The 53696-nt window shown below is 62.5% G+C and carries 64 protein-coding genes, 1 other RNA gene and 1 pseudogene (1 of these 66 running past the window's edge); 41 read left to right on the top strand and 25 right to left on the bottom strand.

All coding sequences use genetic code 11. The features are described from left to right. Positions 1 to 750: the 3' portion of a D-amino acid dehydrogenase gene (locus tag NKH57_RS14385; RefSeq protein WP_352944963.1), read on the top strand. 507 nt of this gene lie to the left of the window's left edge; the window shows 750 of its 1257 coding nt (coding positions 508-1257); its start codon lies beyond the left edge, outside the window; it ends in the stop codon at positions 748 to 750. A gap of 128 nt (positions 751 to 878) precedes the next feature. Here the strand turns inward: NKH57_RS14385 and NKH57_RS14380 are convergent, their stop codons facing one another. Continuing rightward, positions 879 to 1760, bottom strand: a complete 882-nt coding sequence (locus NKH57_RS14380; protein WP_352734256.1) for a LysR family transcriptional regulator — start codon at positions 1758 to 1760, stop codon at positions 879 to 881. A gap of 219 nt (positions 1761 to 1979) precedes the next feature. On the opposite strand from NKH57_RS14380, the gene NKH57_RS14375 reads away from it, so the two are divergent. Beyond that, positions 1980 to 3476 carry a CoA-acylating methylmalonate-semialdehyde dehydrogenase gene (locus NKH57_RS14375; RefSeq protein ID WP_352605524.1) on the top strand — a complete coding sequence of 499 codons (1497 nt, stop codon included), beginning with the start codon at positions 1980 to 1982 and terminating at the stop codon, positions 3474 to 3476. A gap of 243 nt (positions 3477 to 3719) precedes the next feature. Continuing rightward, a complete protein-coding gene (locus tag NKH57_RS14370; RefSeq protein WP_023758594.1) occupies positions 3720 to 4025 on the top strand; it encodes a hypothetical protein in 306 nt (101 codons plus the stop codon). A 23-nt stretch (positions 4026 to 4048) separates the two neighbouring features. Here the strand turns inward: NKH57_RS14370 and NKH57_RS14365 are convergent, their stop codons facing one another. Continuing rightward, positions 4049 to 4699, bottom strand: coding sequence for a GntR family transcriptional regulator (locus tag NKH57_RS14365; protein ID WP_031259971.1), 651 nt, complete (start codon positions 4697 to 4699; stop codon positions 4049 to 4051). A 106-nt stretch (positions 4700 to 4805) separates the two neighbouring features. Between NKH57_RS14365 and NKH57_RS14360 the strand changes: the two genes are divergently transcribed. From NKH57_RS14360 to NKH57_RS14300, 13 genes are all read left to right on the top strand, one after another. Next, a complete protein-coding gene (locus NKH57_RS14360) occupies positions 4806 to 5699 on the top strand; it encodes a dihydrodipicolinate synthase family protein (RefSeq protein ID WP_023758596.1) in 894 nt (297 codons plus the stop codon). Between the two features lie 56 nt (positions 5700 to 5755). Next, entirely contained in the window at positions 5756 to 7093 is a 1338-nt protein-coding gene (locus NKH57_RS14355; protein ID WP_352944959.1) for an NAD(P)/FAD-dependent oxidoreductase, read from the top strand. A gap of 32 nt (positions 7094 to 7125) precedes the next feature. After that, on the top strand, positions 7126 to 8127 hold the full coding sequence (locus tag NKH57_RS14350; RefSeq protein WP_352944957.1) for a 4-hydroxyproline epimerase: 1002 nt from the start codon (positions 7126 to 7128) through the stop codon (positions 8125 to 8127). Positions 8128 to 8461: 334 nt separating this feature from the next. Further along, the gene (locus NKH57_RS14345; protein WP_023758599.1) at positions 8462 to 9364 is read left to right on the top strand and encodes a branched-chain amino acid ABC transporter permease; all 903 of its coding nucleotides are present in this window, start codon (positions 8462 to 8464) and stop codon (positions 9362 to 9364) included. A 4-nt stretch (positions 9365 to 9368) separates the two neighbouring features. Next, positions 9369 to 10964, top strand: coding sequence for a high-affinity branched-chain amino acid ABC transporter permease LivM (livM, locus tag NKH57_RS14340; protein WP_023758600.1), 1596 nt, complete (start codon positions 9369 to 9371; stop codon positions 10962 to 10964). Then, entirely contained in the window at positions 10964 to 12514 is a 1551-nt protein-coding gene (locus NKH57_RS14335; RefSeq protein ID WP_352944954.1) for an ATP-binding cassette domain-containing protein, read from the top strand. The genes livM and NKH57_RS14335 overlap by 1 nt, the downstream gene beginning before the upstream one ends. After that, entirely contained in the window at positions 12514 to 13242 is a 729-nt protein-coding gene (locus tag NKH57_RS14330; protein WP_023758602.1) for an ABC transporter ATP-binding protein, read from the top strand. The genes NKH57_RS14335 and NKH57_RS14330 overlap by 1 nt, the downstream gene beginning before the upstream one ends. Positions 13243 to 13348: 106 nt before the next feature. Then, complete coding sequence (locus NKH57_RS14325) at positions 13349 to 13696, top strand: DUF6867 family protein (RefSeq protein ID WP_023758603.1); 348 nt, start codon at positions 13349 to 13351, stop codon at positions 13694 to 13696. Between the two features lie 137 nt (positions 13697 to 13833). Next, a complete protein-coding gene (locus tag NKH57_RS14320) occupies positions 13834 to 14952 on the top strand; it encodes a branched-chain amino acid ABC transporter substrate-binding protein (RefSeq protein ID WP_352944952.1) in 1119 nt (372 codons plus the stop codon). Positions 14953 to 15257: 305 nt separating this feature from the next. Next, positions 15258 to 18716: a pyruvate carboxylase gene (gene pyc / locus NKH57_RS14315; RefSeq protein WP_352944950.1), complete on the top strand. Its 3459-nt coding sequence runs from the start codon at positions 15258 to 15260 to the stop codon at positions 18714 to 18716. Between the two features lie 157 nt (positions 18717 to 18873). Then, the gene (locus NKH57_RS14310; RefSeq protein ID WP_013529099.1) at positions 18874 to 19134 is read left to right on the top strand and encodes a DUF2312 domain-containing protein; all 261 of its coding nucleotides are present in this window, start codon (positions 18874 to 18876) and stop codon (positions 19132 to 19134) included. A gap of 45 nt (positions 19135 to 19179) precedes the next feature. Next, positions 19180 to 19620 carry a hypothetical protein gene (locus NKH57_RS14305; RefSeq protein WP_352944948.1) on the top strand — a complete coding sequence of 147 codons (441 nt, stop codon included), beginning with the start codon at positions 19180 to 19182 and terminating at the stop codon, positions 19618 to 19620. A 7-nt stretch (positions 19621 to 19627) separates the two neighbouring features. Beyond that, a complete protein-coding gene (locus NKH57_RS14300; RefSeq protein WP_352944946.1) occupies positions 19628 to 19939 on the top strand; it encodes a hypothetical protein in 312 nt (103 codons plus the stop codon). A 91-nt stretch (positions 19940 to 20030) separates the two neighbouring features. Here the strand turns inward: NKH57_RS14300 and msrB are convergent, their stop codons facing one another. The 6 genes from msrB to NKH57_RS14270 form a co-directional block, all read right to left on the bottom strand. Beyond that, on the bottom strand, positions 20031 to 20435 hold the full coding sequence (msrB, locus tag NKH57_RS14295) for a peptide-methionine (R)-S-oxide reductase MsrB (protein WP_013529102.1): 405 nt from the start codon (positions 20433 to 20435) through the stop codon (positions 20031 to 20033). 105 nt (positions 20436 to 20540) lie between these two features. Then, positions 20541 to 21731: a vWA domain-containing protein gene (locus NKH57_RS14290; RefSeq protein WP_352944944.1), complete on the bottom strand. Its 1191-nt coding sequence runs from the start codon at positions 21729 to 21731 to the stop codon at positions 20541 to 20543. A 6-nt stretch (positions 21732 to 21737) separates the two neighbouring features. After that, the gene (locus tag NKH57_RS14285; protein WP_352605540.1) at positions 21738 to 22142 is read right to left on the bottom strand and encodes a type II toxin-antitoxin system HicB family antitoxin; all 405 of its coding nucleotides are present in this window, start codon (positions 22140 to 22142) and stop codon (positions 21738 to 21740) included. Positions 22143 to 22153: 11 nt separating this feature from the next. Continuing rightward, entirely contained in the window at positions 22154 to 22348 is a 195-nt protein-coding gene (locus NKH57_RS14280; RefSeq protein WP_352828121.1) for a type II toxin-antitoxin system HicA family toxin, read from the bottom strand. 62 nt (positions 22349 to 22410) lie between these two features. Continuing rightward, positions 22411 to 22857, bottom strand: a complete 447-nt coding sequence (locus tag NKH57_RS14275) for a GNAT family N-acetyltransferase (RefSeq protein WP_352944942.1) — start codon at positions 22855 to 22857, stop codon at positions 22411 to 22413. Positions 22858 to 22947: 90 nt separating this feature from the next. Next, positions 22948 to 23787 carry an AAA family ATPase gene (locus NKH57_RS14270; protein WP_352944940.1) on the bottom strand — a complete coding sequence of 280 codons (840 nt, stop codon included), beginning with the start codon at positions 23785 to 23787 and terminating at the stop codon, positions 22948 to 22950. Positions 23788 to 23947: 160 nt separating this feature from the next. Here NKH57_RS14270 and ssrS point away from each other — a divergent pair. From ssrS to NKH57_RS14250, 4 genes are all read left to right on the top strand, one after another. After that, positions 23948 to 24103: non-coding RNA, 6S RNA (gene ssrS, locus NKH57_RS14265), on the top strand. 91 nt (positions 24104 to 24194) lie between these two features. Continuing rightward, positions 24195 to 24782, top strand: coding sequence for a 5-formyltetrahydrofolate cyclo-ligase (locus NKH57_RS14260; RefSeq protein ID WP_023758613.1), 588 nt, complete (start codon positions 24195 to 24197; stop codon positions 24780 to 24782). 70 nt (positions 24783 to 24852) lie between these two features. Continuing rightward, the gene (locus NKH57_RS14255) at positions 24853 to 25677 is read left to right on the top strand and encodes a TIGR00282 family metallophosphoesterase (RefSeq protein ID WP_023758614.1); all 825 of its coding nucleotides are present in this window, start codon (positions 24853 to 24855) and stop codon (positions 25675 to 25677) included. 74 nt (positions 25678 to 25751) lie between these two features. After that, entirely contained in the window at positions 25752 to 26513 is a 762-nt protein-coding gene (locus tag NKH57_RS14250; RefSeq protein WP_352944937.1) for a TerC family protein, read from the top strand. A gap of 83 nt (positions 26514 to 26596) precedes the next feature. Here the strand turns inward: NKH57_RS14250 and NKH57_RS14245 are convergent, their stop codons facing one another. From NKH57_RS14245 to NKH57_RS14235, 3 genes are read right to left on the bottom strand one after another with little or no spacing between them, the layout of a single operon-like run. Further along, positions 26597 to 27064, bottom strand: a complete 468-nt coding sequence (locus tag NKH57_RS14245; protein ID WP_352605552.1) for an SRPBCC family protein — start codon at positions 27062 to 27064, stop codon at positions 26597 to 26599. Positions 27065 to 27090: 26 nt separating this feature from the next. Beyond that, on the bottom strand, positions 27091 to 27453 hold the full coding sequence (locus tag NKH57_RS14240) for a hypothetical protein (RefSeq protein ID WP_352944935.1): 363 nt from the start codon (positions 27451 to 27453) through the stop codon (positions 27091 to 27093). Between the two features lie 20 nt (positions 27454 to 27473). Then, positions 27474 to 27956, bottom strand: a complete 483-nt coding sequence (locus NKH57_RS14235; RefSeq protein WP_352944933.1) for an SRPBCC domain-containing protein — start codon at positions 27954 to 27956, stop codon at positions 27474 to 27476. A gap of 52 nt (positions 27957 to 28008) precedes the next feature. On the opposite strand from NKH57_RS14235, the gene NKH57_RS14230 reads away from it, so the two are divergent. The 3 genes from NKH57_RS14230 to NKH57_RS14220 all read left to right on the top strand — a co-directional run bounded on the left by NKH57_RS14230 (position 28009) and on the right by NKH57_RS14220 (position 29586). After that, positions 28009 to 28332 (top strand): ArsR/SmtB family transcription factor, encoded by a 324-nt coding sequence (locus tag NKH57_RS14230; RefSeq protein ID WP_352733039.1) that lies wholly within the window; start codon positions 28009 to 28011, stop codon positions 28330 to 28332. Positions 28333 to 28543: 211 nt separating this feature from the next. Continuing rightward, on the top strand, positions 28544 to 29293 hold the full coding sequence (locus NKH57_RS14225) for a YebC/PmpR family DNA-binding transcriptional regulator (RefSeq protein ID WP_023758620.1): 750 nt from the start codon (positions 28544 to 28546) through the stop codon (positions 29291 to 29293). Further along, positions 29290 to 29586, top strand: a complete 297-nt coding sequence (locus NKH57_RS14220) for an Rdx family protein (protein WP_352944931.1) — start codon at positions 29290 to 29292, stop codon at positions 29584 to 29586. Before NKH57_RS14225 ends, NKH57_RS14220 begins: the two co-directional genes overlap by 4 nt. An 18-nt stretch (positions 29587 to 29604) precedes the next feature. On the opposite strand, the gene NKH57_RS14215 is transcribed toward NKH57_RS14220, so the two are convergent. Together NKH57_RS14215 and NKH57_RS14210 are read right to left on the bottom strand one after the other, a co-directional pair. Continuing rightward, positions 29605 to 29811 carry a glycine zipper domain-containing protein gene (locus NKH57_RS14215; protein WP_352945014.1) on the bottom strand — a complete coding sequence of 69 codons (207 nt, stop codon included), beginning with the start codon at positions 29809 to 29811 and terminating at the stop codon, positions 29605 to 29607. Positions 29812 to 29832: 21 nt separating this feature from the next. Next, complete coding sequence (locus NKH57_RS14210; protein WP_352733034.1) at positions 29833 to 30312, bottom strand: anthrone oxygenase family protein; 480 nt, start codon at positions 30310 to 30312, stop codon at positions 29833 to 29835. A gap of 128 nt (positions 30313 to 30440) precedes the next feature. Here NKH57_RS14210 and NKH57_RS14205 point away from each other — a divergent pair, with 128 nt between their 5' ends. Beyond that, positions 30441 to 31082 (top strand): TetR/AcrR family transcriptional regulator, encoded by a 642-nt coding sequence (locus tag NKH57_RS14205; protein ID WP_352733031.1) that lies wholly within the window; start codon positions 30441 to 30443, stop codon positions 31080 to 31082. A gap of 85 nt (positions 31083 to 31167) precedes the next feature. Here NKH57_RS14205 and rpmE read toward each other — a convergent pair whose 3' ends face one another. Continuing rightward, the gene (gene rpmE / locus NKH57_RS14200) at positions 31168 to 31389 is read right to left on the bottom strand and encodes a 50S ribosomal protein L31 (protein WP_006327661.1); all 222 of its coding nucleotides are present in this window, start codon (positions 31387 to 31389) and stop codon (positions 31168 to 31170) included. Between the two features lie 207 nt (positions 31390 to 31596). Here rpmE and NKH57_RS14195 point away from each other — a divergent pair, with 207 nt between their 5' ends. After that, entirely contained in the window at positions 31597 to 33396 is a 1800-nt protein-coding gene (locus NKH57_RS14195) for an ABC transporter transmembrane domain-containing protein (protein WP_352944929.1), read from the top strand. A 35-nt stretch (positions 33397 to 33431) separates the two neighbouring features. On the opposite strand, the gene NKH57_RS14190 is transcribed toward NKH57_RS14195, so the two are convergent. Beyond that, a complete protein-coding gene (locus NKH57_RS14190; protein ID WP_352944927.1) occupies positions 33432 to 34919 on the bottom strand; it encodes a carboxypeptidase M32 in 1488 nt (495 codons plus the stop codon). Positions 34920 to 35058: 139 nt separating this feature from the next. Here NKH57_RS14190 and NKH57_RS14185 point away from each other — a divergent pair, with 139 nt between their 5' ends. Next, positions 35059 to 35412 (top strand): DUF1304 domain-containing protein, encoded by a 354-nt coding sequence (locus tag NKH57_RS14185; protein WP_023758627.1) that lies wholly within the window; start codon positions 35059 to 35061, stop codon positions 35410 to 35412. A gap of 72 nt (positions 35413 to 35484) precedes the next feature. Here the strand turns inward: NKH57_RS14185 and NKH57_RS14180 are convergent, their stop codons facing one another. From NKH57_RS14180 to NKH57_RS14140, 9 genes are all read right to left on the bottom strand, one after another. Beyond that, positions 35485 to 35919: a hypothetical protein gene (locus NKH57_RS14180; RefSeq protein ID WP_352944925.1), complete on the bottom strand. Its 435-nt coding sequence runs from the start codon at positions 35917 to 35919 to the stop codon at positions 35485 to 35487. Between the two features lie 250 nt (positions 35920 to 36169). Beyond that, on the bottom strand, positions 36170 to 37201 hold the full coding sequence (locus NKH57_RS14175; protein ID WP_352733021.1) for a peptidoglycan -binding protein: 1032 nt from the start codon (positions 37199 to 37201) through the stop codon (positions 36170 to 36172). A gap of 1 nt (position 37202) precedes the next feature. After that, positions 37203 to 38228: a MotA/TolQ/ExbB proton channel family protein gene (locus NKH57_RS14170; RefSeq protein WP_352605571.1), complete on the bottom strand. Its 1026-nt coding sequence runs from the start codon at positions 38226 to 38228 to the stop codon at positions 37203 to 37205. A gap of 107 nt (positions 38229 to 38335) precedes the next feature. Beyond that, the gene (gene trhA, locus NKH57_RS14165) at positions 38336 to 39022 is read right to left on the bottom strand and encodes a PAQR family membrane homeostasis protein TrhA (protein WP_352944922.1); all 687 of its coding nucleotides are present in this window, start codon (positions 39020 to 39022) and stop codon (positions 38336 to 38338) included. 121 nt (positions 39023 to 39143) lie between these two features. After that, positions 39144 to 39944, bottom strand: coding sequence for an inositol monophosphatase family protein (locus NKH57_RS14160; protein ID WP_352944920.1), 801 nt, complete (start codon positions 39942 to 39944; stop codon positions 39144 to 39146). Between the two features lie 84 nt (positions 39945 to 40028). Further along, positions 40029 to 40595, bottom strand: coding sequence for an elongation factor P (efp, locus tag NKH57_RS14155; protein WP_023758633.1), 567 nt, complete (start codon positions 40593 to 40595; stop codon positions 40029 to 40031). A gap of 139 nt (positions 40596 to 40734) precedes the next feature. After that, entirely contained in the window at positions 40735 to 41730 is a 996-nt protein-coding gene (locus NKH57_RS14150; protein WP_502907292.1) for a tetratricopeptide repeat protein, read from the bottom strand. A gap of 46 nt (positions 41731 to 41776) precedes the next feature. Then, the gene (locus NKH57_RS14145; protein ID WP_352944916.1) at positions 41777 to 42424 is read right to left on the bottom strand and encodes a thiamine phosphate synthase; all 648 of its coding nucleotides are present in this window, start codon (positions 42422 to 42424) and stop codon (positions 41777 to 41779) included. Positions 42425 to 42556: 132 nt separating this feature from the next. Then, positions 42557 to 43474 carry a DMT family transporter gene (locus tag NKH57_RS14140; RefSeq protein ID WP_352944914.1) on the bottom strand — a complete coding sequence of 306 codons (918 nt, stop codon included), beginning with the start codon at positions 43472 to 43474 and terminating at the stop codon, positions 42557 to 42559. 132 nt (positions 43475 to 43606) lie between these two features. On the opposite strand from NKH57_RS14140, the gene NKH57_RS14135 reads away from it, so the two are divergent. Together NKH57_RS14135 and NKH57_RS14130 are read left to right on the top strand one after the other, a co-directional pair. Next, positions 43607 to 44086 carry an Lrp/AsnC family transcriptional regulator gene (locus NKH57_RS14135; RefSeq protein ID WP_352944912.1) on the top strand — a complete coding sequence of 160 codons (480 nt, stop codon included), beginning with the start codon at positions 43607 to 43609 and terminating at the stop codon, positions 44084 to 44086. A 201-nt stretch (positions 44087 to 44287) separates the two neighbouring features. Then, complete coding sequence (locus tag NKH57_RS14130; protein WP_352944910.1) at positions 44288 to 45058, top strand: sulfite exporter TauE/SafE family protein; 771 nt, start codon at positions 44288 to 44290, stop codon at positions 45056 to 45058. Positions 45059 to 45094: 36 nt separating this feature from the next. Here NKH57_RS14130 and NKH57_RS14125 read toward each other — a convergent pair whose 3' ends face one another. After that, positions 45095 to 45646, bottom strand: coding sequence for a DUF2269 family protein (locus NKH57_RS14125; RefSeq protein WP_352944908.1), 552 nt, complete (start codon positions 45644 to 45646; stop codon positions 45095 to 45097). 300 nt (positions 45647 to 45946) lie between these two features. Here NKH57_RS14125 and NKH57_RS14120 point away from each other — a divergent pair, with 300 nt between their 5' ends. The 13 genes and pseudogenes from NKH57_RS14120 to NKH57_RS14060 form a co-directional block, all read left to right on the top strand. Next, positions 45947 to 46327, top strand: a complete 381-nt coding sequence (locus NKH57_RS14120; protein WP_352944906.1) for a hypothetical protein — start codon at positions 45947 to 45949, stop codon at positions 46325 to 46327. Between the two features lie 376 nt (positions 46328 to 46703). Next, a complete protein-coding gene (rcdA, locus tag NKH57_RS14115; protein ID WP_023758642.1) occupies positions 46704 to 47237 on the top strand; it encodes a protease adaptor protein RcdA in 534 nt (177 codons plus the stop codon). A 179-nt stretch (positions 47238 to 47416) separates the two neighbouring features. After that, positions 47417 to 47938 (top strand): crossover junction endodeoxyribonuclease RuvC, encoded by a 522-nt coding sequence (gene ruvC / locus NKH57_RS14110; protein ID WP_352944904.1) that lies wholly within the window; start codon positions 47417 to 47419, stop codon positions 47936 to 47938. A 44-nt stretch (positions 47939 to 47982) separates the two neighbouring features. Further along, positions 47983 to 48252 (top strand): AbrB/MazE/SpoVT family DNA-binding domain-containing protein, encoded by a 270-nt coding sequence (locus NKH57_RS14105; RefSeq protein WP_352944902.1) that lies wholly within the window; start codon positions 47983 to 47985, stop codon positions 48250 to 48252. Beyond that, positions 48230 to 48667: a type II toxin-antitoxin system VapC family toxin gene (locus NKH57_RS14100; protein WP_352944900.1), complete on the top strand. Its 438-nt coding sequence runs from the start codon at positions 48230 to 48232 to the stop codon at positions 48665 to 48667. Before NKH57_RS14105 ends, NKH57_RS14100 begins: the two co-directional genes overlap by 23 nt. Before the next feature lie 10 nt (positions 48668 to 48677). Next, positions 48678 to 49298 (top strand): Holliday junction branch migration protein RuvA, encoded by a 621-nt coding sequence (ruvA, locus tag NKH57_RS14095; protein ID WP_023758646.1) that lies wholly within the window; start codon positions 48678 to 48680, stop codon positions 49296 to 49298. A 67-nt stretch (positions 49299 to 49365) separates the two neighbouring features. After that, positions 49366 to 49650: an AbrB/MazE/SpoVT family DNA-binding domain-containing protein gene (locus tag NKH57_RS14090; protein ID WP_023758647.1), complete on the top strand. Its 285-nt coding sequence runs from the start codon at positions 49366 to 49368 to the stop codon at positions 49648 to 49650. Then, entirely contained in the window at positions 49647 to 50051 is a 405-nt protein-coding gene (locus tag NKH57_RS14085) for a type II toxin-antitoxin system VapC family toxin (protein ID WP_352605591.1), read from the top strand. Before NKH57_RS14090 ends, NKH57_RS14085 begins: the two co-directional genes overlap by 4 nt. Continuing rightward, positions 50048 to 51085: a Holliday junction branch migration DNA helicase RuvB gene (gene ruvB / locus NKH57_RS14080; protein ID WP_023758649.1), complete on the top strand. Its 1038-nt coding sequence runs from the start codon at positions 50048 to 50050 to the stop codon at positions 51083 to 51085. Before NKH57_RS14085 ends, ruvB begins: the two co-directional genes overlap by 4 nt. Before the next feature lie 155 nt (positions 51086 to 51240). Further along, positions 51241 to 51717 (top strand): tol-pal system-associated acyl-CoA thioesterase, encoded by a 477-nt coding sequence (gene ybgC / locus NKH57_RS14075; protein WP_352944897.1) that lies wholly within the window; start codon positions 51241 to 51243, stop codon positions 51715 to 51717. Between the two features lie 273 nt (positions 51718 to 51990). Then, positions 51991 to 52701 (top strand): protein TolQ, encoded by a 711-nt coding sequence (gene tolQ / locus NKH57_RS14070; RefSeq protein ID WP_023758651.1) that lies wholly within the window; start codon positions 51991 to 51993, stop codon positions 52699 to 52701. A 10-nt stretch (positions 52702 to 52711) separates the two neighbouring features. Continuing rightward, complete coding sequence (gene tolR, locus NKH57_RS14065) at positions 52712 to 53164, top strand: protein TolR (RefSeq protein ID WP_023758652.1); 453 nt, start codon at positions 52712 to 52714, stop codon at positions 53162 to 53164. 8 nt (positions 53165 to 53172) lie between these two features. Continuing rightward, positions 53173 to 53696 (top strand): annotated as a pseudogene (locus tag NKH57_RS14060) (hypothetical protein); the annotation flags it as partial.

Raw genomic sequence — 53696 nt, 5'->3', positions numbered from 1 at the left:
GATGGCTGCATCGCGGCCGAGCCTGGCCTGGCCGGGGTGCGCGAAAAGCTCGTCGGCGGCCTCAGGCTGCCGCATGACGAGACCGGCGACTGCAAGATGTTCACCGACAGGCTGGCCGAGCTTTGCGTGGCGCGCGGCGTCAAGTTCGAATATGACGTGACGATCTGGCGTGTCATCCGCAGCCGAAACCGCATCGCCAATCTCAGCACGAGCAAGGGCTGGAAATCCGCCGACGCCTATGTGATGGCGCTGGGCAGTTATTCGGCAGGGTTCATGCGCCGGGTGAAACGGCCGATCCCGGTCTATCCCGTCAAGGGCTATTCCATCACCGTGCCGATCAAGGATGCCGCCGCGGCACCGGTGTCGACGGTGATGGACGAGACCTACAAGGTGGCGATCACCCGCCTCGGCAACCGCATTCGGGTTGGCGGTACGGCGGAGATTTCGGGCTTCGACCTCAGGCTGCATGAATCGCGGCGCCGCACTCTGGAGCACTCGGTCGGCGATCTCTTTCCGGGCGCCGGCGCGATGCGGGACGCGACCTTCTGGTGCGGGCTGCGGCCGATGACGCCGGACGGTCCGCCGTTGATCGGCCGCACCGAGTTGTCCAATCTCTATCTCAACACCGGCCACGGCACGCTCGGCTGGACCATGGCCTGCGGCTCGGGCAAGGTGCTGGCCGACATCATCTCGAGTCGGGTGCCGGACATCGATGTCCGCGACCTCGCGCAGGAGCGTTATCTGCGATAGAAGATCAACGACTCCGGACCCAGTCTTCGCCAAATGGACGCAATTCGCAGACAAGGTTGGGCGTGTGGTGAATTCGTTCATGCTCGACCCGCCCTAGATGGCGGATTTGCTTTGTCGGTTTTGCGAAATCAGGTGAACAGGCTTCTCTCCCGCTCCACTGCCTTGGTGATGAAGCTGGCAACGATCTGGACGCGGCGCAGCGGCCTGACCGATTCGTGATAGACCAGCCAGTAGGCGCGACGGATGGGTGCGACCGCATCGACCGGCACCAATTCCGGCATCGAGCGGGCGACGAAGGTGTGCAGGATGCCGATGCCGGCGCCCGACCGCACCGCCTCGGCTTGGCCAAGTGCGGAGGAAATGGCGAAGCTGGTGCGCCAGTCGGCGCTGAACTCGGCCGCGTAGTCGAGCGAGGGGCTGACGATGAGGTCCGGCACATAGCCGATGAGGGTGTGTTGGCCGAGTTCGGCGGCGGTTTTGGGCAAACCATGCACTTGCACATAATCGCGCGAGGCAAACAGCCCGAGCGAATAGTCGACCAGCTTCCCCGCCACCAGCCGGCCTTCGGTCGGCCGCTCGACGGTGATCGCGATATCGGCTTCGCGGCGCGACAGCGAGAAGGAACGCGGCACCGGCACAAGCTGGATCGTCAGTTCGCGGTGCAGGGCGGTCAGCGCACCGAGGCGCTTGGCCAGGAAGGCAACGCCAAAGCCGTCCGGCGCGCCGATGCGCACCGTGCCGGAAACGTCGTCGCCTTCGCCGGCAACCGTCGAGCGCGCGGCGATCATGTCGCCTTCCATACGCTCGGCAATGTCTAGAAAGCGCTCGCCGGCCGGCGTCAACTCGCTGCCGGTGGTCAAGCGGCGAAATAGTTTTGTCCGCAACGCATCCTCGAGCGCGGCGATGCGGCGCGAGACTGTGGCGTGATTGAGCTCCAGCCGTTTGGCCGCGCCAAGGATCTGGCCGGCGCGCGCCACGGCCAGGAAGATGCGGACGTCATCCCAGTTCATGGCGATGGTCCAGATGACAGTTGCCGACGCTGCGCTCTGTGGCGAAGGAACTCAATCTCTTAATCCGTACAGCAGCAATTGCATCCCGCCATTTGCGGGAATTGATGCTCGCCCGTCAATCGCTATCTATTTCCCGCACAACGGTTGCGTACTCCCTCGCGTTGCCATCGCCGCTGCAAAGGCGGACAATGGGCCATCACAAACAAAGGGAGAGAGATCATGATCGACTACGGTCATTTCATCGGCGGCAAGCATGTCGCCGGGACCAGCGGCCGCAAGCAGGATGTGATGCAGCCGATGGACGGCTCCGTGCGCGGCACAGTGGCATTGGCTTCGCAGGCGGAATTGCGCGCGGCTGTCGAGAATGCCAAGGCTGCACAGCCGAAATGGGCAGCGACCAACCCGCAGCGCCGCGTGCGCGTGCTGATGAAGTTCCTCGAACTCGTTGCCCGCGACTATGACGAACTGGCCGACATCCTGGCGCGCGAGCACGGCAAGACGATCGCCGACGCCAAGGGCGACATCCAACGCGGCCTCGAAGTGGTCGAGGTCTGCATCGGCGCGCCGCACATGATGAAGGGCGAATTCACTGACGGTGCCGGTCCCGGCATCGACGTCTATTCGATGCGCCAGCCGCTCGGCGTCGTCGCCGGCATCACGCCGTTCAACTTCCCGGCAATGATCCCGTTGTGGAAGATCGCGCCGGCCATCGCCTGCGGCAACGCTTTCATCCTGAAGCCGTCGGAGCGGGACCCGGGCGTGCCGATGCGCATCGCCGAGCTGTTCCTCGAAGCCGGCCTGCCTGCGGGCATCCTCAACGTCGTCAATGGCGACAAGGATGTCGTCGACGCCATCCTCGACGATCCCGATATCAAGGCCATCGGCTTTGTCGGCTCGACGCCGATCGCCCATTACATCTACTCGCGCGGCACCGCCGCCGGCAAGCGCGTGCAGTGCTTCGGCGGCGCCAAGAACCACATGATCATCATGCCCGATGCTGACATGGACCAGACCGTGGATGCGCTGATCGGCGCCGGCTATGGCTCGGCCGGCGAACGCTGCATGGCGATATCGGTGGCCGTACCTGTAGGCAACGACACCGCCAACCGGCTGATGGAAAGGCTCATTCCGCGCGTAGAGAGCCTGAAAGTCGGTCCTTCGACCGACTCTTCCGCAGATTTCGGCCCGCTGGTAACGGCGCAGGCACTGGAACGCGTCAAGGGCTATGTCGACACCGGTGTCAAGGAAGGCGCCAAGCTGGTCGTCGACGGCCGCGGCTTCTCCATGCAGGGCTATGAAGACGGCTACTATATGGGTGGCTGCCTTTTCGACAACGTCACATCGGACATGCGCATCTACAAGGAAGAGATCTTTGGGCCGGTGCTGTCGGTGGTGCGCGCGCCGACCTATGAGAGCGCTATCAAGCTCGCTAATGACCACGAGATGGGCAATGGCGTCGCCATCTTCACCCGCGACGGTGACGCGGCGCGCGATTTTGCCTCGCGGGTCCAGGTCGGCATGGTCGGCATCAACGTGCCGATCCCGGTGCCGATCGCCTACTACACGTTCGGCGGCTGGAAGGCATCTTCCTTCGGCGACCTCAACCAGCACGGGCCGGACGCGTTCCGCTTCTACACCAAGACCAAGACAGTGACCTCGCGCTGGCCGTCAGGCATCAAGGATGGTGCCGAATTCGTCATCCCGACCATGAACTAGCCGGACGATCTTCCGCTTGTGCGCCCTCGCCTAAGCGCGGGGGCGCGGCATATCCGGCATCGAAGGCCCGGCCGAGGCGGCCGGGTCTTTCTGCATTCTGGCCGCGGCCTTGTCCGCAAAATCGCTAATGTGATGGAACCAAGCGGGCGCCATCCGCCTTAGCTTGTATTCCTGCGTAGGTTGCAGGCCAATCAACAGCGCCGGTGGCAGCCGGGGTGCCCGTCTGGCGCGAGGAGGTGTCAGATGACACGAAGTCTTGTGGCGACGATGATCTTGGCGTCGCTTGCGATACCAGCCGTTGCCCCGCACGCTAGTGCTGCTGGACAATGCGCATCGCGAGTTGATCTGATCAAGGCGCTCGGCGAGAAGTTCCACGAAGTCGAAGCAGGACGCGGCCTCATCAATCCTAGCGTGGTTCTCGAGATTTTTGTTTCCGAGCAAGGCAGCTGGACAGTTCTGGCGTCCGATACAAAGGGCCAGAGCTGCATCCTGTCCATAGGCGAAGGCTGGGACAGCCCAACGATCACCGCCAATTTGCCGGGCACCTAAGCCAACCGGGCGGTTCGATTGTTTTACCGTGTCGCCGCGGCCTCGGCATGACCGCGCAGCAGCGCCATCAGCCGTTTGGCATCCTCGGCCGCGGCCTCTTCGTCACCGTCGAGGATCGAGCGGATCAGTGCGACATGATGTTCAGCGGATTCAGCAAGACCGGTGTCGGCCTTGTAGCGGAACCAGAAACGGCGGCTGTGGGTCTGCAAGGGTGCGGCCAGGCGGGCAGCGAACGGGTTATCGGCGGCCAGCGCCAGCGCATCGTCGAGCGCCTTGTCGGCCTGGATGAAGGCAAGCACGTTGCCCGCGATCACTGCCTTTTGCATGGCGAGGGCTGCCTCGTGAAACAGATCGGCAGCTTCGCGGCTGACAAAGCGGGCGGCCGAGCGGGCCAGGACCACCTCGACGCCGCGGCGCGCATCGAGCACGCGCAGCCAGTCGCCGGGATGTAGTGGAGCGATCGCGATGCCGGCGCGCGGGCGCACGTCGAGCAATCCTTCCCAGGCCAGCCGCTGGATCGCCTCGCGCACCGGCGTGCGGCCGAGCCCGAGCCTTTCGATCAGGGTGCCCTCGGTGACGAAGCTTGCGGGGGCCAGCTCGAGCGTGACGATCATATGCTCGAGTGTATGATAGGCCTTGGCAGCCGCCGGCTCGGTTGTGGTGCTCGCTTCCATGGACAGGCCGCCTCCTGATATATCTAGAATATATCATAGCGAAATCCGTATTGACAGGCGGTTTCCTGACAGATATATGGCTGATATATCAGATGGAGACATAATCATGTGGACCGGAGTTTTCCCCGCCGTCACGACCAAATTCACCACGGATGATCGTCTCGATCATGCCGAGATGGAGCGCTGCTTCAACCTGCAGATGGAGGCCGGCTGCGACGGCATCATCGTCTGCGGATCGCTCGGCGAAGGACCGATGCTGTCGCCTGACGAAAAGATCGAGGTGCTGAAGACCGCGCAGAAAGTTGCGGGCAAGAAGCCGGTGTTGCTGACCGTCAACGAGGCTGGAACCCGCGAGGCCGCCAGCATAGCCAGGCGTGCCGCGAAAGAAGGCGCCAACGGGCTTATGGTGGTGCCGAGCCCGATCTACCACACGAATGCAGAAGAGACCGTCGCCGCACTTCGTGCCGTAGCCGAGGCCGGCGACCTGCCGGTCATGATCTACTCCAACCGGCTTGCCTATCGGGTCGATGTCACTGTCGACCAAATGGAGGAGCTGGCGTCGGACAAGCGCTTCGTCGCCATCAAGGAGTCCTCCGACGATATCCGCCGCTCTACCGAGATCATCAATCGCCTGGGCACTCGCTACGACCTGTTTACCGGGGTCGACAATCTGGCCTTCGAGGCGTTGTCGGTCGGCGCCATCGGCTGGGTGGCCGGACTGGTCACCGCGTTCCCCCGCGAGACAGTCGCCATCTACCAATTGATGAAGCAGGGCCGCCGCGAAGAGGCACTCGCCATCTACCGCTGGTTCCGGCCGCTGCTCGATCTCGACGTATCGACCTATCTGGTGCAGAACATCAAGCTTGCCGAAGTGTTCGCGATCAACAGCAATGATCGCGTGCGCATGCCGCGACAGCCGCTGTCGGGCGAGCGCCGCAAGGCAGTCGAGAAGATCGTCAAGGACGCACTGGCGGTTCGGCCGACACTGCCGCAGTTCTGAGGCTTTCTTCTCCCGAACAGCCCTGCCGTCCACGGGGCAAAGATGGCGGCAGCCAGATGAAGGGCAGCACCTACGTGCAAGGAAATTCCAAGTCGCCGGAAACGGGGCGCCTACCCTCATCCGCCCTTCGGGCACCTTCGCCCTTTGAACAGGGAGAAGCGGAAGACGTCGCCATCGTCGGTGGCGGCATCATCGGTGTCTGCGCCGCCGCGGCTCTGGCCGAGGCGGGACGCAAGGTCACGATCTTCGATCGGACCGGCATTTGCGAGGAGACGAGCTCCGGCAACGCCGCTGCCTTCGCCTTCTCCGACGTACTGCCGCTGGCGCATAAGGGCATGATGCGGCAGCTGCCGAAATGGCTGGCCGATCCGCTCGGCCCGCTCAGCATTCCGCCCGCCTATCTGCCGAAACTTCTGCCTTGGCTGATCCGCTTCTGGCGTGCCGGTGCGCCGGGGAAATACGAGGCGAGCCTTGCCGCTCAGGCAGGCATGATGAAGCTCGCCGAAGCGGAATGGATGGGCCTGCTCGATCGCTCCGGCACGCGAGGGATGCTGCGCGAGGATGGTTCGCTCGAACTCTACGAAAGCGAGGCCGAGTTTCAGGCAGGGTTGCCCGGCTGGGCGACGCGCGAGCGCTTCGGCATCGGCTTTAGCCATGTCGGGCGGGAGGAACTCGCCGCCTTGCAACCGGGGCTTTCACCGCGCTTCGTCAAGGGCACTTTCGTGCCGGGATGGAAGACGGTCGCCGACCCGAAACTGCTCGGAAAAGCGGTGTGGGCCCATGCACAAACCAAGGGCGCTCGCTTTGAGATCGCTCGGATCGAGCGCGTTGCGACCAATCCGGAAGGTGCCGCGCTGACATTGGCCGACGGCACGACCAGGCAAGCCAGGCATCTTGTCATCGCCGCCGGCGCCTGGTCGCATCTGCTGGCGAGGCAACTCGGCGATCGCATTCCGCTTGAAACCGAGCGCGGCTACAACACGACGCTGCCGACGAGCGCCTTCGACGTGAAGCGGATGCTGATCTTTTCCGGACATGGCTTCGTCATCACGCCGCTCGAAACGGGGCTGCGCGTCGGCGGTGCCGTCGAACTCGGCGGCATCGAGCGACCGCCCAATTACAACAGGTCGAAGGCGCTGCTGCAGAAGGCGCAGAAATTTCTGCCGGGGCTCGATCCCTCAGGCGGGCGCGAATGGATGGGATTCCGTCCCTCGCTGCCGGATTCAGTGCCCGTCATCGGTCATGCATCCGGAAACCGGTCGGTGGTTTATGCTTTCGGCCACGGCCATCTCGGCTTGACCCAGGCAGCAGCCACCGGACGGTTGATCCGGGAACTCGTCCTGGGGCAGACTCCGCCGATCGATCTGGCCCCCTTCAGTCCACATCGGTTTTGATTTTCGTGGGTTTTGATTTTTCGAGGAGCGTGATGGCCAAGAAATCTTTCTTCTGCATAGACGCCCATACCTGCGGCAACCCGGTGCGGCTGGTCGCCGGTGGCGGCCCGCTGCTGCAGGGCTCGACGATGATGGAACGGCGAGCGCATTTTCTGGCCGAGTATGACTGGATCCGCACCGGGCTGATGTTCGAGCCGCGTGGCCATGACGTGATGTCCGGCTCGATCCTCTATCCGCCGACGCGCGAGGATTGCGACATCGCAATCCTGTTCATCGAGACCTCCGGCTGCCTGCCGATGTGCGGCCACGGCACCATCGGCACGGTAACGATGGCAATCGAGCACGGGCTGATCAAGCCGAGGACGCCGGGGGTGCTTCGACTCGAAACGCCGGCCGGCCTGGTCATCGCCGAATACAAGCAGGTCGGCGACTATGTCGAGGAGGTGCGCATCACCAATGTGCCGTCTTTCCTCTATGCGGAAGGGCTGACGGTCGAATGCCCGCAGCTCGGCGAAATCGCCGTCGATGTAGCCTATGGCGGCAACTTCTACGCCATCGTCGAGCCGCAGAAGAACTATCGCGACATGGCCGACCATTCGGCCGGCGACTTCATCGCCTGGAGCCCGGTGGTGCGGCAGCGGCTCAATGAGAAATATTCCTTCGTGCATCCCGAGAACCCTGGCATCAACCGGCTGTCGCATATGCTGTGGACCGGCGCGCCGACCAACCCCGAGGCCGACGCCCGCAACGCCGTGTTCTACGGCGACAAGGCGATCGACCGCTCACCCTGCGGCACCGGCACCTCGGCGCGCATGGCGCAGCTTCATGCAAAGGGCAAACTCAAGGCCGGCGACAGCTTCGTTCATGAATCGATCATCGGTTCGCTGTTCAAGGGCAAGGTCGAAAAGGACGTCACCGTCGCGGGCAAACCGGCCATTGTTCCCTCGATCGGTGGCTGGGCGCGAATGACCGGATTGAACACCATTTTCATCGACGATCGCGATCCGTTCGCGCATGGTTTTGTGGTCAAGTGAAGGGGAACGTGACCCAACGGAAAGGAGCGGAACGAAAAACGGACTATGTCAGTAACGCAACGATTCTTCTCATCACCTAATTTTGACGGCGATTTCTTCGAAACGAGGCGCATGATGCGGTCGAATCGTCAAAGACATTGCGTTATGCCAATGGTAGGGTCCGCGATAGTCCAGGGGTCGGATACGGAAAAACGGGCAATCAGACGGCGTGTCGGCAAAACACGCACGACGATTGAAAAATGACGTTGCAATCCGGGCTCGAAACTTTACGACTAGGGGAAATACGAAAAGGAATGCGTCTGCATGGGCGACATTCCAGGGGAGCCACGTACACATGCAGTACTTTGTCCAGCAGCTTATCAACGGGCTGACGCTGGGATCGATCTATGGGCTGATCGCGATCGGCTACACGATGGTCTACGGCATCATCGGCATGATCAACTTCGCTCATGGCGACATTTTCATGGTGGGTGCCTTCACGGCCCTGATCGTCTTCCTCGCTCTAGGCGCGCTGTTCTATTCGGTGCCCGTGGTGCTGGCGCTGCTGCTCATGATGATCGTGGCGATGCTGCTCACCAGCCTCTACAATTGGACGATCGAGAAGGTTGCCTACCGGCCATTGCGCGGCTCGTTCCGGCTGGCGCCGCTGATCACCGCGATCGGCATGTCGATCGCGCTGTCGAACTTCGTCCAAGTGACACAGGGGCCGCGCAACAAGCCGATCCCGCCGATGGTCAGTCAAGTCTACAACATCGGCGGCATCAGCGTGTCGCTGAAGCAGATCATCATCGTCATCGTCACGGCGCTGCTGCTGGTGCTGTTCTGGTACCTGGTCAACAGGACTTCGCTCGGCCGAGCGCAACGCGCCTGCGAGCAGGACCGCAAGATGGCGGCGCTGCTCGGCATCGATGTCGACCGCACTATCTCGATCACCTTCATCATGGGTGCGGCGCTTGCCGCCGTCGCCGGGACCTTGTTCCTGATGTATTACGGTGTCATCGCCTTCTCGGACGGCTTCACGCCCGGCGTGAAAGCCTTTACCGCAGCGGTGCTGGGCGGCATCGGTTCGCTGCCGGGCGCGGTGCTCGGCGGGCTGATGATCGGCTTCATCGAGAGCATGTGGTCGGCCTATTTCTCGATCGACTACAAGGACGTCGCGGCGTTCTCGATCCTGGCGATCGTGCTGATCTTCCTGCCTTCCGGCATACTGGGCCGGCCAGAAGTCGAAAAGGTCTGAGACCATGGCCGTCACCGTATCTCCGGAGCGCGACGTCGTCGCCACCCCTGTCCAACGCGCCCTCAAGGAAGCCTTCTATGCCGGCGCCATTGCGCTTGGCCTGTTCGTCCTTTTCATCGGGCTGAAGACCGGTCAGAACATCTCCAATGAACTGGTCCTGACCGCGCGCTGGGGCCTGCTTGCGGCAGTGGTGATCGCCACGGCTGTCGGGCGGTTTCTTTATGTCGCCTATGGCCAGCCCTTCCTGGCCAACCAGAAGATCGCCGATGTCGCCACCGGCCTGTTGCCGAGCAGCGTTGCATCACGCTTCTTCCAGTTGCCGGCCTTTATCGCGGCCGTCATCGCCGCGGTGCTGCTGTTCGTTTTCAACAATTCTCTCGCTGGATGGGTCGGAGCAGAACCGGCCGGCTATCTGCAATTCCTGCGCGCGCTCGCGGTCATCTATCTGCTGGCTTGCGTGATCTATTACTTCCGCGCCTTCATCCATGCCAACTTCACCAAATTGGGCGTCACGGCGCTGGTGCTCTATCCGATCCTCGTGGTGGCGGTGCTGTCGCTGAACGCCTGGTCGATTGCCGGAGGCCTGCAGGGTTCGCTGAAATGGGTCGATAATTTCGGCATCCAGATCCTGATCTATGTGATGCTGGCTTGGGGTCTGAACATCGTTGTCGGCCTCGCCGGCCTACTCGACCTCGGCTACGTCGCCTTTTATGCACTTGGCGCCTATTCCTATGCGCTTCTCGCCACGCATTTCGGCCTGTCGTTCTGGATCCTGTTGCCGGCCGCCGGCGCCATGGCCGCCCTCTGGGGCGTGCTGCTCGGCTTCCCCGTGCTGCGCCTGCGTGGCGACTATCTGGCTATCGTGACGCTGGCTTTCGGCGAGATCATCCGCCTGGTGCTCATCAACTGGCGCGAAGTGACCAACGGTTCGGCCGGCATTTCCGGCATTCCCAAGGTCAGCTTCTTCGGACTGATGTCGTTCAACGTGTCGGACTCGAACTACATCGCCAAAGTGTTGAGTATCACCCAGTCGGGTGCGTACTACAAGATTTTCCTCTATTATCTGATCCTGGGCCTGTGCCTGCTCACCGCCTTCGTCACCATCAGGCTGCGCCGCCTGCCGGTCGGCCGCGCATGGGAAGCGCTGCGTGAGGATGAGATCGCCTGCCGGTCTCTGGGCATCAACACCACCACCACCAAGCTGACCGCTTTTGCCACCGGCGCCATGTTCGGCGGCTTCGCCGGCTCTTTCTTCGCCGCGCGGCAAGGTTTCGTCAGCCCGGAATCCTTCGTCTTCCTGGAATCGGCCATCATCCTGGCGATCGTCGTTCTCGGCGGCATGGGCTCGCTGGTCGGAATTGCGGTTGCCGCGATGGTGATGATCGGCGGGACCGAGGCGCTGCGCGAACTCGACTTCCTCAAGCAGATATTCGGGCCGGACTTCACACCCGAACTCTACCGCATGCTTCTGTTCGGCATGGCCATGGTCATCGTCATGCTGTGGAAACCGCGCGGCTTCGTCGGCAGTCGAGAGCCGACCGCCTTTCTCAAGGAGCGAAGGTCGGTTTCAGGTTCCTTCACCAAGGAGGGCCACGGCTGATGAACGCGAATCCGTCCATGAACGAGGCCATCCTGCAGGTCGAGCATCTGTCGATGAAGTTCGGCGGCCTGGTCGCCATCGGCGACTTGTCCTTCGTCGCCAAGCGCGGTGAAATCACCGCGCTGATCGGACCCAACGGCGCCGGCAAGACCACCGTGTTCAACTGCATCACCGGCTTCTACAAGCCGTCCGAAGGCATGATCACGCTCAACCGGAACGACGGCTCGAGCTATTTGCTCGAACGCCTGCCCAACCATGAGATCCCGGCACGCGCCAAGGTGGCGCGCACCTTCCAGAACATCCGCCTGTTCTCGGGCATGACGCTGCTGGAGAACCTGCTGGTCGCGCAGCACAACAAGCTGATGAAGGCCTCGGGTTATACGATCCTGGGCCTGTTCGGCTTCAGCGGCTACCGCAGGGCCTCGGCCGAATCGGTGGATCTGGCCAAGCATTGGCTGGAGAAGGCCGATCTTGTCGACCGCGCCGACGATCCGGCCGGCGATCTGCCCTACGGTGCGCAGCGCCGCCTCGAGATCGCCCGCGCCATGTGCACGGGGCCGGAGCTTCTGTGCCTCGACGAGCCGGCGGCCGGACTCAATCCGAAGGAATCGGCGGCGCTCAACGAGCTGTTGATCGACATCAAGGACACATCAGGCGCCTCGATCCTGTTGATCGAGCACGACATGTCGGTGGTCATGCAGATCTCGGACCATGTCGTTGTTCTGGAATATGGCCGCAAGATCTCCGACGGCAGTCCGCAGTCGGTGCGTACCGACCCGCGCGTCATCGCAGCCTATCTCGGCGTCGACGACGAGGACGTCGAGTCGGTGCTGACTGAAGTCGGCGACGAAGACGTCATCGAACAGCTCGATACCGGACCGGATGCCGCACACGGCCCGGGAACATCATCATCGTATCTCGCCGGGCCGGTGACCGACACGGTCGGCCACAGTTCAGGCGAGCGGGTCACGGTGGCCAAAGGCGCGTCAAAGGCCGGTCAGGTCGACGCAAAATCGCTCGCCGCGGCAGACAAGGCGGCCTCGCTGGCGGCGGTGCCGGCCGCGCCTCGCGCTCCGGCGGCGAAGGCAAAGCCTGCTCCGAAAGCTGCACCAAAGGCGGCAGCCGGAACGGCGGTGAAGTCGACTGCGCCGACCAAGCGGGCAGCCAAGGTCCCTGCCGCGAAGGCGCCTGCGGCGGCGGCAGGAGGAATCTCCAACCGGCTGCCAGCGCCTCGCGGTGGCAAGGCCGACAATTTGACCCGTATCAAGGGCATCGGTTCGGTCAACGAGAAGAAGCTCAACGATCACGGTATCTTCCACTTCGACCAGATCGGCGCCTGGAAAAAGGCCGACGTCGAGGCTGCTGAAGCCTATCTCGCCTTTGACGGACGCATTGCACGTGAGGAATGGGTCAAGCAGGCCAGGCTGCTCAGCCAGGGCAAAGACACGGAATTCTCGCGCCGCGTCGATGCGGGCAAGGTGGCGACCAGCCATGCTTCCGGAAAAACTGCTGCCAAGCCTGTGGCGGGCAAGCGCGGGGGGAGCAAGTGATGGCCGGGACAACGCTGCTCGATATCAAGGGCGTGCAGACCTACTATGGCAATATCCGGGCGCTTAACGGCGTCGATGTCACCGTGAAGGAAGGTGAGATCGTTGCGCTGATCGGTGCCAACGGCGCCGGCAAGTCGACGCTGATGATGACCATTTTCGGCGCCCCGCGGGCTCGCGGCGGCACCATCACCTTTGCCGGCACCGACATCACCCAGATGCCGACGCATGAGATCGCGCGCATGCGCATTGCGCAGTCGCCCGAAGGCCGGCGCATCTTTCCGCGCATGACGGTGATGGAAAACCTGCAGATGGGCGCCAGCCTCGACAACCTCAAACACTATGACGAGGACGTCGAGAAGGTGTTCAAGCTGTTCCCGCGGCTGAAGGAGCGCATAGCCCAGCGCGGCGGCACGCTGTCGGGCGGCGAGCAGCAGATGCTGTCGATCGGACGCGCGCTAATGGCACGGCCGAAGCTGCTTTTGCTCGACGAACCATCGCTGGGTCTGGCGCCACTGATCGTCAAGCAGATCTTCGACGCGATCCGCGAACTTAACCGCACCCAGGGGCTTACCGTGTTCCTGGTCGAGCAGAATGCCTTTGGCGCGCTGAAACTCGCCACGCGGGGCTATGTCATGGTCAACGGGAACGTGACGATGAGCGGCACCGGCAAGGAACTGCTCGCCAATCCGGAAGTGCGCGCCGCTTATCTCGAAGGCGGACATCACTGAATTTGAAGCGGTGCGTTCGGTGTTCCGCTCCAAATTGTTTGTTTGTCGCATGATCCTTGTCCGAAAAGTCTGCAACCTTTCGGGATCATGCTAAGGAGACTTCATCATGCAGGGCATTCTCTATGAGGAACCCTCGATCTGGCAGTTCTTCTTCGTCACCTGTCTGCTCGGCGGCTGGGCGGCGTGGATGACGGGCAAGGCCAGTGCCCAGACATGGCGCAGCTTCGTCCAGTTGTTTGCCTATATGCTGGGGCTTGGCATCGGCATCCGCTTCATCCATCACGCGCTGTTCGGCGGCACGATGTTCTCGCTGCAATACTATGTCGTCGATACAATCGTGCTGATGATACTCGGTTTTGTCGGCTTTCAATACACGCGCACCAACCAGATGGTGACGCAATATAATTGGCTCTACGAGAGAGCTTCAATCTTGAGCTGGAAACCAAAAGGTTGACGTTCATCATTAGCGCCGCATCGAAATTGAATCGGCGTGACAAGTGCCTGAAAATCGGCAAACTATGCTTTCTGCGATAAGGGTGGGCATCGCATGAAAGCTTCATCCACGCCCACTCCGTAAATGGGAGCGTTTAAATGAAAAAGTCACTTTTGTCCGCCGTCGCCCTGACCGCGCTGGTCGCGTTCGGCGGCAGCGCGTGGGCTGACGTCTTGATCGGCGTAGCCGGTCCGATCACCGGTCCGAATGCCGCCTTCGGCGCGCAGCTTCAGAAGGGTGCGGAAGCCGCTGTCGCCGACATCAATGCCAAGGGCGGCATCAATGGCGAGCAGATCAAGCTCGAAGTCGGCGACGACGTCTCCGATCCGAAGCAGGGCATCTCGGTTGCCAACAAGTTCGTCGGCGACGGCGTCAAGTTCGTGGTCGGGCACTTCAACTCGGGCGTCTCGATCCCGGCATCGGAAGTCTATGCGGAAAACGGCATCGTCGAGATTACCCCGGCTGCCACCAACCCGAAGTTCACCGAGCGCGGCCTGTGGAACGTGTTCCGCACCTGCGGACGCGACGACCAGCAGGGTAGCATCGCCGGCGCTTATCTCGCCGCGAACTTCAAGGACGCCAAGATCGCCGTCGTGCACGACAAGACCACCTACGGTCAGGGCCTTGCCGACGAAACCAAGAAGGCGATGAATGCCAAGGGCCTGACGGAAGTCATGTATGAAGGCATCAATGTCGGCGACAAGGACTTCTCGGCACTGATCGCCAAGATGAAGGAAGCCGGCGTAACCATCATCTACTGGGGTGGCCTGCACACCGAAGCCGGTCTGATCATCCGCCAGGCGGCCGACCAGGGCCTCAAGGCGACGTTGGTTTCCGGCGACGGCATCGTGTCGAACGAGCTGGCTTCGATCGCGGGTGACGCGGTTGCGGGCACGCTCAACACGTTCGGCCCGGACCCGCGCCTGATCCCCGCCAACAAGGAACTCGTCGAGAAGTTCCGCGCGCAGGGCTTCGAGCCGGAAGCCTACACGCTCTACTCCTACGCCGCCGTACAGGCGCTCGCCGAAGCAGCGACCGCTGCCAAGTCCAACGACCCGCAGGCAGTTGCCAAGGCGCTGCATGAAAACGGCCCGTTCAAGACCGTGCTCGGTGACCTGTCCTATGACGCCAAGGGCGACCCGACGCTGCCCGGCTACGTCATGTACGAATGGAAGAAGGGCGACGACGGCAAGTATACCTACATCCAGAAGATGTAAGCTCGTCAGTTCTCCAAGCTTTACAGATGCCCGGCGCTTCGCGCCGGGCATCTTACTTTTGACCCTGTTGCCTCTCCATCGAGGCCGGCAGACCAATGCAGCCCGGGCCTTTAGCCCGGAAACGATCGCGCGTTGACCGGCGATGCCCAGCGCTTCGCTGCATGTTCGAATGAATGCGACAGCGTTCGGCGCAAAGATTCCATTTCAATCGGTTTAAGTGCTCGTCAATTTCGTTTGCACTGCAGCATTTTCACGCTAATCATTGCGCCGATTTCTGTTCCCTTCCGTTGCTGGAGCCTCAGTCCTTGGCCATCACGAAGATTCTCGTCGCCAACCGGTCCGAAATCGCCATTCGCGTCTTTCGCGCGGCCAACGAACTCGGTCTGAAAACCGTGGCGATCTGGGCCGAGGAGGACAAATACTCCCTGCATCGCTTCAAGGCCGACGAGAGCTACCAGGTCGGACGCGGGCCGCATCTGGCCAGGGACATGGGACCGATCGAAAGCTATCTGTCGATCGAGGAGGTGATCCGCGTCGCCAGGCTTTCGGGCGCCGATGCCATTCATCCCGGCTACGGCCTGTTGTCGGAAAGCCCCGAATTTGCCGATGCCTGTGCCCAGGCCGGAATCATTTTCATCGGGCCGAAGCCGGACACGATGCGCCGGCTCGGCAACAAGGTCGCGGCGCGCAATCTCGCCATCGAGGTCGGCGTGCCGGTGATCCCCGCCACCGATCCGTTGCCGGACGACATGGATGCGGTCAAGAAACTGGCCAAGGAAATCGGCTATCCGGTGATGCTGAAGGCATCATGGGGCGGCGGCGGCCGCGGCATGCGTGCCATCCGCGCCGAAGCCGACCTTGCCCGCGAAGTCACGGAAGGCAAGCGCGAGGCGAAAGCCGCCTTCGGCAAGGATGAGGTCTATCTCGAAAAGCTGATCGAGCGTGCCCGCCATGTCGAGGTGCAGGTTCTGGGCGACACGCATGGCAACGCCGTGCATCTGTTCGAGCGCGACTGCTCGATCCAGCGCCGCAACCAGAAGGTCGTGGAGCGGGCGCCGGCGCCCTATCTCGAAATGTCGCAGCGCGAGGAGCTTTGCGGCCATGCGCTGAAGATCGCCCGCGAGACCAGCTATATCGGCGCCGGCACGGTCGAGTTCCTGCAGGACGCCGACACCGGCAAGTTCTACTTCATCGAGGTCAACCCGCGCATCCAAGTCGAGCACACCGTCACCGAACAAGTGACCGGCATCGACATCGTCAAGGCGCAGATCCATATCCTCGACGGGTTTGCCATCGGCACGCCGGAATCGGGCGTGCCGGTGCAGAAGGACATAAGGCTAAACGGCCATGCCTTGCAGTGCCGCATCACCACCGAAGATCCCGAGCAGAATTTCATCCCGGACTACGGCCGCATCACCGCCTATCGCGGCGCGACAGGTTTCGGCATCCGCCTCGATGGCGGCACTGCCTATTCCGGCGCGGTCATCACCCGCTTCTATGATCCGCTGCTGGAGAAGGTGACGGCGTGGGCGCCGACGCCGGCCGAGACCATCGCCCGCATGAACCGGGCGCTGCGCGAGTTCCGCATCCGCGGCGTTGCCACCAATTTGACCTTCCTCGAAGCGATCATCAACCACCCGAGCTTCGCCGATAATTCCTACACCACCAAATTCATCGATACGACGCCGGAGCTGTTCCAGCAGGTCAAGCGCCAGGACCGTGCCACCAAGCTGCTCAACTATCTTGCCGACGTTTCGGTCAACGGTCACCCCGAGACACGCGGCCGGCCGCAGCCGAAGGCCGATGCGGCCGCACCATTGGTGCCCTATCTCAACGGCAATGTGCCTGATGGCAGCAAGCAGAAGCTCGACGTGCTCGGACCGCAGAAATTCGCTGCCTGGATGCGCAACCAGAAGGAGGTGCTGGTCACCGACACGACGATGCGTGACGGCCACCAGTCGCTGCTCGCGACGCGCATGCGCACGCATGACATCGCCGGCATCGCCGGCACCTATGCGCGTGCCTTGCCGCAGCTTCTGTCGCTCGAATGCTGGGGCGGCGCCACATTCGACGTCGCCATGCGCTTCCTCACCGAGGATCCGTGGGAGCGGCTGACGCTGGTGCGCGAGGCAGCGCCCAATCTGTTGCTGCAGATGCTGCTGCGCGGCGCCAACGGCGTCGGCTACACCAACTATCCCGACAATGTCGTGCAGCATTTCGTCAAACAGGCGGCCGCCGGCGGCATCGACCTGTTCCGCGTCTTCGACTGCCTGAACTGGGTCGAGAACATGCGCGTCGCCATGGATGCGGTCGGCACAGAGGGCAAGCTGATCGAAGCGGCGATCTGCTATACCGGCGACATCCTCGATCCGGCGCGGGCAAAATACGACCTCAAATATTATGTCGGCCTGACCGGGGAATTGCAGGCGGCCGGCGCCCACATCATCGCCGTCAAGGACATGGCCGGACTGCTGAAGCCATCCGCCGCGCGGGTGCTGTTCAAGGCGCTGCGCGAAGCGACCGACCTGCCGATCCATTTCCACACCCACGACACGTCAGGCCTATCGGCAGCCACTGTGCTGGCGGCCGTCGACAGCGGCGTCGATGCTATCGACGCGGCGATGGATTCGCTCTCGGGCAACACGTCGCAGCCATGTCTCGGCTCCATCGTCGAGGCGCTGAAGGGCACCGAACGCGACCCGGGCCTCGATCCGCAATGGATCAGGAAGATCTCGTTCTACTGGGAAGCGGTACGCAACCAGTATGCGGCCTTCGAAAGCGACCTCAAGGGGCCGGCCTCGGAAGTCTACCTGCACGAAATGCCGGGCGGACAGTTCACCAATCTCAAGGAGCAGGCGCGTTCGCTCGGGCTGGAGACACGCTGGCACGAAGTGGCGCAGACCTATCACGACGTCAATCTGATGTTCGGCGACATCGTCAAGGTGACGCCGTCGTCCAAGGTCGTCGGCGACATGGCGCTGATGATGGTCAGCCAGGATCTGACCGTCGCCGATGTCGAGAACCCCAGCAGGGACATCGCCTTCCCGGACTCCGTGGTGTCGATGCTGCGCGGCGATCTCGGCCAGTCGCCCGGCGGCTGGCCTGAGAAGCTGCAGAAGAAGGTGCTGAAGGGCGACAAGCCGATCAAGGTGCGGCCCGGCTCGCTGCTCAAGCCGGCGGACCTCAAGGCCAACCGCAAGGAGATCGAAGCGAAGCTCGAGCGCAAACTCTCAGAATTCGAATTCGCCTCGTGGCTGATGTACCCGAAGGTGTTTACGGATTTCGCCGGCGCGCAGGAGACCTACGGTCCCGTCAGCGTGCTGCCGACGCCGACCTATTTCTACGGCATGAAATCCGAAGACGAGATCTTCGTCGATATCGAGAAGGGCAAGACGCTGGTGGTGCGCTGCCTTGCCATCGGCGATGTCGACGAAAAGGGCATGGTCACCGTGTTCTTCGAGCTCAATGGCCAGCCGCGTCGTGTGAAGGTGCCCGACAGGGCGCATGGCGCGTCCGCCGCCAAGGCCCGCCGCAAGGCCGAGCCCGGCAACGAAGCCCATGTCGGTGCGCCGATGCCGGGTGTCGTCTCCGCACTTTCGGTTGCCGCCGGCCAGGCTGTGAAGGCGGGCGATGTGCTGCTTTCCATCGAGGCGATGAAGATGGAAACGGCGCTGCATGCCGAGCGCGACGGCACCGTCGCCGAGGTGCTGGTCAAGGCCGGCGACCAGATCGATGCCAAGGATCTGCTGATCGCCTTCGGCTAATGCTACCTTCCTGGGGATGGCTGTCCGCATCATGGCGGCAGCCTTTCATGCAGCATCGATAACGGCTTGACCCGCCGCCGCCGGTCGGGCATCGAACCGGCTCAAATTTGGCGCCGTCGTCACCGAGTCGCGGCGCGAAAAACGATGTGGAGAAAAAATGGCCGACGATATCACCGATACCAGCCAGACAGTTGCCGCCGGCCAGCTGCGTGCCTTCATCGAGCGCATAGAGCGGCTCGAAGAAGAGAAGAAGACCATTTCCGACGACATCAAGGAAGTGTTTGCCGAGGCCAAGGGCACCGGGTTCGACACCAAGGCGATGCGCACGATCATCCGGCTGCGCAAGAAGGATCAGGCCGAACGCCAGGAGGAGGAAACCATCCTCGACCTGTACAAGGCCGCATTGGGCATGGTCTAGGGCCAGCCAGCCCCGGCGCCGACGCCGGAGATACGGTTTTGAGCCATGAGCGAATTCGACTTCGGCGCCCGACGCGCCTCTGAATTTCGCCAGCGCAGCTTCTGGACGCTGTTCGCCGAACGGCACCCGGAAGAAAAAGCCCTGATGGCGAGGCGCGGACCGTGGTTCTGGCAGCGCGGGCTGCCCGACTTCGCATTGGTCCTTTCCATGTACGTCGCGCCGGCGCAGAACCATGTCGGCGTCTTCTTCGGCCGCAACGAGAAGTTCGGCGCCACGCAAGCCTGGTCGCGACTGAAGCCGTTCCAGGCGGCGATCGAAGACAGGCTGAAACTCAGGCCGGAACAGAGTTGCGAAGGCCTCGGCATCAATTCGATGTGGCGGGTGAACTGTTATGCCGAGGACAATTGGCCGGCGATGACCGACTGGCTGGTGACCGAATGTTCGCGTATCGAACGTGCGGTCACAGAAGTCCTGGGGCAGGGGTAGACATCAGGTGTTGCCAGACGGCGTCGGATCCTTCTTCCGCTCACGCTGGCAAGGCCGGGTGCCGCTCGACCGGCTGTTCTGGCGCGACCTTGCCCTTCTCGGTACGGCGCTCAACGTCGCGTCCGCAGTAGCAGCGATTATCCTGCTTGCTCTGAAGATGCCGCTTGTGCTGGTCCTGGCGGTGCATTTCGCGCTGGTGCCCTACAATATCTTCCTGACCTTTGCCGTCTGGCGAACCACGGAAAGGGCCAGTGGCATCAAGGCCTCGTTGATGACGCTCGGGGCTACATTGTGGCTGATCCTGACGGTCGTGGTCTGATCGAGCATCGACCGCACCAGCCAATTTCACGGATCGCAGACAAAAAGGGCGGCCGCAGCCGCCCTTCCCATCTATCCCCCGATCGTTTGGCTCAAGCCGCCGGCTCGAATTTCAGCGCCACGCCGTTGATGCAATAGCGCAGGCCGGTCGGCGGCGGGCCGTCCTCGAAGACATGGCCGAGATGGCTGCCGCAGCGGGCACAGTGGCATTCGGTGCGGACCATGCCGTAGCTGCGGTCGACAGTGTTCTCGACCGAGCCCGGTACCGGGTCGTTGAAGCTCGGCCAGCCGGTTCCGCTCTCGAACTTCAGTTTGGATTCAAACAAAGGCTGATCGCAGCCGACGCAGGAAAAGGTGCCGGCGCGCTTCTCGTAAAGCAAGGCGCAGCTTCCTGGCCGCTCGGTGCCGTGGCCGCGCATGACGGCATATTGCTCCGGCGTCAGCCGGGCGCGCCATTCTGCGTCGGTGCGGGTTACTGGGTAGGTATGGGTGTCCATTCGATCTCCTCAGCCTTGCCGGCTCGTTATTGGTTGCAGCCTCGTATTCGCACCAAGATAGGCATTTGTTACCCGTCTGCCCAGTTCCGAGAAGGCGGGCAAGGTTCAGTGCTTTCTTGAAAGCTGCTTCGTCGCGCCTTCGAGCCCGGCCAGTGTCATCGGAAACATGCGGCCGCCGAAAATGTCGCGGATCATCGCGATCGAATGGGTGTAACCCCAGTTCTTTTCGGCCTCAGGGTTGACCCACACCGCGTTCGGCCATTGCTGCAGCAGGCGGCCGAGCCAGACGCTGCCTGCCTCCGGATTCCAGTGTTCGACCGAACCGCCGGGATGAGCGATCTCGTAGGGGCTCATCGATGCGTCGCCGACGATGATCACCTTGTAGTCCGGCCCGTATTTGTGGAGGAGGTCGAAGGTCGGAATCACCTCGGCATGCCTGCGGCGATTGTCCCTCCACACGCCCTCATAGAGGCAGTTGTGGAAATAGAAATATTCGAGCTGGCGGAATTCGGCGCGGGCGGCCGAGAACAGCTCCTCGACGCTTTTGATGTGATCGTCCATCGAGCCGCCGACATCGAAGAACATCAGGAGCTTCACGGCGTTGCGGCGTTCCGGCCGCGTCCGCACGTCGAGATAGCCGTGCTCGGCGGTGGCGTGGATTGTTCCAGGCAGGTCGAACTCCTCCTCGGCACCCTCGCGCACCCAGCGGCGCAGACGCTTCAGCGCGATCTTGATGTTGCGGGTGCCGAGCTCGACGGCATCGTCGAAATTCCTGAACTCGCGCTTGTCCCACACCTTCACCGCGCGGCGGTTGCGGCTTTCATGCTGACCGATACGCACGCCTTCGGGGTTGTAGCCATAGGCGCCGAAGGGCGAGGTGCCGCCGGTGCCGATCCATTTCGAGCCACCCTGGTGACGGCCGTTCTGCTCCTCCAGCCGCTGCTTCAAGGTCTCCATCAGCTTTTCGAAGCCGCCGAGTGCCTCGACCAGCTTTTTCTCTTCCTCGGTCAGGTGCTTTTCGGCGAGGCGACGCAACCAGTCCTCGGGAATGTTCGCGACATCGACCGCATCCGGTCCGCCCAGCGCTTCGATCCCCTTGAAGACATGCGAAAACACCTGGTCGAAGCGGTCGATATGGCGCTCGTCCTTCACCAATGCGGTGCGGGCGAGGTAATAAAAACCTTCGACATCATAGTCGACCAGCCCGGCTTCCAGCCCCTCCAGCAGCGACAGATATTCCCGCAGCGAAACGGGAACGCGGGCTGCCTTCAGTTCGAGGAAAAACGGGATGAACATGGTCGGTTATCTGTGGCCTTCGATCTTCTCTCGTGCGGCGCTTGCAATGAATGCGGAACGCGTCAGGCCACGCCGGCCTGCTTCTTCGTCGATCGCCGCCAGAAGACCGGCGTCGAGCGACAGATTGGCTCGGACGGGCCGGCCCGAGTCGATCAGCACCGGGATCATCACGGCGGATTCGCCGGCGGCAGTATCGAGTTCGTCTTGCAGGAGCAATTGCGCCACCGTACGCGAGACCGGTAACTGCAGATGTTTCGTCGCACGTGCTTCGACCCATTCGCGCACCGCGGAAGTCGCATCGGCAATGGCTTCTTCGGGGCTTGCGCCGCCGCCATGGCAGCCGGGAAGATCAGGGACGCGCACCCCCCAGATGTTCCCTGCCCCATCGAGAATTCCAACATAATGCGTCATGCGGTCTGTCCTCAAATCCATGCAGCCAGCCGGGCGATCGACCGGGCGACACCAGGAGATTGTTCACGATGCCTAGGCACGATGATCATCACCTCTGGCCGTTCCGGATGCTCATATTTGTCGTGCTTGCCGCCGCCGACACTTACCCAGCCATCGCGCAAAAGCCTGATGATAATTTTGCGCGTATTGGTCTCGATCAACGGCATTACACAACCAGGCCATGCGCAATATATTGCGCAATGGCGGCCATTTCAATCTCCCACTTTCTTCACAATAGATCATACTCGATGAAGCCGGTCCTGCGCGCCACGTGGTCATAGAGCTTGCGCGCGGTGGTGTTGGTTTCGTGCGTCATCCAGTAGACGTTCTTGACGCCGATTTTTGCGGCTTCCTGTTGCACGGCCTCGATCAGCGCCGCACCAATGCCCTTGCCGCGCACGTCCGGGTCGGCGAACAGGTCCTGCAGATAGCAGTTGTTTTTTTCCGACCAACCGGAGCGGTGGTAGAGATAGTGGGTAAGGCCGACAACCTTGCCGTCGAGGGTCGCAATGAAACCCTTGGGTTCGAACTCACCCGGCGCGAACAGTCGTTGCCAAGTGACGGCATAGACCTCTTCGGGAAGCTTCGTCTCATAGAAGGTCAGGTAGTCGGTCCAGAGCCGCCGCCAGTCGGCGTGGTCGGACTGCGCGAGCGGGCGGACAACAATCTCAGACATTTCATTTCCTCCGAAGGTTCCGGCCGAAGCTGCCTGCCTGTTCGGCTGCCGGCAACGGTCCACAGAAGGGAAAGCGCTACTGCTGCCGCCCTATTGCTGCCTTCTGGCCATGAACGCCAGCCGCTCAAACAGGTGCACGTCCTGCTCGTTCTTCAAGAGAGCGCCATGCAGTTTGGGCAGGGCATTCTTCGGGTCGGCGCGCAAATCTTCCGGCGCAATGTCGTCGGCGACCAGCAGCCTTATCCAGTCGAGCGCTTCGGAGGTCGACGGCTTCTTCTTCAGTCCCGGCACCTCGCGGATCTCGTAGAACTGGGTCAGCGCCGCCCGCACCAGGTTCTGCTTGATGCCGGGATAGTGGACATCGACAATTCTGTGCAGCGTGTCGACGTCGGGAAAGCGGATATAGTGAAAGAAGCAGCGACGCAGGAAGGCGTCCGGTAGCTCCTTCTCATTGTTGGAGGTGATGATGACGATCGGCCTGACCGCGGCACGGATCGTTTCGCCGGTCTCGTAGACGAAGAACTCCATCCGATCGAGTTCCTGCAGCAGGTCGTTGGGGAATTCGATGTCGGCCTTGTCGATCTCGTCGATCAAAAGCACGACCTTTTTGTCGGCCGCGAACGCCTCCCAAAGTTTGCCGCGTTTGATGTAATTCTTGATGTCGTTGAACCTGATATCGCCGAGCTGGCTATCGCGCAGCCGCGAGACGGCGTCGTACTCGTAAAGGCCCTGCTGCGCTCTGGTGGTCGACTTGACGTGCCATTCGATCAGGTCGAGGCCGAGTGCCGCCGCCACCTGGCGCGCCAACTCCGTCTTGCCGGTGCCAGGCTCGCCCTTGACCAGCAAGGGCCGCTCCAGCGCGATCGCCGCGTTGACGGCCACCATCAGATCCTTGTCGGCGACATAGGCCGCCGTGCCTTCGAAACGCATTCTAGCTCCTTGGTTGCCACGACAACCGTAGGGAGACGGACTTGCCAGTGCAAGGCATGGCGGCATGGAGCTGAACAGGAGCAACGGATTTGCAGAGAATAAAGTCGCCGGCCACGCTGTCTCTCTGGCGCTTGCCCGATGAGCCGCCTATATTGCGGGTGACGGTCTGTGCTTCCCGGCAGGAGAACATTTTCCCCGGGGCCTTAACGATCCTTAGGGAGCTGTCCCTGGGAAGACCCGTGGGTTTTCTCACACGGCGCCCACCTACTTTGTAGGTTCCCGGGATCGCTCTCTCCACCGGTTGTGTGGACCGTCGCTTCTCCAAGGCGTCTCCACGCATTCGGTGAATGATACGGTGGAAACGCCGCTCTTCTCCATTCAAATCTGGCCTTCTCCAGCGTTGGCGCATGACATTGTCTAGAGACCTGAAAAAGCAGCTTCGCCGCGAGGCACTCGGGCGCCGCGACGCGCTCGATGAATTCTGGCGGGTGGAGATCGCGCTGGAAATGGCCGAGACGGCGCGCGATCACCTCCACATCGAAGCGGGCCAGATCGTTTCCGGCTTCTGGCCGATGCGCTCGGAGGTCGACGTCAGGCCGCTGATGTTTGCGTTGCGCGAGAAGGGCGCACGGCTCTGTCTGCCGGCCATTCTCGACAAGACCACGATCGTCTTTCGCGAGCTGGTGCGCGGCGCGCCGATGGTCGAGATGGGTTTCGGCACGGTCGGTCCGCATGAGGAGGCCGAGGTGCTCGATCCCTCGGTGATGCTGGTGCCGCTCGCCGCCTTCGATGCGCGCGGCCATCGCATCGGCTACGGCGCCGGCTATTACGACCGCGCCATCGCCAGGCTGATCGACAAGGGACAGCCGCCGCGACTGATCGGCATCGCCTTCGATTGCCAGGAGGTGGCGCAGGTGCCGGATGAGGACCATGACGTCATCATCGCGGAAATACTCACCGAGAGCGGGTTGCGCCGCTTCGTGCCAAAATTGTAGATAAATGGACGCATGATCTTTCACTGGCGTCATGCAGCTTTTGCTTCGCTGACCTTCGGTGCGGGATCATATGAGACTTCTCTTCCTCGGTGACATGGTTGGAAAAACGGGACGCACCGCGGTGTGGGAACAACTGCCCGGGCTGATCTCCGACTTCAAACTCGATTTCGTAATCGTCAACGGCGAGAATGCCGCCGGCGGCTTCGGCATCACCGAAGACATCTTTCGCGAGACGATCGCAGCCGGCGCCGATGTCGTCACCACGGGCAACCATGTCTGGGACCAGCGTGACGCGCTGGCCTTCGCGCCGCGCGAAGAGCGCTTCCTGCGCCCCTCCAACTTTCCCAAGGGCACGCCCGGACGCGGCTCCGGCGTCTACATCGCCAGGAGCGGCGCGCGCGTGCTGGTCGCCAACATCATGGGCCGGGTGTTCATGCATCCCGAGCTCGACGACCCGTTCCAGGCCGGCGAACGCGAGCTTGCCGCCTGTCCGCTCGGCGAGCAGGCGGATGCGGTGGTCATCGACTTCCACGCCGAGGCGACCTCGGAAAAGATGTGTTTCGCGCATTTCGTCGATGGCCGCGCCAGCCTCGTCATCGGCACCCACACGCATCAGCCGACCGGCGATCACCAGATCCTCAATGGCGGCACCGGCTACATGTCCGACGCCGGCATGTGCGGCGACTATGATTCCTCGCTCGGCATGGACAAGGAGGAACCGCTCAACCGGTTCCTGTCGAAAGTGCCGAAAGGGCGGTTCGAGGCCGCCACCGGACCAGCGACGTTGTGCGGCGTCGGGGTCGACATTTCCGACCGCACCGGGCTGACGGAGAAAATCGCGCCGTTTCGCCGCGGCCCGCGGCTGGAGGAAACCGCGCCATCCTTCTGGTCGTGACATTGATATAGCCGCGCATAGTACCTAATTGCCGGCGACACTGCTCTAGATCGTTAGTAGAGGGGACGACCTCCATGCAGCTCATCGAATTCCTGGCGCCGCATTTTCAATTCGTATCGGATCCAACGGCCTGGGTCGCGCTGCTGACGCTGGTGGTGCTCGAGATCGTCCTCGGCATCGACAATCTGATCTTCATCTCGATCCTGACCAACAAGTTGCCGGTAGCCCAAAGGGCCCGCGCACGCCGCCTCGGCATCTCGGCGGCACTGGTCATGCGGCTGGTGCTGCTGGCCACCATTTCGATCATCGTTCAGTTGACGACGCCGGTCTTCACCGCCCTCGGCCACGGCTTTTCCTGGCGCGACCTGATCCTCATCGCCGGTGGCCTGTTCCTGGTCTGGAAGGCGACCAAGGAAATCCATCACACGGTCGATCCCGACGACCACAAGGACACGATGCTGGGCGAGACGCTGCAGATCAGTCTTGCCGGTGCGATCTTCCAGATTCTGCTGCTCGACCTCGTCTTCTCCATCGATTCGATCATCACCGCCGTCGGCATGACCGACGAGATCGCCATCATGTACATCGCGGTGATCGTCGCGGTCAGCGTGATGATGCTGGCGGCCGGACCGCTGGCGGACTTCATCGCCAGGAACCCGAGCATCGTCATGCTGGCGCTGGGCTTCCTTTTGATGATCGGCATGACGCTGATCGCCGACGGCATGGGTTACCATGTGCCGAAGGGCTACATCTATGCGGCGATGGGCTTTTCGGCGCTGGTCGAGGGGCTCAACATGCTGGCGCGACGGCGCAAGAAGGCGGGTGGTGGGCACTGAGGGGCGGCGGATACCAAACCGAGATCAATCGCGTGCTCCGTCACCATGTGATTGAACAGGAAAAACGGCGATCTTGAGCCGGTTCAGTTCGTCGGCACACCCTTCGGGTGACGGTCGCCGATCAGGCCGAGCGTCAGGCCGTGCTCCAGCCACGCCTTGGCGCCGGCCAGCACGAGGGTGAAGCCGCCGGTTGAACCGATGGCCTCCTTCACCTGCTCGTCGCCGTTGCCGGCGAAACCGAAATTGCGAACCTCCACAAAGGTCGCATCGCCGGGCATTTCGGTGAAGGTCCAGACCACCGTGGTCGGCGGATCGCTCCACTGCATGACGATCTTGTCGTTCGCGACGATCTCGCTGACATCGACTGTCGTCGAGACGCCGTACATGCGCCACTCCCAACGAACCTGCTTTCCGCTGTCGAGACGGCCGCTGCCGTGGGTGAACCAGAATTTCGTGGTGATGGCCGGATCGACGATGGCCTCGAACACGTGGGCGACAGGCCGCCGGATCAGCATGCCGGCTTCGGCGGTCGGTGTCTCGCGGATTTCCATGGGATTGTCCTTTCCGGGCTTGGCGCTCACCAGGCGTCTGGTTCGCGCAGCATGTGAACGATGCTGGCTGGATTGCTGATCCAGCCGCCGCGGAAGCCCTCGCCCAGAGGCTCGATAGCATCGCAACGCACAATTCCGGCCCTGGCGAAATGATCCGCAGCGGCGGGAAAATCGTCGGTGAACAGCTCCAGCCACACCTCGGCCTGGCTCAACATCGGCGCTTCATCGATCCACAAGAGGTTGGGACCGAGCTCGAAGCCGATTGCCGGCGCCTTATCGGTGAACGGCTTCAGGCCGACGACGTCGCGGTAGAAGGCGACCGTCGCCTCATATTGGTGCGGCGGCACCTTCATGGCGATGTTGATGCCGCCGGTGATCTTCGCGGTCATTGCGGGCTCCGTCGTCACGTTCAAATGTTGGTCTCGTTGGCGGGTTCGCCCTTCATCTCGCTGCGGTAGTAGCCGTCGCGCAAATTGATGCCGTATTCGACATAGGCCTTCATGCAGGCCAGCATCTGCGACCAGCCCTCGCAGTTGAGGTAGGATTTCTTCAGGCCGACCGCGCCTTCCCGCCAGCCGCTCTCGGCGATGGTGACGAAGGTGCCGCCATCGTCGAGCGGTTCGAAATTCATCTCGACGCGGGTCTTGTAGGCCGGCTTGCCGTCGGCATCCGTGGCATCCCAGCGCAGCACGATGCGGCTGTCCTTGACCACCTCGTCGACCTCGACTGGCACCTTGCCCCACCAGACGACACTGGCACCCGCTTGCAGCGGCGCGCTGGCGCCGCCGATCGTGGTGAAATAGCCGCTGAGCTTCGTTGGATTGACGACTGCGTCGAAGACGTCGGCGACCGGTCTGCCGATGCGTCCTGAAACACTGAATCCAAGTGACATATCCACAACTCCTTCCCTTGATTGGCCGAAGGATATGTTATAGAAATATAACATGTCAAGCCGATCGCAAGACGACCATGTTTTCAAGGCGCTGGCGCATCCGCGCCGGCGCGAAATCCTGGATCAGCTGAAGGATGCGCCAAGGACCACCGGCATGCTGTGCGATGCGTTTCCCGATATCGATCGCTGCACCGTGATGCTACACCTCAAGGTGCTGGAGGAGGCCGACCTCATCGTCGCGCGGCGCGACGGACGCGAGCGCTGGAACCATCTCAACGCGCTGCCGATCAAGCAGATCCATGACCGCTGGATCAGCCAGTATGCCGGCCATGCGCTCAGCATCATCGACCGGTTGAAGTCGGATCTGGAGGCGTGAGCGATGGCGGCGATCCATGTCGTGCGTCCCATGCGCCGTGTGGCTGGACGAATTGAGCCGATTTATCTATAAGCCGGCCATTCCGACAGAGAACGCCGTGCTTCCACGAGTTGCACCTGGGACGCTCTGAAATTTTGAATTCGAGCATTGCGCAAGTCGAGGTGAGATCACCTGCTTCGGATGCTCTAGCCGAGAACACGACAGGGGTGCCATGGCTGGCCATTCACAGTTCAAGAACATCATGCACCGCAAGGGCCGCCAGGATGCAGTGCGGTCGAAAATGTTTTCCAAGCTGGCGCGCGAAATCACCGTCGCCGCCAAGAGCGGTACGCCCGACCCATCGATGAACCCGCGCTTGCGCCTGGCGATCCAGAACGCCAAGGCGGTGTCGATGCCGAAGGACAACATCCAGCGCGCCGTCAACAAGGCCTCGATGGGCGACGCCGAGAATTACGAAGCCGTGCGTTATGAGGGCTATGGTCCAGGTGGCGTCGCCGTCATCGTCGAGGCCCTGACCGACAACCGCAACCGTTCGGCCTCGAACGTGCGCGCTGCCTTCACCAAGGCCGGCGGGGCGATGGGTGAAACCGGCTCGGTGTCGTTCATGTGGGACCGCGCCGGCGAGATCTACTATCCGGCATCGGCCGGCAGCGCCGACAAGATCATGGATGCGGCGATCGAAGCCGGCGCCGACGATGTCGAGTCCGATGAGGAAGGCCACACCATCTACTGCGCCTTCGAAAATCTTGGCGAGGTATCGAAGGCTCTGGAAGGTGCGCTCGGCGAGGCCGAATCGGTGAAGCCGATCTGGCGGCCGCAAAACAATGTTCCGGTCGACGAGGAGCGGGCCCAGTCGCTGATGAAGCTGGTCGCCACGCTCGAGGACGACGATGACGTGCAAAGCGTCTACGCCAACTTCGAGGTCGACGACGAGACGATGGCCAAGCTCAGCGCAGCATGAGCGAAAAAGCGCCTCCCACCATCCGCATCACCTATTGCACGCGGTGCCAATGGCTGCTGCGTGCCGGCTGGATGGCGCAGGAGCTACTGTCGACCTTCGGCACCGATCTCGGCGAGGTGACGCTGGTGCCTGGCACCGGCGGCATCTTCACCATTTCCTGCAATGACACTCTGGTCTGGGACCGCAAGCGCGATGGCGGCTTTCCGGACGCGGCCAAACTCAAGCAGCTTGTGCGCGACGTCATCGATCCGGATCGCGATCTCGGCCATTCGGATCGAAAAACAAAGGCCTGAAGAGCGCCGGCAGCACCGTCACTTACGTCGCAACGCTCCGAAAGCCGCGCCTATGGCGATGCCCATAGCGATGCCGATTGGCAGATCATCCAGAGCGGCGCCGATCGCCGAGCCGACACCAACTCCGATGGCCGTGCCAAAGGCCATGTTTGAGTACTGATCCTTCAAGATCGTCTCCAAAAAACGTGCTGAACTTTTCAGGCGCGGAGCCTCACTGTCGGCCATCGATGGCTCCGCCCATTGCGGTCAACGCGCGGCGAACCAGAAGGATGCCAGCGCGGCTATGCCGCTGACGGTGCGGACATGGTTCCACATCACCCATTCATTGAGGTAGCGCGACCACAGACTTGCGCCGCTGGCGCTTGCCGGATCGACGGTGGCGAGCGCATCGTTGAGCGGGACGTTGAAGACCATCGTCACCACCACGGTGCCGATGAGATAGACCAGACTGCCGGCAATCAGCCAGAGCGAACCCGACTGGCTCCAGTCCATTACCGCGCCGATGGCGACAAGGACGCAGAAAAGCGCCGTGCCGAACAGGGCGGTCATGAACAGCGGGGTCACAGCGGTCACATTGATCGAATTCATCGCCGCGATGCCGCCAGCGGCCGGCATGCGGGCGAGGCCCGGCATGATGAAGCTGGAAAAGGCGAAGAAGACGCCGCCGACGATTCCTGAGCCGATTGCGGCGATAAGGATGAGGATGGGCAGAACTTTCGCGATCATGTCAGTTGCTCCAGATGCCGGTTGCGGTTTTCTTCTGCTTAAAAATATGAGTACTCCTCACATTTGCAAAACGTGATAAACCCTCGTATTTTACGAGTCAAGCGATTTTGGCGGTATGAGAGTTAGTCATGGAAGATGCGGCCTCGCCGGATTCCCCTCAGGAGCAGATCGCTTCGCCGCGCCGGGCGCCAAGCCAGCAGCGCAGCCGCGAACGGGTCGAGCGGATGCTGGCCGCCGCCTCGGCGCTGATAGCCGAGCAAGGCAGCGACGCCATGCGCATGGGTGAGGTGGCGGAGCGGGCAGGGGTATCGATCGGCTCGCTCTACCAGTTCTTTCCCGACAAGCGGGCGATCATCTGGGCATTGGCCGAGCGCTACACCGCCGAAAGCCAAGCCTGCATCTCGGCCGCACTAGCCGGAGTCAGTGACGCCAAAGGGCTGAGCCAAGCGTTTTCGGAACTCGTCGATATCTACTACCGGCTGTTCCTGGCGGAGCCGGTGATGCGCGACATCTGGTCGGGCACGCAGGCCGACAAGGCGCTGCGCCAGCTCGAGCTCGCCGACAGCCGGGCCAATGCGGAGTTTCTGACCACGGTGCTGAAACGGCTGCGACCGGCGGCCGATCCGGTGGCGCTGGAAACGACGGCATTGCTGGTCTGGCAGATGGGTGAAGCCGCCATGCGGCTGGCGATCTCGGTCGAGCGGCAGGAGGGCGACAGGCTGGTCGCCGCCTACAAGCGGATGGCACTCAGGGAGTTGCTGGCTGAATAGCAGGCGGAAAAGCACAAGGATGAATGCTGCAACAAAAAACCCGCCACAAGGGCGGGTTTTCCGATCCGAGAAAAGATTATCGCCCTTAGAGGCCGAAACCTTCGAAACGCTTCTTGAACTTCGACAGGCGGCCGCCGCGGTCGAGCAGGGTCTGCTGGCCGCCGGTCCAGGCCGGGTGGGTGGTCGGGTCGATATCGAGGTTCATCGTATCGCCTTCCTTGCCCCAGGTCGAACGGGTCATGTATTCGGTGCCGTCGGTCATGACGACCTTGATGGTGTGGTAATCGGGATGAATGTCGGTCTTCATGGTTCGCTTCCTGGCTTGCCGGCGCTGCTGACGGGCATAAGCCTGCGTCGATGCGCCCCTTTTTAAAACTCGAAGCCGCAGCTATTGAGGAGCCACGGCTTCTAAAACGGTCGGCGAGCCTATACATCAGCCGGAATTGAATCACAAGGCCGCGGCAAGCGCATATTGAAGCGCATGCCTCAAAGGGCGGCTAGAGGAAACACTGGGATGGCGCACATCAGCAGCGCAGACGAGCGCCGGCGCTCGCTCAAGCCGCTCGGGCGCCTGTTTCCGTATATCGCACACTATCGCACGCTGGTCATCGGCGCCCTCATCTCGCTGGTCATCGCCGCGACGACGACACTGGCGCTGCCGCTCGCGGTACGGCGCATGATCGATCATGGGTTCTCGTCGGCCAACACCATCTTCATCGCCGAATATTTCGCTGCGCTGGTGGCGATGGCCGCGCTGCTGGCGGCGGCATCGGCCGGCCGCTACTACTTCGTCATCACGCTTGGCGAACGCGTCGTCGCCGACATCCGCCGTGATGTCTTTGCTCATGTGACGACGCTGTCGCCTTCCTTCTTCGACACCGCCCAGTCGGGCGAGATCGTGTCGCGGCTCGCCGCCGACACGACGCAGGTCAAGTCCGCGGTTGGTGCGACGGCCTCCGTTGCGTTGCGCAACGTCATCCTTGGCCTCGGTGCTGTGGGGATGATGGTGATCACCAGCCCGAAACTGTCCGGCCTGGTGATTGCCGCTATTCCCGTCATCGTGCTGCCGCTGGTCGCTTTCGGCCGCTCGGTGCGGCGCAAGTCACGGCAGGCGCAGGATACACTGGCCGATGCGACAGCCTATGCCAGCGAACAGATCGGCGCGGTGCGCACGCTGCAGGCCTTCACCAACGAGAGGCTGGTCACCGGCCATTTCTCGGCCGCGGTGGAAGCTGCTTTCGAGGCGGCGCGCGCCTCGATCTTCGCGCGCTCCTTCCTTACTTTCTTTGCCATTTTCACCATCTTCTCGTCCGTCGTGGCGGTGCTGTGGTTCGGCTCGCGCGACGTGCTCGAAGGCTCGATATCGCCGGGCACGCTCGGCCAGTTCCTGCTCTATTCGGTGTTCGCCGCCGGCGCGCTGGGTGCGCTGTCGGAGGTGTGGGGCGAGCTTGCGCAAGCGGCGGGCGCCGCCGAACGGCTGACCGAGATCCTGGCCGAGAAACCGGCGATCCATGCTCCGGCAGATCCGAAGCCACTGCCTCCAGTCGCAAAGGGGGAGATCGTCTTCGACAATGTCTCTTTCTCCTACCCGGCACGGCCCGACCGCGCCGCGGTGCACGGCTTGAGCTTTCAGGTCATGCCCGGCGAAACAGTAGCGATTGTCGGGCCGTCAGGGGCCGGCAAGAGCACGGTGTTTTCGCTGATCCTGCGCTTCTACGATCCCGAAACAGGCAGGATCCTGATCGATGGCGTCGACGTGCGCGAGGCCGATCCGGTTTCGGTCCGCCAGCGCATCGCCATCGTGCCGCAGGACGTCACCATCTTCGCGGCTACCGCGCGCGACAATATCGGCTTCGGCCGGCCGGGCGCCAGCAGGGCCGAGATCGAGACGGCGGCGAAGGATGCGCTCGCCGACGAATTCATCCTCAGGCTGGAAAAAGGCTATGACAGCCAGGTCGGCGAACGCGGCGTGACGCTGTCCGGCGGCCAGCGCCAGCGGGTGGCGATCGCCCGCGCCATCCTGCGCGACGCGCCGATCCTGCTGCTCGACGAGGCCACCTCGGCGCTCGACGCCGAAAGCGAGACGCTGGTGCAGATCGCGCTGGAACGCCTGATGCAGGGCCGCACCACCATCGTGATCGCCCACCGGCTGGCGACGGTGCTGAAGGCCGACAGGATCCTCGTCCTGGATGGCGGCTCGATCGTCGAGGAAGGCACGCATCAGAGCCTGGTCGCCAAGGGTGGCATCTATGCGCGGCTGGCCAAGCTGCAATTCGAAACCGGTGCCAGCGCCTTCAAGGGTGCTGCGGAGTAGACCAAGCTATCTGCAATCCTGAAGTGCCGGCCGCCCTACGCGGTTCCATAGCGCTGCTTCAGATGGTTCACGAAATAGGTGGCGTTGAGCTTTTCACCGGTGGCGCGTTCGAGCAGATCCGGCGTCGACCAGCGTGATCCCTGCGACCAGATTTTTTGGCGGCGCCAGTCGTTAATCGCCTCGAAATTGCCCTTGGCAAGATCCTCGTCGGCTGAAGGATGTTCCCGCGTCAGCGCCGCCCATTGCTGCGCCGCCATCATCGCGCCGAGCGTATAGGAGGGGAAGTAGCCGAAGGCGGCACCCGGCCAATGCACGTCCTGCATCGGCCCGTCGGCGGGGTTGTCGATGGTGGAAAGGCCGAGATAGTCGCGCATCTTGGCGTCCCAGGCTTCGGGCAGGCCGGCCACCTCCAGCCGGCCCGAGACGAGCTCCTGTTCCAGTTCGTAGCGCAGGATGACATGCAGGGGATAGGTCACCTCGTCGGCATCGACACGGATCAGGCCGCGCTCGACGCGATGCACATGCGGCAGGATATCGTCGAGCGACCAGGCTTCGCCGAGATGCTTTTCGACCACCGGCAGCGCCCAGCGCCAGAAGGCCGGGTTGCGGCCGAGCTGCTTTTCGACAAACAGGCTCTGGCTTTCATGCACGGCCATGCCGCGCGCCTTGCCGAGCGGCCAGTGCGACCATGCCTTCGGCAGGTTCTGTTCGTAGAGCGCATGGCCGGTCTCGTGCAGCACACCCATCAGCGCCGACAGGAAATCGGAGGTCTTGTAGCGGGTGGTTATGCGGACATCACTCGGCACGCCGCCGCAGAAAGGATGGTGCGACACCGATAGCGACCCGTGCGTCAGGTCGAAGCCCACCGCCGCCATCATCGCAAGGCCAAGCTCGCGCTGCCGGTCGATCGCGTAGGTGCCTGAGAGCGGCTTCAACGGGCGCTTGCGCAGCCGCGCGTCCTGGATCGCCAGCGCCTCCGGCACAAAGCTCTTCAGGAAAGCCTTCAGGTCGGCGAACACCGGTGTGATATCGGCGGTGCGGTTGCCGGGATCGTACTGTTCCATCAGCGCGTCATAGGTGGCAAGGCCGAGCACGTCGGCACGCAGCGCCGCCTCCTCGCGCACCAGCGCCACCACGCCCTCCAGCGCCGGCTGGAAGGCCGCCCAGTCGTTCTTGGCGCGCAGGTCGCGCCACAGCTGCTCACAACGCATGCGCGCCGTCGTCTGGCGTTCGACGAATTCGACCGGCAGGCAGGTCAGGTTGGTGTACTGCCGCCGCAGTTCCGCGACGGCGGCCCGTTGCTCTTCGCCGAGCGCCTCGCCTTCGGCCGCGGCAATCCAGTCCGCTATCTCCGGCGCCGTTGCCCTGGTGTGATACATGCCGGCCAGTGCCGACATCGCCTCGGCACGCTTCTCGCCGCCGCCGACGGCCATGTGAGTGGCTTCGTCGGCGCCGAGGATGGCCAGCGCATGCTCGAGCGCTTCGAGCTTATGGCCGAGATCATCGAGTTTCTGAAAGGACATGGCGGCTTCCGTGATTGAGGACGGCGCGAAAAGACACCAACGCAAAAGCCTTGGCAACCCTCAGGCACTGTGCCGGGGATGCATCTTGCGCTGATGCGGTCATGCGTGAAATGCTGCAGCCACAGTTGAGGGGAACAGCATGATCGGCGACATCCTGGTTGGGCTGGTGGCCTTGATCCATGCCTACATCGTCTATCTCGAGATGGTGCTTTGGGACACGCCGCGCGGGCACCAGGCTTTCGGTTTGACACCCGAATTCGCCGGTGCCTCGAAAGTACTCGCCGCCAACCAGGGGCTCTACAACGGTTTCCTCGCCGCCGGCCTCATCTGGGGGCTTTACCTCGGTGCTGCCGGTTTCCAGGTCAAGGTTTTCTTCCTGTTGTGCGTCGCCATTGCCGGCCTCTATGGTGCGGCGACGGTCGGCCGCAAAATCCTGTTCATCCAGACCGTGCCGGCGATTGCCTCCCTGATCGCGGTCTGGCTGGGCTGGTAAAAGGACGCCCGCGGAATTGAGTCCCGAGGGCGTCGGGCGGCCCTTCCTCTTGGACCGTCAGGGGCTACGGCTTCAGCCGTTCGGGTAGTTGCCGCCGTCGGCGCCGTCGCCCATCAGGAAGCCACTGCCGGTATTGAGCCTCAGCCGTTGGTCGACATTGTCGAGGCGGCGTAGCAGGTCATGGTATTGCGCGGCCGGTATCCTGCCATGATCCGACGCCGCGATATTCTCAGCTGCCTGGGTAATGTGCGCGGTGCGCATTTCCAGCCGGTGCGCCACGGCCAGGGTGATGTTGTTGGCCCGCTTGGCGTCGACTATGCCTTGGCGAACGCCCTGGACCTGTTGGATGACACTGTCGATCCGGGGCCCCGTGAAATCGGTCGGGTCGGTTGCGTCGAGAGCACCCTTGTGATGGCCGGCGGCATAGGCGCCCGCAATCGGAACGACGATGAGAAACGCCGCGAGTGTTGCAGTTCTAAGCGGTGTCCTGGGAGTGAAAGAGCGCATCACGCGTCTCCTCTTGTAGAGGAAGGCGGCGGTTGTTCCGCCTGCCTTCTGGCCTTTGGGCCGTCCGGTTCCGTCGCGTCGCGATGCGGGAGATTCATCGCCGGCGGTTCTCAGCCCGGGCGGGAAGCTAGGACCGCCCTGCGACAATGTGTAATTAAAAAAAGATAATCTTTTCAGGCCTTGCCGGCGTCAGTCCACGCCCTAGAGTTGAGCCGACGAACAAATTCGCGTGAGCTCGCGTGATGAGAGATCAACGTTCGGTGAGCTTCAGTTCAATACGGCGGTTCTTGTTCCGCGCCTCTTCTGTGTCGGCGGCATCGAGCGGCTGGAACTCGCCGAAACCGGCGGCGACCAAGCGGTTGGCCGGCACGCCGTTCTCGATCAGAAATTTCACCACCGAGGTCGAACGCGCCGTCGACAACTCCCAATTGTCGCGATAGCGGCCGGTGCCGGAGAGTGGCTTGTTATCGGTATGGCCGTCGACGCGCAGCACCCAATTGATCTCGGGCGGGATTTCCTTCTGCAGCTCGATGATGGCGTCGGCGAGTTTCTTCATCTCGACCTTGCCGGCATCGTTGATCACCTCGGAGCCGGTCGGGAACAGCACTTCCGACTGGAAGACGAAGCGGTCGCCGACGATGCGAATATTCTCGCGATCGGCGAGGATTTCGCGCAAGCGGCCGAAGAAGTCGGAGCGGTAGCGGTTCAGTTCCTGCACGCGCTGCGCCAGCGCGACGTTCAGGCGACGGCCGAGATCGGCGATCTTGGTGTTGGAATCGCGGTCGCGGGTTTCGGAGACGTTGAGCGCATCCTCGAGCGCGCCGATCTGCTTGCGCAAAGCCGCGATCTGCTGGTTGAGGATCTCGACCTGGCTCAGCGCCTGCTGACTGATCTGGCGCTGGTTGTCGAGTTCGCCGCCCAGCGCCGCGGCGCGCTGGTTGGCGGCGTCGCCGGCGCCCGCACCTTGCGCCAGCAATTGTTCGAGCCGGCTCTTTTCCGCTTCGGCCGCCGACAGCGACGCCTGCAGATTGGCCAGCGAGTCATCCTTGTCCTGCGTTGATGAGCGCTCCAGCGCCAGAAGCTGGGTCAGTTCGTTGATTTGCGAGTTGAGACGCGTGAGTGCCGTATCCTTGCCGGAAATTTCGCGGCCGAGCAGGAACTGCGCCAGAACGAAGACGGTGAGCAGGAACATGATGGCCAGCAGCAGCGTCGACAGCGCGTCGACGAAGCCCGGCCAATAGTCGATGCGGCGATCGGTTCGCCGGCCCCTGGCGAGTGCCACGTCAATGCACCCCTGGCTTCTTCAGGGCGTCGGCGATCTTTTCCAGCGTGTTGCGCATCGCCTTCTGTTCGTCGGACTGGGCCTCGACCCAGTCGCGCATGATCTGCTGTTCCGAGCGCATGTTCTTGACCAGGCCGGAAATGCCGTCGGCGAGATTGGCCATGGCGGTGGCGACGCGCGGATTGGAGCCGCCGCCATTCTCCTGCATGCTGCGCAATCTTTCCGACAGGACCCGGATCTCGTCCGAGGATTCGGCCTTGGCCGGGTCGGAGACGACGATGTCGGACGACAGGTCGGTAACCGAGGACAGCCAGTTTTCCAGCTCGGTGTAGAAGCGCGTCTGGGCACGGCCGGCCTGCAGGTCGAGGAAGCCGAGCACCAGCGAGCCGGACAGGCCGAACAGCGAGGACGAGAAAGCCGTGCCCATGCCGGCCAGCGGCGCGGAAAGCCCTTGCTTGAGCGAATCGAGCACAGCCGCGGCGTCACCGGTGCCCGGATCGAGCGATTCAATCGTCTCGCGGATCGAGCCGATGGTGTTCAACAGGCCCCAGAAGGTGCCGAGCAGGCCGAGGAACACCAGCAGGCCGACGAGGTAGCGCGAGGTGTCGCGGCTTTCGTCGAGGCGCGTGGCGATGGAATCGAGCATGGTGCGCATCGAGCTGGTCGAGAAAGCCGTGGCCGAGGAGCGGCCGATCATCGCCTTCATCGGCGCCAGCAGCACCGGTTCGGTGGTCTCCGAGCCGGCTCGGAAGGAGTTGACCCAACGAACTTCGCGAAACAGCCGTCCGACTTGGGCGAAGGCCAATAGGATGCCGACCACCAGCACGCCCACGATCAGCCCGTTGAGGCCGGGATTGCTGCTGAAGGCAGTCGAGATCTGCCGGGTCAGGATGGCGGCGATGAAGGCGACGATGACCAGGAAGATCACCATGGTCAGCAAAAAGACCTGCGGACTTGAGAGTTTGTGCGGGTCGTAGATCAGGACATCAGAGCGTCTGCCCATGCCGAAGGATTTGAGAAAAGCCATCCGTGCCCCGTTTCCGATGCCGCCGCCGATCACGTGAACCGCGACTCTAAACGGAATTGTGACCAAATTGAATGGCGCTTGGCAAGATTGCCGCGTCGACGTCGGTGTCAGAGCCGATTGATGACCAGACAGTCGACCATGGCGGCCAGATGCAGGCCGGCGCCGGTGACGACGAAACCATGCCACAGCGCATTGTGGAAGCGCAGCCCCTTCCAGGCAAAGAAGACGACACCGCAGGAGTAGACGATGCCGCCGGCGACAATGAGGGCGATCGACATCGTCGGCAGCGTCTGAACAAGCGGCTTGACCAGGATGATGCCGCTCCAGCCGATGGCGAGATAGAAGCCCACGGCCAGCCGGTCGAAACGGCCGGGAAAAAACACCTTGATGGCAATGCCCAGCACCGCTGCGGTCCAGACCAGGACAATCATCCAGCTCGCCAATGGCGAGCCTTCGATCTGGGCCAGGAAAGGCGTGTAGGTCGCCGCGATCAGCAGATAGATCGCGGCATGATCGAAGCGTCGCAAGACCCATTTCGCCGGCGACGACACTGGCCACAGATTGTAGGTCATCGACACCGACAGCACGGTGAGCAGCGAGACCACATAGAAGGCGGCGGCAATGTATTCGCCCGGCCCGACACGAAAGGCCGACAGCGCCAGCAAAGCCGAACCGACCGATATCGCCAGCACGATGCCGACCGCGTGAACGATGCCGTCAGCGATCATCTCGGCGCGCGAATAGTGCCAGCGTCCAACGAATGGGATGTCGGGGGTGGGATTGATGTCGTTCACTGCCGGGTTTCCTGCGCCGAGCACTCCAATTTGGACGCTCGCAGGGCAGTATTTCAAGTCTTGTTTGCGGTTTTGCGACTGCGGCGCTTCAGCACGGCATGCCTTCAACGCGGCTTGCCTGTCAACGAGAGGAGAGCGGCTTCTTCACGGCCTTCAGCAGGGCTCGCTGGATGACCTCGTTGCCGGCGACAACCGAGCCGTTGTCGAGCATGTCCTGGCCGCCATCCATGTCGGAGACGAAGCCGCCCGCCTCGCGGATCAAAAGCAGCCCGGCGGCGATGTCCCAGGCGGACAGGCCTGTCTCCCAGAACCCGTCCATGCGGCCGGCGGCGACATAGGCAAGGTCGAGCGAGGCGGAGCCCATGCGGCGGACGCCGGAGACTTCGGCCATGACATTGCGTAGCTCGACGAGGAAATTGCCGTGATGGCCACGGCCGAGATGCGGCATGCCGCAGCCGATCACCGTGTCGACCAGTTTGATGCGTCCGGCGACGCGCAAGCGGCGGTCGTTCATGAAAGCGCCGCCGCCGCGTTCGCAGGTGTAGAGCTCGTCCATCGCCGGATTGTAGATGACGCCGGCAACGATCTGTCCCTGGCGTTCCAACGCGATCGAAACGGCAAAGAGCGGTATGCCGTGCAGGAAATTGGTGGTGCCGTCGAGCGGGTCGACGATCCAGCGATGCTGGTTGTCGTCACCCTCGACCGCGCCACGCTCTTCCATCAGGAAGGCATAGCCCGGCCTTGCCTTGGACAGTTCGGCAAAGACGATGTCCTCGGCCTTGCGGTCGGCCTGACTGACATAGTCGCCGGGGCCTTTCATCGAGACCTGCAGGTTCTGCACTTCGCCGAAGTCGCGCGATAGCGAGCGGCCGGCTTTCATTGCGGCCTGGACCATGACGTTGAGGAGGGCTGAGCGTGCCATAGTGGTTCTTCCTGGTGCTTCGCTTTAGACACTGTCTTGATGCATGTCGGTGACCCAAAACCGCGGCCACCTGCGCGACATGCATCAGTCGGCGCGGCGCACGTAAGTGATTTCGTTGGTGTCGACGATGATGCGCTCGCCGGCGCCGATGAATGGCGGCACCAGCACGCGGATGCCGTTATCCAGGATCGCGGGCTTGTAGGACGAGGCCGCCGTCTGACCCTTCACCACCGGGTCCGCCTCGGTGATGGTCAGCGTCACATAGTCGGGCAGCGAAATGCCGATCGGCCGCTCTTCGTAGAGCTGGACCGTCACCATCATGCCGTCCTGCAGGAAGGCGGCGCGATCGCCGACGAAGTCCTTGTTCAGTTCGAGCTGCTCGTAGCTTTGGGTGTCCATGAACACCAGCGCGTCTTCCTGCGCGTAGAGGAAGGAAAAGTCCTTCAGGTCGAGCCGGATCTGCTCGACCGTCTCGGCCGAGCGGAAGCGCTCGTTGAGCTTGGTGCCGTTGATGAGGTTCTTCAGTTCGACCTGGTTGTAGGCGCCGCCCTTGCCGGGCTTGACGGTGTTGGTCCTGACCGCCACCCAAAGGCCGCCATCATGCTCGATGACATAGCCGGGACGGATTTCGTTGCCATTGATCTTGGCCATGATGAGGTGATCCGGGATGCTACCAACGGCCAGGCCGTGGTATGGGATGGTCGCTGCGAAAGCGATTTCGGGCTCCCAAGACCACAAAACGCCAGAAGAGGCAAGGGAGCGCCAAGTCGGGGTCGGGTTGGAGAGGCCGCTACGGCAGGCGGTTTGCCTTCTGCAGGGCCTGCTTGGTCTCGCCGTCGCTCAGCCCCTGCAGGAAATCGTCCATCTGCGGATCGATGAGGCCGGCGCGGCGGGCGACGATGTACCAGGCGCCGGCAAGGACGAGATCCGGATCGGTGCCGATGCCTTGCATATAGAGCTTGGCCAGGCGATTCTGGGCGGCGACATTGCCGCCTTCCGCCGCCTGTTTCGTCCAGCCGAAGGCGGATTTCAAGTCGCGCGCACCGCCGCGGCCTTCGATCATCCAGGCGGCGAGGTCAATCTGCGCGGTGTCGTAGTTCTGTTGGGCCGCCTGCGCCAGCAGGCGCCTTGCCTGCACATCGTCACGCGGCCTGCCGCCGGCGCCATTGGCGTAGATCTGCGACATCGCATACTGCGCGTCGGCAAGGCCCGTCGCGGCGGCGCGCTCATAGTAGGAGACCGCCTTCGCCATGCCGGCGTCGCCGGGGTCCTGCTGGACCAGCATCTGCGCGAAATTGAACTGCGCCAGCCGGTTGCCGGCTTCCGCGGCGGCCTGCATCAACGCATAGGCCTCCTTTTCGTCCTTCTTGACGTAGCGGCCGTCGAGCAGCATCAGGGCGTATTGGAACTGCGCTTCCGGTACACCCTGCTCGGCGGCCAACGCGTACCATTTCGCCGCCTCCGCCGAATTGAGCGGCACACCAAGCCCGCGCGACAGGATCTCGGCGACCAGGGTCTGCGCCGCCGGATCGCCGTTTTGCGCCCGGACCAGTGCCAGATTGTAGGCCGTCTTGTAGAGCCCGCGCTGGAAGGCGCCATAGGCCGCATCGGCGGGTTTTGCGCCGAAGCGGTCGGGGTTGACGGCGTCGGCCGAGGGCAGCGGCGTCGGTTCGGCCGTGGTGGCCGGCTGCGGCAGCGGCTGTTCGATCGGCTTGTTCGTGTGCACGCCGACATCAGGCTTGGGCTGCGGCAACCGGATGGTCTCGGCGGCCGCTGACTGGACCATCAGCACCGCAAGCAGAGCCTGGAGGGGGAGCCTCGCCCAGGGCACGTCAGTCCTCGAAGCGCGGCGCGGTTTCGTCGAGCAGCGCGTTGGCACTGGCGACCGCTGTCTTGGGATCGATGCCGTCCGCAAACACGGCGCTCGACAGCGCCACGAACTCGGCACCTGTGGCACCCACCGCTTCGACCGAGGCAATGTCGGATCCGGCCATGACGATGCACGGGATCTGGATCATATCCGCCCACCATCTGCCGAGCGACAGGTTGCGCGGGTGCGGTTCTGGCTTGTTGTCGTAACCGAAGCGGCCGAAGAAGATGTAATCGGGCCGTGTTTCGCCAAGCTCAAGCGCGTCGTCACGTGTCTTGGCGCCGCCGGTGCCGACCATCATCTTTGCCTGGAAATGCTCGATCGTCTCGGCCAGTTCGGCCTTGGAGACCTCGACATGGATACCGTCGGCCTGGACGCGGCCAGCTATACGGGTGTCGCCGGCAATGATCACCGCCGCACCGGCGGCTTGCGCCGCGGGCACGACCTGTTCGGCGAAAGCCTGGAAGGAGGCCTCGTCCATGCCGTTCTCGGGCAGGATCAGCGACGCGACGTCGCCGCCTTCGAATGCCGCGGCGATACGGGCGGCCGGCACGCCGGGCGGCGCGATCAGCACGATGCGACAGCGATTGGGGGGCGTTGCGTCATTCATGGTTCTTCGGATCCCGCGTTTCGCCTATGCCGGGCGAAGATGGTTGGATTGCGGCATAGAGCAAAGTGCCCGCTTTGAACAGGCGGGCAGCCGGGATACCGATGTGGGCCCGCCGGACGCCGGCGGACCGCTTCATTTAACCGGGTGTGGACTTGCGATAGGCGTTTGGCCCTTCCACAGCTTCCAGCCGAGATTCATGCCGGCAGCGGCGATCAGAATCGCGGTGGCGCCGACGATCTGGCTCAGGTGCAGCCGATGGCCGAAGGCGACGACATCGACCAGGATGGCAATGACGGGGTAGATAAAGGACAGCGACCCCTGCAGATGCGTCGGCAGTTTCTGGATGGCGCCGTACATCAATATATACATCAGGCCGGTATGGACGATGCCGAGCGTCGCCAGCATGGTCCAGCTCCATGCATCGGCCGGAAGCTGCGAAAAATTGGCGAACGGAGCCAGCATAACGACGCCGACGCAGACCTGGATCAGCGCGATCAGGTGCGGCGGCGTGCCCTTGAGCTTCTTGGTGACAATGGCGGCGACGGCCCAGAAAAAAGCCGCTCCCAACGCCATGACGATGCCGGCAAAATAGTCAGTGCCGACCATGTCGGCACTGGGGCCGGCATCAGGAGCGGCCTGCACGATCAGCACCATGCCGGCGAAGGCGATGGCGAGCCAGGTCAACTTGGTCAGCGTCAGCCGCTCGGCGAAGAAGAGCGCCCCGAAGCCAACCAGCATGAAGGGCTGCGTGTTGTAGACAGCGGTGGCGATCGAGATCGACGCGCGCGAGAATGCGCTGAACAGCAAAAGCCAGTTGACGACGATGGCGACGCCGCCGAGTGCGGCGATGGCGATGATACGCAATGACAGCCTGTTGCGCAGCAAGCCCAGCCCGGCGCAGATGATGAGCAGCGTCAGCGCGCCGAACGCGCAGCGCCAGAACACCACATCCATGATCGGCTGGCCGGACAGCACCACAAACCATCCGATCGTCCCCAGGATCGCCATTGCGGCGGACATTTCGACCGTGCCACGCACCGTATCGTTCACAACAAACCTCCGTATCAGTTGAGCCATTATAATCTCACGTGGCAACGCGGCTTTCTATCCGATAAGAAAGGAGATATGGATAAATGACCTAACTATATTAGGCCATGGTTCCAAATCAGCGGGAAATGTAAAATGCTGGACGATCTCGACCGAAATCTCCTCGAAATCCTGGTCAAGGATGCGCGGACCTCGCTGAAGGAGCTGGCTGCTCAGGTCGGGCTGTCATCGCCAAGCGTTTCGGAGCGGCTTCGACGGCTCGAGGAGCGCGGCGTCATCCGCGCGTTCACGGTCGAGATCGATCCGCTGGCGCTTGGCTATACGTTGCAGGCGATCGTGCGCATCCGGCCCTTGCCGGGCAAGCTGCACATCGTCCAGAAGCTGATCGAGGAAATCCCCGAATTCGGCGAATGCGACAAGGTGACGGGCGATGACTGTTTCGTCGCCCGGCTGTTCGTGCGCTCGATCGGCGATCTCGACGGGATTCTCGACCGCATCGCCGACAAGGCCGAGACCAGCACCGCCATCATCAAGGCGCAGCCGATCCGGCGCCGGCCTCCACCGCTCGATGCAACGGCGCCTCGTGGCAGGGCAAAGCTCGTGCACGCATCCTGAACGGAGTAGCCGCGGCCGGTTTTCAGAGGACTGAATCGAAGGATCTCAAGCGGCCAATGTTCCTGCCGGTTTCGGCCCGTCGATAGGCAGCGCCTGCCATTGGCAGCGTGCACGAGCCATGCCGATATTTGCTGTCGCTCAGCTCGGGATTCTGGGTTATTCAAGCACCGACACGCTTTCCCTCCAGACCAGTTCCCTCCCATGTCAGGCCTGCTTCTCGATCCGTGGTTCTATGCGGCTGCCATTCCGGCGGTCGTTCTGGTCGGCCTGTCCAAGGGCGGGTTTGGCGGTGCCGTCGGTTTCGTTGGCGTGCCGCTGATGGCGCTGACCATGCCGCCGGTGCAGGCGGCCGCTATCCTGCTGCCGATCCTGTGCCTGATGGACATCGTATCGGTGTGGACATGGTGGGGTGTCTTTGACCGGAAGATGCTGGTCGACATGATGCCGGGAGCCGTCATCGGCATCTGCCTTGGCTGGCTGACGGCGGCACTGGTCACCGAAGGGGCAGTGCGGCTGATCGTCGGTGCCGTCGCCATCATCTTCGTCCTGCGCTGGCTCTATCTGCAGTTTCGCCACGGCGCCGGTCACGCGGCCGCGCCCAACCGCGTGGCTGCGGCCGTCTGGGGTACGGTCGCCGGCTTCACCAGCTTCGTTGCCCATGTCGGCGGCCCACCCTTCCAGGTCTACGCCTTGCCGATCCGCCTCGATCCCAAGGTCCTGTCGGGCACCGCGGCGATCTTCTTTGCCGCCACCAATGCGCTGAAGCTGGTGCACTATTTCGCGCTCGGCCAGTTCGACACCGCCAATCTGACGGCGTCGGCGGTGCTGATGCCGCTGGCGCCGCTGTCGACTATCGCCGGCGCGTGGCTGGTGCGGCGGATGCGCCCGGAAATCTTCTATCCCTTCACCTATGCAACTGTCGCGGTCGTGGCACTGAAGTTGCTGTGGGACGGCATCGTTGGCCTGATGTAAAATAGGTGAGGCGGCTGCCGCCCTCTCTATCTGGGATCAGGCGGCGCTGGGTACGAGGCGACGGTTGCCGCCAAAGGCCAGTGCCGCGCCAACCACGACGACCAGAACCATGCCGGCGAGGATGCCGACGTCATACACGGTCGGCTTGAGTACCATGTCGGCAATGATCACCAGCATCACCGCATAGTCGAAGCGTGCCGCGCGCATCATGCGGTCACTGATGGCAAGAACAGCCGATGTTACGCCTTCCTTGGCGATCATCTCGCCGATACGCTCGCCGGTCGGCTTGAAGATGAGCATGCCGATCGAAAAGGTCGTGGCGTAGCCGGCAAGGCCGATCAGTATCCATAGATCGGAGAAGCCGACCCAGAAGCTGCACATGATGAGGCCGAAGATCAGCGTCAGCATCGACATCGGCGCAAAAAACCTGCCGCCCAGTTGGCCGCTGGCGCGCATCGCCTGCAGCTTGTCCTCGATGTTGCCCGCCCGCTCGGCAAGCACGCCGAGAAGGAACAGCACGAAGCCACCACCGACCCACAGAACGGCCGAGATGACGTGAAGGAATTTGACGATCGAATACCAGTCCATGATGTGCTCCTGCAGTGTTCTGGTCGGATTTGCGGCGGCGTGATTTGCGCCGGCCGTCAGAGGAGCGGGCGTTTAGCGCGGCGCCTGTTTCGGAACGATGTCGCGTAAAGCCCGGCTTTGTTTCAGCGCCATGCCGATGAGCTAACGAACGCGCTATCCGATCTTCTGCTAATATGCGAAATGTCGGGAGGCGCGACATCATCCGGAAACAGTGCCGATGCTAGTGCGCCGGTGGCGACAAGAACCGCCTGACGATCAACCCATGCCCGCAAACGGGAAAAGGCAATTCGAGGGGACATTATGCAAGGGGTAGCACGGAATTTCTTCACGCTGGCCATTATCTACGCGTTGTGCGGCATGGCGCTCGGCATCCACATGGCGATCAGCGAAGACCATGGCCAGATGCCAACCCACGCCCACACGATGGTCGCCGGATGGCTGATGTCGGCGGTCTTCGCCTTTTTCTACCATCTGTTTCCGGCCGTCGGGCAAAAGGTCCTGGCCAAGGTTCATTTCTGGCTGACTGCCATCAGCGGTATCGGGCTGATGATCGGCCTTTACATTCTGCTCGCCGGCAATCCGGGGATAGAACCGCTGCTCGGGATTTCCTCGATCGGGTTCTATGCGGGCATGCCGCTGTTTGCCTTCATCGCCTTGCCGGCGGTCTGGAAGACCGCCTGAGCTGAACCAGAGGCAGTGAGGTTGTGCTGTTACGGCACAGGATGGCGGCGTTCGGTCAAAAAACATCCGCGCCGTTAAGGCTTCATTAAGCTTTACAGGCGTTTACTATGTCCATCCAGTGATCTGGATTCTTACCGAGTGGTTGGAGCCACTTTGTTTGACGCCTCCCTGTTAAACTCCTGAGAGCCGCCTTATCCGCGGCTCTTTTTTTGTCCGCATTTTCGGGGCAGGGGTGAGTGGACCGACGTTAACCTTCTGTTAAACATGTGCTTGCCTTCACCGGTGACGAAGCGCATTTTCAAGCTTCAGTCAGACGGGTTTCCGGGTGTATCGGCAGGGAGCCGAATCAGCCGGTTGCAAGTGCAGGGGCGTATCAATGAACGAGCTTTCGAAGGGCAGTGCGAAAACCGTCAAGCTGGCGGAACGCCGGGTTTTCTCGCAATCCTTCAAGCCGCTTTACCAGGAAGGTATGGGCCTCGTCGAACAGGCGGCCGAATACCTCGACGGCAAGGGCCGGGCCGAGGCGAAGAAACTATCCAGGCTGGCGGCCACACTCTATGCGGCCGAATCGATGCGGCTGACCACCAGGCTTATGCAGGTTGCGTCGTGGCTGCTTTTGCAGCGCGCCGCCAACTCCGGCGAGATGACCCGCGACCAGGTCGCGTCTGAAAAATCCAAGGTGCGCCTCGACACCGCTTCCGCCCGTGACGAAGCCGCCGGCTGGGCCGAACTGCCCGAGGATTTCCTCGACCTCGTCACCCGCTCGCTGCGCCTGCAGGCACTGGTCCGTCGCATGGACGAGGAGATCTATGGCTCCGGCGCAGTGGCCGACATGCAGCCAGCGGCTCGCCGCCCCAATCCGGTTTCCGACCAGATCAGCCTGCTCAACACAGCTTTCGCCAGAGGCTAATGCATGTCGCCCAAAAGTGGGCCCCGGTTTTGGGAGAACGACATGCATCGAATCAAAAACCTAAAGCGCGTCGCTTGAATCCGTTCAAACGCGACGCGCTTTAGACCTCGGGCACTCCTCTGTTTCCGGTTTGTTCACATTTCGCTGGCATCGCTGTCCATCGGAGGTAAACTGGACGCATGGGGGAAGCGATTCGCATTATCGGTATCGATCCGGGGCTTCGGCGCACCGGCTGGGGGATTGTCGAAAGCCTCGGTAATTCGCTGCGCTTCATTGCTTCCGGCACCGTGAAGTCCGACGACAAGGCGGCTCTGGCGACGCGGCTCTGCCAATTGCATGACGGGCTCGCCGAAATCCTGCACATCGCGATGCCGCAAGAGGCGGCCGTCGAACAGACCTTCGTCAACAAGGACGCCGTGGCAACGCTGAAGCTCGGCCAGGCGCGCGGCATCGCCATGCTGGTGCCGGCGCGTGCGGGACTCGTCGTTGCCGAATACGCGCCCAACGCCGTCAAGAAGGCGGTGATCGGCGTTGGCCATGGCGACAAGAAACAGATCCACATGATGGTGAAGGTGCTGTTGCCGAAAGCCACCTTCGATACCGAACATGCCGCGGATGCGCTGGCCATCGCCATTTGCCACGCCCATCACCGGCAAAGCGTGGCCTACCGAATGGCGCTTGCCGGCCAGGCTTGTTCTTGACTTGTTCACGCTGCGCAGATAAGTAATACCGCTGAGGTATTACCATGCGCGTGACCACCAAGGGGCAAGTTACGATCCCCAAGCCGATAAGAGACCATCTGGGCATCGGCCCGGGCTCCGAGGTGGAATTCGTGGCCACCGACGGGGACGTTCGGCTGGTTGCCGTCAACGAGAATATCTCCGAAGAGGAGAAGTTGCGCCGGTTCAGCGATGTCCTTGACCGGATGGAGGGGACGTTGGACCTGGGAGGCATGACCACCGATCAATACATGGAGTGGTTGAGGGGGCCGCGTGAAGATCTCGACGTTGATTGACACCAATGTCCTGATCGACGTCTGGGGACCGGCCGGACCGCTGAAAAGATGGTCGGCGTGGGCGATTGCTTCCTGCCGCCGCGATGGAGCCTTGGTGGTCAACACGATCGTCTGGTCCGAGCTCGCGCCGCTGATCGCGACGGAGACGGCACTTCGAAAAGCAGTGGACATGCTCGAGATGGATCGCGAGTTCCTGCCTTGGGATGCGGCTTTCCTTGCAGGCGTCACGCATTCCCGCTATCGCCGGGCCGGCGGCGTTCGGGAAAGAACCTTGCCTGATTTCTTCATTGGTGCCCATGCGACCGTTGCCGGGCACCGTCTTTTGACACGCGACGCCGCTCGTTATCGCAGTTACTTTCCCGACCTCGACATCATCTGTCCGGAAACGCACCCAAGAGGGGCCCATCTTCCATGAAAGATCTGGCATGATCGGCAAGCTCAAGGGCACGCTGGACGAGATCGATGAGGATCATTGCCTCGTCGACATCCATGGCGTCGGCTATGTCGCCTATTGCTCGGCGCGCACGCTGGCCGCGCTGCCTTCGCCCGGCGAAGCTGTGGTGCTGTTCATCGAAACCTATGTGCGCGAGGACATGCTGCGGCTCTACGGCTTCCAGTCGGTGCTGGAGCGCGAATGGTTCCGGCTCTTGATGAACAATGTGCCGGGCGTTGGCGCCAAGGTGGCGCTGGCTATCCTGTCAACGCTGGCGCCGGCGGATCTCGCCAATGCGATTGCGCTGCGCGACATCGCCATGGTTTCTCGCGCGCCGGGCGTCGGCAAGAAGGTGGCCGAGCGCATAGTCACCGAGTTGAAGAACAAGGCGCCGGCCTATGCCGGGTCCGCTTCGGGGACCATCGGCCTGAAGCAGGAGCTCGGCGACGGCGTGGCATCCGCGCCGATTGCCGACGCCGTCTCGGCACTGGTCAATCTCGGCTATTCGCGCGACACCGCGGCCAACGCGGTCGCGGCGGCGCTGAAGACGGCGGGCGAGCATGCGGATGCGCCGAGGCTGATCCGTTTCGGGTTGAAGGAACTGGCGCGGTGACATGGTTGTGGAAAAGAAAAATCCGGCTATCATATGATTGGTAAGAGATTTCTTAGAAAGTAAGAAAATGGGCGCTTACGCTAGTCTGACCTCGAAGGGTCAGCTTACAATTCCAAAAGATGTCCGGGACGCGTTGTCACTCAAAACGGGTGACATGATCGCCTGGACGGTCATGGATGGCTATCTGATTGGAACGCCGCGCAATCTCGACTTTGCAGACCTCGCCGGATTTCTGGGCGATCCGCCCGGCGGTCCGGCGTCTCTAGAAGAAATCGACCTCGCGGTGCGGGATGCCGTTGGCAGGCATGTTGTCGGCGGCGGGTCGCAAGGCGGACGAGAGGGCGACGAGTGACGTCGATCGGCATTGATACGAACGTTCTGCTTCGAATGGTGCTGAACGATGATGCAGAGCAGCGGGTGAAGGCCCTCGCATTCGGCGAAGGCCTCAGCGCCGATGCTCCCGGCTTCGTCAGTTTGATCGTGCTGGTGGAATTCAGCTGGTCGTTGATTTCGCGCTATAGGCTACCGAAAGAGCAGATGCAGGCGGCAATCCAGAGACTGTTGAAGATCAAGACACTGTTGTTCGAAGATTTCGATGCCATCGTGGTTGCGCTCGAAAGATCGAATTCGCCGCAGGTGGACTTTGCCGATGCATTGATCGCCGAGCACAATCGAAATCTGGGTTGCTCGCATACAGTCACGTTCGATCAGCGGGCCGCCAAATCCATTGCCAGTATGGAACTGCTCGCATGAGCCTGTCGCCCCGACTGATTGCGCCCGAAAAACGCGGCGAGGATGCCGAGCAGACCTTGCGGCCGCAGACGCTCGACGATTTCGTCGGCCAGGCAGCGGTGCGGGCCAATCTGAAGGTGTTCGTCGAGGCCGCCAAGGGCCGCAACGAAGCGCTCGACCATGTGCTGTTCGTCGGGCCGCCGGGCCTTGGCAAGACGACGCTGGCGCAGATCATGGCACGCGAACTCGGCGTCAATTTCCGCTCGACCTCCGGCCCGGTCATCGCCAAGGCCGGCGATCTCGCGGCACTGCTGACCAATCTCGAAGAAGGCGATGTGCTGTTCATCGACGAGATCCATCGCCTGAGCCCGGCGGTGGAGGAGATCCTCTACCCGGCGATGGAGGATTTCCAGCTCGACCTGATCATAGGCGAAGGACCGGCGGCGCGCTCGGTCAAGATCGACCTCGCGCGCTTCACCCTGGTCGCCGCCACCACGCGGCTCGGCCTGCTCACCAATCCGCTGCGCGATCGTTTCGGCATTCCGGTGCGGCTCAATTTCTACACCGTCGAGGAGCTGGAGCAGATCGTGCGTCGCGGCGCCCGCATCCTGCAGATGGCGCTCGGCGACGATGGCGCGCTGGAGATCGCGCGGCGCGCGCGCGGCACGCCACGCATCGCCGGGAGGCTGCTGCGCCGCGTGCGCGATTTCGCCTCGGTCGCCGGCGATGGTCATGTCAACCGGCAGATCGCCGACGAGGCGTTGACCCGGCTGGAAGTCGACGCGCTCGGCCTAGATGCGCTCGACCGCCGCTATCTGTCGATGATCGCCCGCAATTTCGGTGGCGGGCCGGTCGGCATCGAGACGATCGCCGCCGGCCTGTCCGAGCCGCGCGACGCCATCGAGGACATCATCGAGCCCTATCTGATCCAGCAGGGTTTCATCCAGCGCACGCCGCGCGGCCGAATGCTGACGGCCAATGCCTGGCGTCATCTCGGCCTGGATGCGCCGAAGGACCTGGCGCAGCAGCAGATCAACCTGTTCCAGGAAGAGTAGTTTTCCGAGAAGGCCGCTGCCCGGCCTGACGGCACCGAAGCCACCAGCATCAGCAACGCCGCCGACAAGGTCTTGATCATCGCCGTCAACAGTGCCATCCGATGCTATGTCCCGCGAGGAACCGGTGCCTCGTCGGGACTGAAAAAGGAAGCGCAATGGGCGATCATGGTGATTCGGCGACGCTGCTGGCCGGACTTTCCGGCGCGCTGACGACGTTCGGCCACCGGCTGATGGCGCGGGTTTATTATGCCGACACCGATTTCTCGGGTGTCGTCTATCATGCGCGCTATCTCGAATTCTTCGAACGCGGCCGCTCCGACTATCTGAGACTCACCGGCGTGCATCACACCGAGCTTGCCGACGGCAAGCATGGCGAAAGAATTGTCTGGGTGGTGCGGCGCATGGAGATCGATTTTCGCGGCCCCGCCCGCATCGACGACATCCTGACGGTCGACACAAGCACCGAGGACATTTCTGGTGCGCGCATCTTCATGGCGCAGCAGCTCAAGCGCGGCGACGAGGTGCTGGTGGAGGCCAAGGTCGAGGCGGCGATCATCGGCGAGAATGGCCGGCCAAGACGCTTTCCCAGGGAATGGGTGGCGGCGTTCATGCCCAAGGCCGCTGCCGACTAGCCTAATTGCGATCAATTTGGCACGGCTTGCGGGTTGCCCCCTGGGCGTGGCAATGCGCCGCGCCTTATGTACTAACCCATCCTTAACCATAACGGTTCATGAAGAGATTGGTGAAGATTGGCGTGATCGTGCGCCTTCCTTTCACCAATATTTGCCCCGAAAAGGCCGCTAACGGCACAGATTGGGGTTGTTCCGGTAGCTTCGTGCGAACCGACCACAAGGGATGCCAGGGGCCAGCCACCAGCTTCGCCCGGAAATCTTAAGGACGTAACGATGGAAAATATCGCACTCGCCGACCCGGGCGCGCAATTGTCGATTTGGGCGCTGTTCAGCCAGGCCAGCTGGGTGGTCAAGCTGGTCATGATCGGCTTGCTCTGCGCTTCGGTCTGGACCTGGGCGATCATCGTCGACAAGCTGGTTTCCTACGCCCGCATGCGGCTGGCGCTCAACCGGTTCGAGCAGGTGTTCTGGTCGGGACAATCGCTGGAAGAGCTTTACCGGACGCTTGCCGACCGCAAGACCACCGGCATGGGCGCCATTTTCGTGGCTGCGATGCGCGAGTGGAAGAAGAGCTTCGAGAAGGGCGCGAAAACGCCACTCGGGCTGCAGACCCGCATCGACAAGGCGATGGATCTGGCGCTGACCCGCGAAATGGAAAAGCTGGAGGGCCGCCTCGGCTTCCTCGCCACAACCGGCTCGGCGGCACCCTTTATCGGCCTGTTCGGGACCGTCATCGGCATCATGACATCGTTCCAGGCAATTGCCGGCTCCAAGAACACCAGTCTCGCGGTGGTTGCGCCCGGCATTGCCGAAGCGCTGCTAGCGACAGCCATTGGCCTGCTCGCCGCCATACCCGCCGTCATTGCCTACAACAAGCTGTCGTCGGACGCGAGCAAGATAGCGGTGCGCATGGAAGGGTTCTCCGACGAGTTCTCCGCCATACTCTCGCGCCAAATCGATGAAAAAGTGGCCCCCAAGGCCTGAGGAGTAGCAGATGGGTATGTCCATGGGCATGGGAGGGCGCGGCGGGCGCGGCCACAGGCGGCGCGGCCGTCACCATGCACTGATGTCCGAGATCAACGTCACGCCGATGGTCGACGTGATGCTGGTGCTGCTGATCATCTTCATGGTCGCCGCACCGATGCTGACGGTCGGCGTGCCGATCGACCTGCCAGACACGCAAGCCAAGGCGATGAATGCCGACACGCAGCCGATCACCGTCTCGATCAACGCCGCCGGCCAGATATTCCTCCAGGAAACCGAAATTCCGATCGAGGAACTGGTGGCCAAGCTGCAGGCGATCTCGAAGACCGGCTATGAAGAGCGCATCTTCATCCGTGGCGACAAGTCCACCGACTACGGCACGGCGATGAAGGTGATGGCCCGCATTTCGGCTGCCGGTTACAAGAATATCGGCCTCGTTTCGCTGCAGGAACAGGATCAGTAGACAAGAAGATGAAGACCGGCCTCACCACATCGGTGATCTTGCATGCGGTGGCGCTGACCTTCGGCCTGTTCACGCTGACAGCGCCGGCCGCACTCCCGTCCTCCGATGTCGAGTCGGTCGCGGTCGATATCGTGCCGATGGAAGCCATCGCGCAGACGCTGCAGGGCGACAAGAAGGCCGTGATGCATGAAAAGCCGGCACCGGTGCCGACACAGCGCCCGGACGTCGTTCCCGATGCGCAGAAGGTGGGCGAGAACAGTGTCGATACCGACAAGCCGATAACGCCGGAAGCCAAGCCCAAGCCCGTCGACATGACCTCGGCTCCGCCGCCGGCGCCGACCCCGATCGAGAAGCCGAAGCCCGAGGACGTGCCGAAGCCGCAGGAAAAGCCCAAGCCTACGCCGGCAACGGAAGTGGGGCGCGGGCCGGCGACCCCCCGCCCGGGGCACCCCCGCGCGCGGGGGGCTGGCGGGGCCACCCCCCCCCCCCCCCCCCCCGCCCCCGCCCCCCCGCCCCCCGCCCCGAACACGCG

Source organism: Mesorhizobium sp. M1050, assembly GCF_040318715.1.
Lineage (GTDB): Bacteria > Pseudomonadota > Alphaproteobacteria > Rhizobiales > Rhizobiaceae > Mesorhizobium.
This window is presented reverse-complemented; position numbering and strand designations above follow the sequence as displayed.

Bases quoted from the DNA above. Each gene is read 5' to 3' on its own strand.
- NKH57_RS14380 (WP_352734256.1), bottom strand. From the start codon at position 1,760: ATGAACTGGGATGACGTCCGCATCTTCCTGGCCGTGGCGCGCGCCGGC.
- NKH57_RS14375 (WP_352605524.1), top strand. From the start codon at position 1,980: ATGATCGACTACGGTCATTTCATCGGCGGCAAGCATGTCGCCGGGACC.
- NKH57_RS14370 (WP_023758594.1), top strand. From the start codon at position 3,720: ATGACACGAAGTCTTGTGGCGACGATGATCTTGGCGTCGCTTGCGATA.
- NKH57_RS14365 (WP_031259971.1), bottom strand. From the start codon at position 4,699: ATGGAAGCGAGCACCACAACCGAGCCGGCGGCTGCCAAGGCCTATCAT.
- NKH57_RS14360 (WP_023758596.1), top strand. From the start codon at position 4,806: ATGTGGACCGGAGTTTTCCCCGCCGTCACGACCAAATTCACCACGGAT.
- NKH57_RS14355 (WP_352944959.1), top strand. From the start codon at position 5,756: ATGAAGGGCAGCACCTACGTGCAAGGAAATTCCAAGTCGCCGGAAACG.
- NKH57_RS14350 (WP_352944957.1), top strand. From the start codon at position 7,126: ATGGCCAAGAAATCTTTCTTCTGCATAGACGCCCATACCTGCGGCAAC.
- NKH57_RS14345 (WP_023758599.1), top strand. From the start codon at position 8,462: ATGCAGTACTTTGTCCAGCAGCTTATCAACGGGCTGACGCTGGGATCG.
- livM (WP_023758600.1), top strand. From the start codon at position 9,369: ATGGCCGTCACCGTATCTCCGGAGCGCGACGTCGTCGCCACCCCTGTC.
- NKH57_RS14335 (WP_352944954.1), top strand. From the start codon at position 10,964: ATGAACGCGAATCCGTCCATGAACGAGGCCATCCTGCAGGTCGAGCAT.
- NKH57_RS14330 (WP_023758602.1), top strand. From the start codon at position 12,514: ATGGCCGGGACAACGCTGCTCGATATCAAGGGCGTGCAGACCTACTAT.
- NKH57_RS14325 (WP_023758603.1), top strand. From the start codon at position 13,349: ATGCAGGGCATTCTCTATGAGGAACCCTCGATCTGGCAGTTCTTCTTC.
- NKH57_RS14320 (WP_352944952.1), top strand. From the start codon at position 13,834: ATGAAAAAGTCACTTTTGTCCGCCGTCGCCCTGACCGCGCTGGTCGCG.
- NKH57_RS14310 (WP_013529099.1), top strand. From the start codon at position 18,874: ATGGCCGACGATATCACCGATACCAGCCAGACAGTTGCCGCCGGCCAG.
- NKH57_RS14305 (WP_352944948.1), top strand. From the start codon at position 19,180: ATGAGCGAATTCGACTTCGGCGCCCGACGCGCCTCTGAATTTCGCCAG.
- msrB (WP_013529102.1), bottom strand. From the start codon at position 20,435: ATGGACACCCATACCTACCCAGTAACCCGCACCGACGCAGAATGGCGC.
- NKH57_RS14290 (WP_352944944.1), bottom strand. From the start codon at position 21,731: ATGTTCATCCCGTTTTTCCTCGAACTGAAGGCAGCCCGCGTTCCCGTT.
- NKH57_RS14285 (WP_352605540.1), bottom strand. From the start codon at position 22,142: ATGACGCATTATGTTGGAATTCTCGATGGGGCAGGGAACATCTGGGGG.
- NKH57_RS14280 (WP_352828121.1), bottom strand. From the start codon at position 22,348: ATGCCGTTGATCGAGACCAATACGCGCAAAATTATCATCAGGCTTTTG.
- NKH57_RS14275 (WP_352944942.1), bottom strand. From the start codon at position 22,857: ATGTCTGAGATTGTTGTCCGCCCGCTCGCGCAGTCCGACCACGCCGAC.
- NKH57_RS14270 (WP_352944940.1), bottom strand. From the start codon at position 23,787: ATGCGTTTCGAAGGCACGGCGGCCTATGTCGCCGACAAGGATCTGATG.
- NKH57_RS14260 (WP_023758613.1), top strand. From the start codon at position 24,195: ATGACATTGTCTAGAGACCTGAAAAAGCAGCTTCGCCGCGAGGCACTC.
- NKH57_RS14255 (WP_023758614.1), top strand. From the start codon at position 24,853: ATGAGACTTCTCTTCCTCGGTGACATGGTTGGAAAAACGGGACGCACC.
- NKH57_RS14250 (WP_352944937.1), top strand. From the start codon at position 25,752: ATGCAGCTCATCGAATTCCTGGCGCCGCATTTTCAATTCGTATCGGAT.
- NKH57_RS14245 (WP_352605552.1), bottom strand. From the start codon at position 27,064: ATGGAAATCCGCGAGACACCGACCGCCGAAGCCGGCATGCTGATCCGG.
- NKH57_RS14240 (WP_352944935.1), bottom strand. From the start codon at position 27,453: ATGACCGCGAAGATCACCGGCGGCATCAACATCGCCATGAAGGTGCCG.
- NKH57_RS14235 (WP_352944933.1), bottom strand. From the start codon at position 27,956: ATGTCACTTGGATTCAGTGTTTCAGGACGCATCGGCAGACCGGTCGCC.
- NKH57_RS14230 (WP_352733039.1), top strand. From the start codon at position 28,009: ATGTCAAGCCGATCGCAAGACGACCATGTTTTCAAGGCGCTGGCGCAT.
- NKH57_RS14225 (WP_023758620.1), top strand. From the start codon at position 28,544: ATGGCTGGCCATTCACAGTTCAAGAACATCATGCACCGCAAGGGCCGC.
- NKH57_RS14220 (WP_352944931.1), top strand. From the start codon at position 29,290: ATGAGCGAAAAAGCGCCTCCCACCATCCGCATCACCTATTGCACGCGG.
- NKH57_RS14215 (WP_352945014.1), bottom strand. From the start codon at position 29,811: ATGGCCGACAGTGAGGCTCCGCGCCTGAAAAGTTCAGCACGTTTTTTG.
- NKH57_RS14210 (WP_352733034.1), bottom strand. From the start codon at position 30,312: ATGATCGCGAAAGTTCTGCCCATCCTCATCCTTATCGCCGCAATCGGC.
- NKH57_RS14205 (WP_352733031.1), top strand. From the start codon at position 30,441: ATGGAAGATGCGGCCTCGCCGGATTCCCCTCAGGAGCAGATCGCTTCG.
- rpmE (WP_006327661.1), bottom strand. From the start codon at position 31,389: ATGAAGACCGACATTCATCCCGATTACCACACCATCAAGGTCGTCATG.
- NKH57_RS14195 (WP_352944929.1), top strand. From the start codon at position 31,597: ATGGCGCACATCAGCAGCGCAGACGAGCGCCGGCGCTCGCTCAAGCCG.
- NKH57_RS14190 (WP_352944927.1), bottom strand. From the start codon at position 34,919: ATGTCCTTTCAGAAACTCGATGATCTCGGCCATAAGCTCGAAGCGCTC.
- NKH57_RS14185 (WP_023758627.1), top strand. From the start codon at position 35,059: ATGATCGGCGACATCCTGGTTGGGCTGGTGGCCTTGATCCATGCCTAC.
- NKH57_RS14180 (WP_352944925.1), bottom strand. From the start codon at position 35,919: ATGCGCTCTTTCACTCCCAGGACACCGCTTAGAACTGCAACACTCGCG.
- NKH57_RS14170 (WP_352605571.1), bottom strand. From the start codon at position 38,228: ATGGCTTTTCTCAAATCCTTCGGCATGGGCAGACGCTCTGATGTCCTG.
- NKH57_RS14160 (WP_352944920.1), bottom strand. From the start codon at position 39,944: ATGGCACGCTCAGCCCTCCTCAACGTCATGGTCCAGGCCGCAATGAAA.
- efp (WP_023758633.1), bottom strand. From the start codon at position 40,595: ATGGCCAAGATCAATGGCAACGAAATCCGTCCCGGCTATGTCATCGAG.
- NKH57_RS14150 (WP_502907292.1), bottom strand. From the start codon at position 41,730: ATGGTCCAGTCAGCGGCCGCCGAGACCATCCGGTTGCCGCAGCCCAAG.
- NKH57_RS14145 (WP_352944916.1), bottom strand. From the start codon at position 42,424: ATGAATGACGCAACGCCCCCCAATCGCTGTCGCATCGTGCTGATCGCG.
- NKH57_RS14135 (WP_352944912.1), top strand. From the start codon at position 43,607: ATGCTGGACGATCTCGACCGAAATCTCCTCGAAATCCTGGTCAAGGAT.
- NKH57_RS14130 (WP_352944910.1), top strand. From the start codon at position 44,288: ATGTCAGGCCTGCTTCTCGATCCGTGGTTCTATGCGGCTGCCATTCCG.
- NKH57_RS14125 (WP_352944908.1), bottom strand. From the start codon at position 45,646: ATGGACTGGTATTCGATCGTCAAATTCCTTCACGTCATCTCGGCCGTT.
- NKH57_RS14120 (WP_352944906.1), top strand. From the start codon at position 45,947: ATGCAAGGGGTAGCACGGAATTTCTTCACGCTGGCCATTATCTACGCG.
- rcdA (WP_023758642.1), top strand. From the start codon at position 46,704: ATGAACGAGCTTTCGAAGGGCAGTGCGAAAACCGTCAAGCTGGCGGAA.
- ruvC (WP_352944904.1), top strand. From the start codon at position 47,417: ATGGGGGAAGCGATTCGCATTATCGGTATCGATCCGGGGCTTCGGCGC.
- NKH57_RS14105 (WP_352944902.1), top strand. From the start codon at position 47,983: ATGCGCGTGACCACCAAGGGGCAAGTTACGATCCCCAAGCCGATAAGA.
- ruvA (WP_023758646.1), top strand. From the start codon at position 48,678: ATGATCGGCAAGCTCAAGGGCACGCTGGACGAGATCGATGAGGATCAT.
- NKH57_RS14090 (WP_023758647.1), top strand. From the start codon at position 49,366: ATGGGCGCTTACGCTAGTCTGACCTCGAAGGGTCAGCTTACAATTCCA.
- ruvB (WP_023758649.1), top strand. From the start codon at position 50,048: ATGAGCCTGTCGCCCCGACTGATTGCGCCCGAAAAACGCGGCGAGGAT.
- ybgC (WP_352944897.1), top strand. From the start codon at position 51,241: ATGGGCGATCATGGTGATTCGGCGACGCTGCTGGCCGGACTTTCCGGC.
- tolQ (WP_023758651.1), top strand. From the start codon at position 51,991: ATGGAAAATATCGCACTCGCCGACCCGGGCGCGCAATTGTCGATTTGG.
- tolR (WP_023758652.1), top strand. From the start codon at position 52,712: ATGGGTATGTCCATGGGCATGGGAGGGCGCGGCGGGCGCGGCCACAGG.